This window comes from Streptomyces sp. NPDC090045, assembly GCF_044747975.1.
Classification (GTDB): domain Bacteria; phylum Actinomycetota; class Actinomycetes; order Streptomycetales; family Streptomycetaceae; genus Streptomyces.
On record NZ_JBIVFA010000019.1, the window covers coordinates 43057 to 95885 of the forward strand.

Annotated in this window: 61 protein-coding genes and 1 pseudogene (1 of these 62 running past the window's edge); 28 read left to right on the forward strand and 34 right to left on the reverse strand. The window is 71.6% G+C overall.

Annotated features, from left to right (window positions below; translation table 11 throughout):
• Window positions 1–1568: pseudogene (locus ACIPYQ_RS35795) on the forward strand (hypothetical protein); the annotation flags it as partial.
• 204 nt (window positions 1569–1772) lie between these two features.
• Window positions 1773–2504, forward strand: a complete 732-nt coding sequence (locus ACIPYQ_RS35800; RefSeq protein ID WP_401258350.1) for a hypothetical protein — start codon at window positions 1773–1775, stop codon at window positions 2502–2504.
• Here ACIPYQ_RS35800 and ACIPYQ_RS35805 read toward each other — a convergent pair.
• Entirely contained in the window at window positions 2468–2833 is a 366-nt protein-coding gene (locus ACIPYQ_RS35805) for a darcynin family protein (RefSeq protein ID WP_401258351.1), read from the reverse strand. The genes ACIPYQ_RS35800 and ACIPYQ_RS35805 overlap by 37 nt on opposite strands.
• 38 nt (window positions 2834–2871) lie before the next feature.
• Window positions 2872–3765, reverse strand: a complete 894-nt coding sequence (locus ACIPYQ_RS35810; RefSeq protein ID WP_401258352.1) for an NAD(P)H-binding protein — start codon at window positions 3763–3765, stop codon at window positions 2872–2874.
• A gap of 103 nt (window positions 3766–3868) precedes the next feature.
• Here ACIPYQ_RS35810 and ACIPYQ_RS35815 point away from each other — a divergent pair, with 103 nt between their 5' ends.
• Window positions 3869–4822: a LysR family transcriptional regulator gene (locus tag ACIPYQ_RS35815; RefSeq protein WP_401258354.1), complete on the forward strand. Its 954-nt coding sequence runs from the start codon at window positions 3869–3871 to the stop codon at window positions 4820–4822.
• 27 nt (window positions 4823–4849) lie between these two features.
• Here the strand turns inward: ACIPYQ_RS35815 and ACIPYQ_RS35820 are convergent, their stop codons facing one another.
• The gene (locus ACIPYQ_RS35820) at window positions 4850–6082 is read right to left on the reverse strand and encodes an FAD-dependent oxidoreductase (protein WP_401258356.1); all 1233 of its coding nucleotides are present in this window, start codon (window positions 6080–6082) and stop codon (window positions 4850–4852) included.
• 98 nt (window positions 6083–6180) lie between these two features.
• Window positions 6181–6522: a putative quinol monooxygenase gene (locus ACIPYQ_RS35825; RefSeq protein ID WP_401258357.1), complete on the reverse strand. Its 342-nt coding sequence runs from the start codon at window positions 6520–6522 to the stop codon at window positions 6181–6183.
• 100 nt (window positions 6523–6622) lie between these two features.
• On the opposite strand from ACIPYQ_RS35825, the gene ACIPYQ_RS35830 reads away from it, so the two are divergent.
• Complete coding sequence (locus tag ACIPYQ_RS35830) at window positions 6623–6940, forward strand: ArsR/SmtB family transcription factor (protein WP_401258358.1); 318 nt, start codon at window positions 6623–6625, stop codon at window positions 6938–6940.
• Window positions 6941–7027: 87 nt separating this feature from the next.
• Here ACIPYQ_RS35830 and ACIPYQ_RS35835 read toward each other — a convergent pair whose 3' ends face one another.
• A complete protein-coding gene (locus tag ACIPYQ_RS35835) occupies window positions 7028–7201 on the reverse strand; it encodes a CsbD family protein (protein WP_401258360.1) in 174 nt (57 codons plus the stop codon).
• A gap of 361 nt (window positions 7202–7562) precedes the next feature.
• Here ACIPYQ_RS35835 and ACIPYQ_RS35840 point away from each other — a divergent pair, with 361 nt between their 5' ends.
• The 4 genes from ACIPYQ_RS35840 (at window position 7563) to ACIPYQ_RS35855 (ending at window position 11226) form a co-directional block, all read left to right on the forward strand.
• Window positions 7563–8615 (forward strand): mechanosensitive ion channel family protein, encoded by a 1053-nt coding sequence (locus ACIPYQ_RS35840; RefSeq protein ID WP_401258362.1) that lies wholly within the window; start codon window positions 7563–7565, stop codon window positions 8613–8615.
• 120 nt (window positions 8616–8735) lie between these two features.
• Entirely contained in the window at window positions 8736–9455 is a 720-nt protein-coding gene (locus tag ACIPYQ_RS35845) for a VanZ family protein (protein ID WP_401258363.1), read from the forward strand.
• A 9-nt stretch (window positions 9456–9464) separates the two neighbouring features.
• The gene (locus ACIPYQ_RS35850; RefSeq protein WP_401258365.1) at window positions 9465–10139 is read left to right on the forward strand and encodes a response regulator transcription factor; all 675 of its coding nucleotides are present in this window, start codon (window positions 9465–9467) and stop codon (window positions 10137–10139) included.
• Complete coding sequence (locus ACIPYQ_RS35855; protein ID WP_401258367.1) at window positions 10132–11226, forward strand: sensor histidine kinase; 1095 nt, start codon at window positions 10132–10134, stop codon at window positions 11224–11226. The genes ACIPYQ_RS35850 and ACIPYQ_RS35855 overlap by 8 nt, the downstream gene beginning before the upstream one ends.
• On the opposite strand, the gene ACIPYQ_RS35860 is transcribed toward ACIPYQ_RS35855, so the two are convergent.
• The 6 genes from ACIPYQ_RS35860 to ACIPYQ_RS35885 form a co-directional block, all read right to left on the reverse strand.
• Window positions 11223–11804: a DUF2231 domain-containing protein gene (locus tag ACIPYQ_RS35860; protein ID WP_401258369.1), complete on the reverse strand. Its 582-nt coding sequence runs from the start codon at window positions 11802–11804 to the stop codon at window positions 11223–11225. The two genes, ACIPYQ_RS35855 and ACIPYQ_RS35860, sit on opposite strands and share 4 nt — an antisense overlap.
• A 124-nt stretch (window positions 11805–11928) precedes the next feature.
• A complete protein-coding gene (locus ACIPYQ_RS35865; RefSeq protein WP_361765868.1) occupies window positions 11929–12351 on the reverse strand; it encodes a CBS domain-containing protein in 423 nt (140 codons plus the stop codon).
• 99 nt (window positions 12352–12450) lie between these two features.
• Window positions 12451–13755 carry a cytochrome P450 gene (locus ACIPYQ_RS35870; protein ID WP_401258371.1) on the reverse strand — a complete coding sequence of 435 codons (1305 nt, stop codon included), beginning with the start codon at window positions 13753–13755 and terminating at the stop codon, window positions 12451–12453.
• A gap of 18 nt (window positions 13756–13773) precedes the next feature.
• Window positions 13774–14181, reverse strand: coding sequence for an actin depolymerization factor/cofilin-like domain-containing protein (locus tag ACIPYQ_RS35875; protein ID WP_361765874.1), 408 nt, complete (start codon window positions 14179–14181; stop codon window positions 13774–13776).
• 274 nt (window positions 14182–14455) lie between these two features.
• Window positions 14456–15301 carry an oxygenase MpaB family protein gene (locus ACIPYQ_RS35880; protein WP_401258373.1) on the reverse strand — a complete coding sequence of 282 codons (846 nt, stop codon included), beginning with the start codon at window positions 15299–15301 and terminating at the stop codon, window positions 14456–14458.
• 165 nt (window positions 15302–15466) lie between these two features.
• Window positions 15467–15907 carry a nuclear transport factor 2 family protein gene (locus ACIPYQ_RS35885; RefSeq protein ID WP_401258374.1) on the reverse strand — a complete coding sequence of 147 codons (441 nt, stop codon included), beginning with the start codon at window positions 15905–15907 and terminating at the stop codon, window positions 15467–15469.
• A 118-nt stretch (window positions 15908–16025) separates the two neighbouring features.
• On the opposite strand from ACIPYQ_RS35885, the gene ACIPYQ_RS35890 reads away from it, so the two are divergent.
• A complete protein-coding gene (locus ACIPYQ_RS35890) occupies window positions 16026–16598 on the forward strand; it encodes a TetR/AcrR family transcriptional regulator (protein WP_401258375.1) in 573 nt (190 codons plus the stop codon).
• A gap of 16 nt (window positions 16599–16614) precedes the next feature.
• Here ACIPYQ_RS35890 and ACIPYQ_RS35895 read toward each other — a convergent pair whose 3' ends face one another.
• The 3 genes from ACIPYQ_RS35895 to ACIPYQ_RS35905 all read right to left on the reverse strand — a co-directional run bounded on the left by ACIPYQ_RS35895 (window position 16615) and on the right by ACIPYQ_RS35905 (window position 20692).
• A complete protein-coding gene (locus ACIPYQ_RS35895) occupies window positions 16615–17670 on the reverse strand; it encodes an MBL fold metallo-hydrolase (RefSeq protein WP_401258376.1) in 1056 nt (351 codons plus the stop codon).
• 85 nt (window positions 17671–17755) lie between these two features.
• Entirely contained in the window at window positions 17756–19219 is a 1464-nt protein-coding gene (locus ACIPYQ_RS35900) for an MFS transporter (RefSeq protein ID WP_401258378.1), read from the reverse strand.
• 114 nt (window positions 19220–19333) lie between these two features.
• Window positions 19334–20692, reverse strand: coding sequence for an acyltransferase family protein (locus ACIPYQ_RS35905; RefSeq protein WP_401258379.1), 1359 nt, complete (start codon window positions 20690–20692; stop codon window positions 19334–19336).
• Window positions 20693–20875: 183 nt separating this feature from the next.
• Here ACIPYQ_RS35905 and ACIPYQ_RS35910 point away from each other — a divergent pair, with 183 nt between their 5' ends.
• A complete protein-coding gene (locus ACIPYQ_RS35910) occupies window positions 20876–21196 on the forward strand; it encodes a hypothetical protein (RefSeq protein ID WP_401258380.1) in 321 nt (106 codons plus the stop codon).
• Window positions 21197–21287: 91 nt separating this feature from the next.
• Here ACIPYQ_RS35910 and ACIPYQ_RS35915 read toward each other — a convergent pair whose 3' ends face one another.
• The gene (locus ACIPYQ_RS35915) at window positions 21288–22388 is read right to left on the reverse strand and encodes a DUF5937 family protein (RefSeq protein WP_401258381.1); all 1101 of its coding nucleotides are present in this window, start codon (window positions 22386–22388) and stop codon (window positions 21288–21290) included.
• 98 nt (window positions 22389–22486) lie between these two features.
• Here ACIPYQ_RS35915 and ACIPYQ_RS35920 point away from each other — a divergent pair, with 98 nt between their 5' ends.
• The gene (locus ACIPYQ_RS35920) at window positions 22487–23722 is read left to right on the forward strand and encodes an MFS transporter (RefSeq protein ID WP_401258382.1); all 1236 of its coding nucleotides are present in this window, start codon (window positions 22487–22489) and stop codon (window positions 23720–23722) included.
• A gap of 39 nt (window positions 23723–23761) precedes the next feature.
• Here ACIPYQ_RS35920 and ACIPYQ_RS35925 read toward each other — a convergent pair whose 3' ends face one another.
• Window positions 23762–24304 carry an MOSC domain-containing protein gene (locus ACIPYQ_RS35925; RefSeq protein WP_401258489.1) on the reverse strand — a complete coding sequence of 181 codons (543 nt, stop codon included), beginning with the start codon at window positions 24302–24304 and terminating at the stop codon, window positions 23762–23764.
• A 108-nt stretch (window positions 24305–24412) separates the two neighbouring features.
• Here ACIPYQ_RS35925 and ACIPYQ_RS35930 point away from each other — a divergent pair, with 108 nt between their 5' ends.
• Entirely contained in the window at window positions 24413–25057 is a 645-nt protein-coding gene (locus ACIPYQ_RS35930) for a hypothetical protein (protein WP_401258384.1), read from the forward strand.
• 91 nt (window positions 25058–25148) lie between these two features.
• Window positions 25149–25688 (forward strand): GNAT family N-acetyltransferase, encoded by a 540-nt coding sequence (locus ACIPYQ_RS35935; RefSeq protein ID WP_401258385.1) that lies wholly within the window; start codon window positions 25149–25151, stop codon window positions 25686–25688.
• Between the two features lie 13 nt (window positions 25689–25701).
• On the opposite strand, the gene ACIPYQ_RS35940 is transcribed toward ACIPYQ_RS35935, so the two are convergent.
• Window positions 25702–26175 (reverse strand): GNAT family N-acetyltransferase, encoded by a 474-nt coding sequence (locus tag ACIPYQ_RS35940; RefSeq protein WP_401258386.1) that lies wholly within the window; start codon window positions 26173–26175, stop codon window positions 25702–25704.
• A gap of 275 nt (window positions 26176–26450) precedes the next feature.
• Between ACIPYQ_RS35940 and ACIPYQ_RS35945 the strand changes: the two genes are divergently transcribed.
• From ACIPYQ_RS35945 to ACIPYQ_RS35955, 3 genes are all read left to right on the forward strand, one after another.
• On the forward strand, window positions 26451–26825 hold the full coding sequence (locus ACIPYQ_RS35945) for a hypothetical protein (protein WP_401258388.1): 375 nt from the start codon (window positions 26451–26453) through the stop codon (window positions 26823–26825).
• Window positions 26826–27019: 194 nt separating this feature from the next.
• A complete protein-coding gene (locus tag ACIPYQ_RS35950) occupies window positions 27020–27379 on the forward strand; it encodes a metalloregulator ArsR/SmtB family transcription factor (RefSeq protein WP_361765916.1) in 360 nt (119 codons plus the stop codon).
• 565 nt (window positions 27380–27944) lie between these two features.
• Window positions 27945–29069, forward strand: a complete 1125-nt coding sequence (locus ACIPYQ_RS35955) for an alpha/beta hydrolase family protein (protein ID WP_401258390.1) — start codon at window positions 27945–27947, stop codon at window positions 29067–29069.
• Window positions 29070–29132: 63 nt separating this feature from the next.
• Here ACIPYQ_RS35955 and ACIPYQ_RS35960 read toward each other — a convergent pair whose 3' ends face one another.
• The 3 genes from ACIPYQ_RS35960 to ACIPYQ_RS35970 form a co-directional block, all read right to left on the reverse strand.
• Window positions 29133–30089 (reverse strand): GNAT family N-acetyltransferase, encoded by a 957-nt coding sequence (locus tag ACIPYQ_RS35960; RefSeq protein WP_401258391.1) that lies wholly within the window; start codon window positions 30087–30089, stop codon window positions 29133–29135.
• A 113-nt stretch (window positions 30090–30202) separates the two neighbouring features.
• Window positions 30203–30397, reverse strand: a complete 195-nt coding sequence (locus ACIPYQ_RS35965) for a hypothetical protein (protein ID WP_401258392.1) — start codon at window positions 30395–30397, stop codon at window positions 30203–30205.
• On the reverse strand, window positions 30394–30717 hold the full coding sequence (locus ACIPYQ_RS35970) for a hypothetical protein (RefSeq protein ID WP_362235430.1): 324 nt from the start codon (window positions 30715–30717) through the stop codon (window positions 30394–30396). The genes ACIPYQ_RS35965 and ACIPYQ_RS35970 overlap by 4 nt, the downstream gene beginning before the upstream one ends.
• 394 nt (window positions 30718–31111) lie before the next feature.
• On the opposite strand from ACIPYQ_RS35970, the gene ACIPYQ_RS35975 reads away from it, so the two are divergent.
• Both ACIPYQ_RS35975 and ACIPYQ_RS35980 read left to right on the forward strand, forming a co-directional pair.
• Window positions 31112–31768: a response regulator gene (locus ACIPYQ_RS35975; protein ID WP_401258490.1), complete on the forward strand. Its 657-nt coding sequence runs from the start codon at window positions 31112–31114 to the stop codon at window positions 31766–31768.
• Window positions 31769–31800: 32 nt separating this feature from the next.
• Window positions 31801–32949, forward strand: a complete 1149-nt coding sequence (locus ACIPYQ_RS35980; protein WP_401258394.1) for a sensor histidine kinase — start codon at window positions 31801–31803, stop codon at window positions 32947–32949.
• A gap of 19 nt (window positions 32950–32968) precedes the next feature.
• Here ACIPYQ_RS35980 and ACIPYQ_RS35985 read toward each other — a convergent pair whose 3' ends face one another.
• Window positions 32969–33433, reverse strand: a complete 465-nt coding sequence (locus tag ACIPYQ_RS35985; protein ID WP_401258396.1) for a hypothetical protein — start codon at window positions 33431–33433, stop codon at window positions 32969–32971.
• Between the two features lie 138 nt (window positions 33434–33571).
• On the opposite strand from ACIPYQ_RS35985, the gene ACIPYQ_RS35990 reads away from it, so the two are divergent.
• The 4 genes from ACIPYQ_RS35990 (at window position 33572) to ACIPYQ_RS36005 (ending at window position 36393) form a co-directional block, all read left to right on the forward strand.
• Window positions 33572–34063 carry a hypothetical protein gene (locus tag ACIPYQ_RS35990; protein WP_401258397.1) on the forward strand — a complete coding sequence of 164 codons (492 nt, stop codon included), beginning with the start codon at window positions 33572–33574 and terminating at the stop codon, window positions 34061–34063.
• 330 nt (window positions 34064–34393) lie between these two features.
• A complete protein-coding gene (locus tag ACIPYQ_RS35995; RefSeq protein ID WP_401258398.1) occupies window positions 34394–35128 on the forward strand; it encodes a hypothetical protein in 735 nt (244 codons plus the stop codon).
• Between the two features lie 140 nt (window positions 35129–35268).
• Complete coding sequence (locus tag ACIPYQ_RS36000) at window positions 35269–35622, forward strand: hypothetical protein (RefSeq protein ID WP_401258399.1); 354 nt, start codon at window positions 35269–35271, stop codon at window positions 35620–35622.
• A gap of 132 nt (window positions 35623–35754) precedes the next feature.
• On the forward strand, window positions 35755–36393 hold the full coding sequence (locus ACIPYQ_RS36005; protein ID WP_401258401.1) for a GPP34 family phosphoprotein: 639 nt from the start codon (window positions 35755–35757) through the stop codon (window positions 36391–36393).
• Window positions 36394–36682: 289 nt separating this feature from the next.
• Here ACIPYQ_RS36005 and ACIPYQ_RS36010 read toward each other — a convergent pair whose 3' ends face one another.
• From ACIPYQ_RS36010 to ACIPYQ_RS36040, 7 genes are all read right to left on the reverse strand, one after another.
• Window positions 36683–37183, reverse strand: coding sequence for a GNAT family N-acetyltransferase (locus ACIPYQ_RS36010; protein ID WP_401258403.1), 501 nt, complete (start codon window positions 37181–37183; stop codon window positions 36683–36685).
• Between the two features lie 98 nt (window positions 37184–37281).
• Window positions 37282–38184 (reverse strand): ectoine hydroxylase, encoded by a 903-nt coding sequence (gene thpD, locus ACIPYQ_RS36015; RefSeq protein WP_401258404.1) that lies wholly within the window; start codon window positions 38182–38184, stop codon window positions 37282–37284.
• A gap of 61 nt (window positions 38185–38245) precedes the next feature.
• The gene (locus tag ACIPYQ_RS36020) at window positions 38246–38653 is read right to left on the reverse strand and encodes an ectoine synthase (RefSeq protein ID WP_401258405.1); all 408 of its coding nucleotides are present in this window, start codon (window positions 38651–38653) and stop codon (window positions 38246–38248) included.
• Between the two features lie 35 nt (window positions 38654–38688).
• Complete coding sequence (gene ectB / locus ACIPYQ_RS36025; protein WP_401258406.1) at window positions 38689–39957, reverse strand: diaminobutyrate--2-oxoglutarate transaminase; 1269 nt, start codon at window positions 39955–39957, stop codon at window positions 38689–38691.
• 56 nt (window positions 39958–40013) lie between these two features.
• Window positions 40014–40598: a diaminobutyrate acetyltransferase gene (ectA, locus tag ACIPYQ_RS36030; protein WP_401258407.1), complete on the reverse strand. Its 585-nt coding sequence runs from the start codon at window positions 40596–40598 to the stop codon at window positions 40014–40016.
• Window positions 40599–40882: 284 nt separating this feature from the next.
• Complete coding sequence (locus ACIPYQ_RS36035; RefSeq protein ID WP_401258408.1) at window positions 40883–41746, reverse strand: NAD(P)H-binding protein; 864 nt, start codon at window positions 41744–41746, stop codon at window positions 40883–40885.
• Window positions 41743–42171, reverse strand: a complete 429-nt coding sequence (locus ACIPYQ_RS36040; protein ID WP_401258409.1) for a nuclear transport factor 2 family protein — start codon at window positions 42169–42171, stop codon at window positions 41743–41745. Before ACIPYQ_RS36040 ends, ACIPYQ_RS36035 begins: the two co-directional genes overlap by 4 nt.
• 91 nt (window positions 42172–42262) lie before the next feature.
• Between ACIPYQ_RS36040 and ACIPYQ_RS36045 the strand changes: the two genes are divergently transcribed.
• Window positions 42263–42874: a TetR/AcrR family transcriptional regulator gene (locus ACIPYQ_RS36045; RefSeq protein ID WP_401258411.1), complete on the forward strand. Its 612-nt coding sequence runs from the start codon at window positions 42263–42265 to the stop codon at window positions 42872–42874.
• A gap of 22 nt (window positions 42875–42896) precedes the next feature.
• Here the strand turns inward: ACIPYQ_RS36045 and ACIPYQ_RS36050 are convergent, their stop codons facing one another.
• Entirely contained in the window at window positions 42897–43631 is a 735-nt protein-coding gene (locus ACIPYQ_RS36050) for a DJ-1/PfpI family protein (RefSeq protein WP_401258491.1), read from the reverse strand.
• Window positions 43632–44019: 388 nt separating this feature from the next.
• Between ACIPYQ_RS36050 and ACIPYQ_RS36055 the strand changes: the two genes are divergently transcribed.
• On the forward strand, window positions 44020–44367 hold the full coding sequence (locus tag ACIPYQ_RS36055) for a hypothetical protein (protein ID WP_401258412.1): 348 nt from the start codon (window positions 44020–44022) through the stop codon (window positions 44365–44367).
• Window positions 44358–45419 (forward strand): WD40 repeat domain-containing protein, encoded by a 1062-nt coding sequence (locus ACIPYQ_RS36060; protein ID WP_401258414.1) that lies wholly within the window; start codon window positions 44358–44360, stop codon window positions 45417–45419. Before ACIPYQ_RS36055 ends, ACIPYQ_RS36060 begins: the two co-directional genes overlap by 10 nt.
• A 43-nt stretch (window positions 45420–45462) precedes the next feature.
• On the opposite strand, the gene ACIPYQ_RS36065 is transcribed toward ACIPYQ_RS36060, so the two are convergent.
• Window positions 45463–46509 (reverse strand): amino acid ABC transporter permease, encoded by a 1047-nt coding sequence (locus ACIPYQ_RS36065; protein ID WP_401258415.1) that lies wholly within the window; start codon window positions 46507–46509, stop codon window positions 45463–45465.
• A 665-nt stretch (window positions 46510–47174) separates the two neighbouring features.
• Here ACIPYQ_RS36065 and ACIPYQ_RS36070 point away from each other — a divergent pair.
• The 3 genes from ACIPYQ_RS36070 to ACIPYQ_RS36080 all read left to right on the forward strand — a co-directional run bounded on the left by ACIPYQ_RS36070 (window position 47175) and on the right by ACIPYQ_RS36080 (window position 50130).
• Window positions 47175–48332 carry an LLM class flavin-dependent oxidoreductase gene (locus ACIPYQ_RS36070; protein WP_401258416.1) on the forward strand — a complete coding sequence of 386 codons (1158 nt, stop codon included), beginning with the start codon at window positions 47175–47177 and terminating at the stop codon, window positions 48330–48332.
• A gap of 65 nt (window positions 48333–48397) precedes the next feature.
• Complete coding sequence (locus ACIPYQ_RS36075) at window positions 48398–49354, forward strand: ABC transporter substrate-binding protein (RefSeq protein WP_401258417.1); 957 nt, start codon at window positions 48398–48400, stop codon at window positions 49352–49354.
• Window positions 49355–49377: 23 nt separating this feature from the next.
• The gene (locus ACIPYQ_RS36080; protein ID WP_401258492.1) at window positions 49378–50130 is read left to right on the forward strand and encodes an amino acid ABC transporter ATP-binding protein; all 753 of its coding nucleotides are present in this window, start codon (window positions 49378–49380) and stop codon (window positions 50128–50130) included.
• Window positions 50131–50275: 145 nt separating this feature from the next.
• Here ACIPYQ_RS36080 and ACIPYQ_RS36085 read toward each other — a convergent pair whose 3' ends face one another.
• From ACIPYQ_RS36085 to ACIPYQ_RS36100, 4 genes are all read right to left on the reverse strand, one after another.
• A complete protein-coding gene (locus tag ACIPYQ_RS36085) occupies window positions 50276–51385 on the reverse strand; it encodes an ABC transporter substrate-binding protein (protein ID WP_401258418.1) in 1110 nt (369 codons plus the stop codon).
• A gap of 262 nt (window positions 51386–51647) precedes the next feature.
• Entirely contained in the window at window positions 51648–51746 is a 99-nt protein-coding gene (locus tag ACIPYQ_RS36090) for a putative leader peptide (protein WP_361755074.1), read from the reverse strand.
• A gap of 143 nt (window positions 51747–51889) precedes the next feature.
• A complete protein-coding gene (locus ACIPYQ_RS36095) occupies window positions 51890–52348 on the reverse strand; it encodes an RrF2 family transcriptional regulator (protein ID WP_401258420.1) in 459 nt (152 codons plus the stop codon).
• 130 nt (window positions 52349–52478) lie between these two features.
• Window positions 52479–52829, reverse strand: the 3' end of a protein-coding gene (locus ACIPYQ_RS36100) for an acyl-CoA dehydrogenase (protein ID WP_401258421.1). Its footprint extends 855 nt past the window's final position; 351 of the gene's 1206 nt are visible here — the last part of the coding sequence; its start codon lies beyond the right edge, outside the window; the stop codon is at window positions 52479–52481.

The window sequence follows — 52829 nt, forward strand, 5'->3', positions numbered from 1 at the left end:
AGGACCCGGGCCAGGACCCGGGCCAGGACCCGGGCCAGGACCCGGGCCAGGACCCGGGCCAGGACCCGGGCCAGGACCCGGGCCAGGACCCGGGCCAGGACCCGGGCCAGAACCCGGGCACGGACCCCGGGAAGGCGCCGGGCCAGAAGCCGGGAGTGGTCCCGGGGCAGGACGTGGGGAAGGTCCCGGCCCCGGAGCCCGGCAATGCGCCGCCTCAGGAGTCCGGACAGGCCCCGGGGAAGGCGCCGGGCAAGCAACCGGGCCAGGAGCCCGGCAAGGCACCCGGCCAGGGTGCAGTCAAGGAGCCAGGTCAGGACCCGGACAAGGTGCCTGGGAAGGCACCGGGCAAGGACTCCGGCCAGAAGCCTGGCGAGGACCCGGGGAAGGACCCGGCCAAGGTGCCGGGCCAGGCCCCGGGCGAGGAGTCCGACCAGGATCCGGAGGAGGCGCCGGGAAAGGGCCCGGGCAAGGACTCGGAGAAGGTGCCAGGTAAGGAATCCGGCCAGGAGCCGGGCAATGCCCCAGGCCAGGGCGCGGGCAAGGAGTCGGGCCAGGACCCGGACAAGGTGCCAGGAGGGAAGCCGGACAAGGGCGCGGGCAAGGACCCGGACAAGACGCCGGGAGGGAAGCCGGACAAGGGCGCCGGCAAGGACTCAGGAAAGGAGTCGGGAAAGGAGCCGGGCGAGGGTTCGGGCGAGGACGCGGGAAAGGTGCCGGGTCAGGAGTCCGGCAAGGAGCCGAGCAAGGGCAAGGACGAACTGCCGGGTGACGAGTCCGGCCAGGCACCGGGGAAGGAGCGGGGGCAGGAGCCCGGCAAGGACAGCGGCAAGCCGCCGGTCAAGGCGCCAGGCAAGGAGTCGGACAAGAGCTCGGGCAAGGACTCCGGGGAGGAGCCGGACAAGCAGCCGGGGCAGGAGCCCGGTAAGGACTCGGGCAAGCCGCCCGGCCAAGACTCGGACAAGGTGCCGGGCCGGGACCCGGACAAGGCACCCGGGAAGGTGCCGGAAACGGGCTCCGGCCAGGGCCCGGACAAGGCTCCCGGGAAAGCGCCGGAAAAGGAGTCCGGCCAGGAACCGGGCAAGGCCCCGGAGAAGGACGCCGGCAAGGGCCCCGACAAGGCCCGCGGAAAGGCGCCCGGGAATGAGTCGGGCCGGCAGTCGGGTCAGGAGTCCGGGAAGGTGCCGGGTCAGGAGTCAGGGAACGGCCCCGGCAACGGCCCGGGCCAGGGTTCGGACAAGGCCCCCGGTCAGGAATCCGGGAAGGTGTCGAACCAGGGTTCGGGCCAGGCCCCGGATAACGGCGGTGGCAACCACCCCGGCAAGGTGCCCGGGAGCGAGCCGGGCAAGCAGGCGGGGCAGGCCCCTGGGACGGCGCCGGGGCAGGGGTCTGGGAACGGCCCAGGCAACGGCCCGGGGAAGGTGCCGGGCCCGGAAACGGGTCAGGGCCAGGGCCAGGAGTCAGGTCCGGGCGCGGGGCAATCGCCCGGTCAGAATCCCGACGGCGATTCGGGAAGGCAGCAGGGCGGGGATTCCGGTGGTGGGCAGGGGACGGAGGAGCAGTCCGGGTGATCCGCTGGTCCAGTCGCCCGGGCGAGGATCCTCCGGTCGAGCCACCGCGGGCGATGCCTGCGGTGGCTCGACCGTGGGTGCGGGGGACCGCCACATGGTCGGTGTCGGCTCCATGCCCTCGTGAAGTTCGTCCGCGTACCGGCCCCGTGATCCGTGCCGCGCTATGCGGTGGGCGGGCCCGGGCAGTCCCGGAGAATGGACGTCATGGCGCAGACGCGGGAGTGGACGTACGACGGTACGGAGTTGGCCTGGCTCCAGGAGCGGCTCGGCCGGCCCGGTGCGGGCCCCGGGCACGTCGTGTCCGAGCTCGTGCCGAGCGGATTCGAGGCGTACCTGCGCATCTTTCACCGCTTCGAGGCCGCGGACGGGTCGGGCCGCACCCGCACCTGGCAGACGTGGGCCGAGGCAGCCGGGATCGAGTTCCACCCTGAGTTGTCCCACTTCTCGCTCCCCGGCCGGCACGGAGCCGGGGGCGAGCTGGTGTGGACGACCGAAGAAGGGGCCCTCGACGGCCGGAGCCGGGGCGCGCTGGCACGTCGCCTCGCGGGCGTGACCGGTGACCAGGGCATCTGCTTCGCCTACGACATGGCGGCGCTCTGCTGGGGCGAGGAAGAACCACTCGTTCGCCATGCCTCCCTGGCCGGCCTGGAATCCGTACGGGAAGAAGTCGCGGACAGGGTGGGTTCGGCCGGCCCGGAATTCTGGTGGCCGCAGGACCGTGGCTGGGTGGTCACCACCGACTACGACCTGCGGTCCACCTACGTCGGCTGCTCGAACGAGACCGCCGAGCAGATCCTGGACGACGACGAGCTCGAAGCCCTGCCGGTCACCCCGCTGACACGCGTCGACTGGTACGCCGACCGCCGACCGCCGACCGCCCACCGCCTCAGGGGTGAAACTCAGGTGGTGATGGTGGCGACGGGTTCGAGGCCGTAGGTGCGGGCGTAGCCGTTCTCGGTGCCGACCAGGAGGTCGACGACCTCGAAGTAGCGGTCCCAGAACGGGGTTTCGCGCAGTGCGTCGATGAGGAGCTGGTAGGCGTGGTGGTCTTCGGCCTCCCACATCCAGACGTCGGTGACGCGCGCGGAGTAGAACTCGGTGTCGTAGAAGCGTGACCGGACACCGGTGGTCCTGGCCTCGATCGCGGGCAGGACCCGGGTGGTGAAGGCGTCGACACGTTCCTGGACGCTCAGGGCGAGCCACTCGGGCGTGGTCTTGACGAGCATGAACGCCGTGACCGACGGTTCCGGCTTTTCCGCGGACATCAGGGTGCCTCCAAAGCGGCAGGGGGTCTTGGTGGACTTCAGGACAGGACGGCGGGCTTGAGGGTCTGGGCGCACCATGGCGCGAAGCCGGTCGGGGAGGCGGTGTCGGGGGTGCGGGCGACGCCGGCGTCCAGGCCCTGGTCCTTGGCCCGCTTCATGTCGACGATGCCCCGGACGAACGCCTCGTTGAGGCCGTGGCCGACGAGGGTGGTGTACAGCTCGTCGAGCGACTGGCGTTGGTAGCGGACGGGGCGGCCGAGCTGTTCGGTCATGATGCGGGCCAGGTCGTTGGGGGACAGGTCCTGCGGGCCGAGGACCGGGACGCTGTCGGTGCCGGTCCACGAGCGGTCCAGCAGCAGGCCGGCGGCGACGGCCGCGATGTCGGCGCAGGCGACGAGGGGAGCCTTGCGGTCGGCGTCGACGACGTCGGTGAAGACGCCCTTGTCGCGGATCGATCCGGACTCCTCCAGGAGGTTCTCGAAGAAGGACGGGTTGGCCAGGGCCCGGTAGGCGACGCCGCTGCCGGCGATGAGGTCGTCCATGGCGAGGGAGGCGGTGACGAGGCCGGCCCGGTCGGCGAGCGGGGTGCCGCGGCCGAGCGCGGAGACGCCGACGACATGGCCGACGCCGTGGGCGGCGAGCGCCTTCACGGCGGGGCGGGCGAAGCCGCTGAAGGCGTCCTGCGGGGTCAGGGAGGCGTCCGGGGGGACGAGCCAGAAGACGGCGCCCGCGCCCTCGAAGGCCCGGTCGAGGACCTCGGCGTCTCCGTGCGAGCCGGTGATCACCTCGACGCGTCCGCGCGCCGCGTCCGGAAGCCGGGCGGGGTCGCGCACGATCACGCGCAGTTCCTCGCCCGCGGCGGGACCGGACTCCAGGAGCCGGGAGAGGAGAGGACGGCCGATGTTCCCGGTGGGAGCGGTAATGACGATCATGAAAACCTCGCAGGTCGTGCCGGTCGGTACGCCCCTCATCCTGCGGAGGATCCCAGTGATGCCACAATGGGAATGTCGGCACGGAATCATTGACGAAAATGGAATGATGCTGGTGAGCAGCCCGGATTCATCCCTCGATGCCAATCTCGCCATCGCGCTGGACGCCCTGCTGGCCGAGCACAGCGTCACGCGGGCCGCCGCCCGTCTGCACACCTCGCCCGCCGCCATGAGCCGTACGCTCGCCCGCCTGCGCCGCACCCTGCAGGATCCGCTGCTGGTCCGGGCCGGGCAGACCATGGTCCCCACCCCGCGCGCCCTGGCCCTGCGCGAGGAAGCCGCGGCCGTGGTCCAGCGCCTCGGCGCCCTGCTCAGCCCCGATACCGGCGTCGACCCCGCCACCCTGCGCGGCACCTTCACCCTTCAGGCCGCCGACCTGGTCGGCGCGGCGCTGGCTCCCGGACTGCTGCGCCTGGCCGGGCAGGAGGCGCCGGGGGTCTCGTTCCGGCTCCGGGCCGAGGAGTTGGAGGCCGGTCCCGCCCTGCGCGACGGCCGGATCGACCTGGAAGTCGGGTCCATCGACCATGTGGACCCCGAAACCAGGGTCGAGGAACTGGTCAGCCTCCGCATGGTGGCGGCCGTCCGTCCCGGCCATCCGCTGACCGAAGGGCCCGTGACCCCGGCCCGGCTCGCCGCCGCACAGCACGTCGCGGTCAGCCGCCGCGGCCGGTTCACCGGCCCCCTCGACACCGCCCTGGCCGAGCAGAACCTTCACCGGCGGGTCTGCATCGTCCTCCCCAGCCACCTGGCCGCCATGACCCTCGCCGCGCGCAGCGACATCGTCTGCCTGGTACCCGCCGCACTCCCCGGCGCCGCCCCCTCGCCGCTCACCGGCGAGGCCATCGCCCTCGGACTGCACCTCCTGGACATCCCCCTGGCCCTGCCGCCCGTGACCGTCGGCATGGCCTGGCACCCCCGCCACGCGGCCGACCGTGCCCACCACTGGCTCCGCGACGCCGTCCGCCGCACCCTCCGCACACCCGGGAGCCCCACCACGTGATCCGTCGGCCTCCGCCCGGGTGGTCGATCAGCGCAGCGATTCCTTCGGGGGGCGCTCGCGCAGGGCTCCGTACGCGATGAAGTAGGCCGGGATCCGGTTCAGCCACCGGGACTCGGTGACGAGCTCCGTCATCCGCTTGGCCCGCCGGGGATCGCCGAACGCGGTGCGGCCGGCCAGCAGCGGCCCGATGACCTGGGCGTGGGCCAGGCGCTGGAGGCCCTGGGTCGCCACGGTGGTGGGCCAGCGGCGGTGTTGGACGCGGCGCACGTCGCGCAGTCCCACGGCGCCCTCGCGCAGCGGCCGTACGAGGTAACGGGCCGCGGCCACCGCGTCCTGGACGGCGAGGTTGATGCCGATGCCGCCGACGGGTGACATCGCGTGGGCGGCGTCGCCGATGCACAGCAGCCCGGGGCGGTGCCAGCGGCGCAGGCGGTTGAGGCGTACGTCGAGCAGTTTCACCTCGTCCCAGGAGGTGACGGCGTGGCTCCGGTCGGCCAGCCACGGGACGGCGGCAGTGAAGCGGGACATGAAGCGCTCCAGGCCCTCGGCGCGGCGCTCGGCGTCGGTTCCCTTGGGGATGAGCGCGGCGCACTGCCAGTAGTCGCCGCGGTCGATGAGCGCGGTGAAGAACCGGTCGCCCAGGCCGCCCACGAGTCCGCTGGGGTCGTCCTCGTGGCGCGGCAGGCGGAACCACCACGCGTCCATGGGGCACGGGAAGTCCTCGAGTCCGAGTTCGGCCAGGTCCCTGGCCAGCGAGCCGCGGCCGTCGCAGGCCACGGTCAGGGTGGCCCTGAGTTCGCCGGTGCCGCCGTCCGCGGTGCGGTAGCGCACGCCATTCACGCGTCCGCGCTCGACGAGGAACGACGTCGCCTCGGTGTCCATGCGCAGGTGGAAGGAGGGTTCCCGGGCCGCTTCGTCGGCGAGGAGGTCGAGCAGGTCCCACTGGGGCACCATCGCGATGTAGTTGTACTTTCCGTGCAGCGCCCCGATGTTCCCGATCGTGACCAGGGACCGGTCCTGCCCCAGGGGCAGCTGCACCGTGGTCACGCGGCGCTGTGGCAGCCGGGCGAACCGCTCGGCGAGGCCGATGTCGTCCAGCAGGGCCAGGGTGGAGGGGTGCACGGTGTCACCGCGGAAGTCGCGCAGGAAGTCGCCGTGTTTCTCCAGCACGGTCACCTCCACACCGGCCCGGGCCAGCAGCAGCGCCAGCACCATGCCGGCCGGCCCGCCTCCCACCACGCAGCACGTCGTGCGCTCCACGGCAACCACTCCCTTCACGGGGATCGGGTGAGCCCCAGGGGAGGTATACCGCACGGGGGGTGGCGGGGCCGGGAGGGCGACGCCGACCTGACCTGCCTTCAGCGGGCCCTCGTCCCGCGCTCCTTGCGGGCGGCATAGGGGCTGTGCATCGTGAGGAAGCGGATGTCGAGGTCGGACTCCAGGTAGTCCATGCGCTGCTCCCAGAAGGCCTGCATGTGGGGGAGGGCGAGGTGGGCGTCGAGATCGGCCTGGGAGCGCCAGGCCTCGTAGAAGACGAAGGCGCCGGGGTCGTTGCGATCCTCGTGGAAGTGGTACTCCAGGCAGCCGGCTTCCTGCCGGGTCGGCTCGACGAACGAGAGCAGGAGCTGCTTCAGCTCCTCGGCGCGTTCGGGCTTGGGGCGCGCGGTGCCGACGAGTGCGAAGGGCTGGGACAGGGACATACAGGGTTCTCCCCCGGTAGGTATGATCAATCACGTACCTGCCGGACGTTATCGAACGCGTAGGTACGATGCAATTCATACCTGAAGGGAGGTGTCCCGCATGCCCGACGGCGAAGGACACCCGAACGTCGAAGAGATGGAGCTCGGCCCCGTGCTCTCCGCGCTGGCAGATCCGCTGCGGCGCCGAGTGGTGCGTGAGCTGGCGGCCGAACCCGACGGCGCGGCACGGACGTGCAGCTCCTTCGGGCTGCCGGTGTCCAAGGCGACCGTCACGCACCACTTCCGCGCGCTCCGCGAGGCCGGGCTGATCCGGCAGGTCGACCGGGGCAACAGCCGGATGGCCAGCCTGCGCCGGGCCGACATCGAGCAGCGGTTCCCCGGACTGCTGGGCATCGTGGCGGCCGAGCCGGGGGAGTGAGCCCGACGTCGGCCCGGCGTACGGACGTGCCTCGGTCCCGAATCCCCGACGGGTTCGGGACCGAGGCACGTCCGCGGTGCGGCCAGGTCACCGCTTGAAGATGTCCTTGATCTTCTCCTTGGCCTCACGGGCATGGCCCTTCGCCTGCTCGGTCCGGCCTTCGGCGGTCAGTCGCTCATTGCCCACCAGGCGGCCTGCCGCCTCCTTGAGCTTGCCCTTGACCTGCTCGGCCTTGGCCCGGCCCTTCTCGTCCCTCGACACAGCCGATCACTCCCTGTGGGTGCGGGAAATGCCTTGCTCTCCGCGTCTGACCCCGATCGCGCCCCGCAAACGTGGACGGCCCGCTCCGAGAAAGAGTGCGCTCCGACCGTTTGAGCCGACGGAGACCGGCCATAAGCGCCGTCACGGGAGTCCGTGACGGTGAGCGGCGCGGACTCCCGAGCGGACCCGAGCCGCGTGGTGGCATCCCCCCGCCATCACGCGGCCGGGCTCTTCCCGCCCGTACCGCACGCACTGCACGCGCCGCACGCACCGTCCGCGCCGGTCTTCGTCCTCCTGTGTCAGCTCCCTCCCACGGGGCAGGGGCGTGAACGTCCATGTCACCTACATCCGTTGAGGAGATATGAACAGCGCTCTTCGTGTGCTGACCGTCCTGGGATGCTCGATCCTGCTCACCTTCGCGGCCGGATGGGCCTTCGACCTGCTGCTGCGCCGAGCCGACGCGCGCCACCCCGAAACGCCCCTGTGGAACCTGCTGCGCCGGTGCCGCCACGCCCTGCAGATCGTGCTGCTCGCCGCCCTGCTCAAGGGCGCCCACCGGCAGATCGCCTGGCCGCCGCTGCAGGACCACGCGGCCGCCGTGGGCCGGGTCCTCTCACTGACCCTGATCGGCGCGGGGGCCTGGCTGATGGTGGCCGTGGCCTCCGCCGTCGTCGAGTCGGGGTACGCCCGCTACGCCACCGCCACCGCCACCCGCGACCCGGCGCGGCTGCGCCGGGTCCGCACCCAGGTGACCCTGATCATGCGGGTGGTCACGGTCGTCGTAGCCGTCGTCGCGGTCGCCGCGATGCTCGTCACCTTCCCGAGCTTCCGCGCGCTCGGCACGTCCGTGCTCGCCTCCGCCGGGATCATCGGAATCGTGGCCGGCGTCGCCGCCCAGTCCACCCTCGGAAACCTCTTCGCGGGCTTCCAGATCGCCTTCGGCGACATGGTGCGCATCGGCGACACCGTCGTGGTAGCGGGCGAGTGGGGGGTGGTCGAGGACATCACCCTCACCTTCCTCGCCGTACGCACCTGGGACGAACGCCGCATCACCATGCCCGTCTCGTACTTCACCACCCGCCCGTTCGAGAACTGGTCGCGCGGCGGCGTCCAGATGACCGGCAGCGTCTTCCTCCACTGCGACCACCGCGTGCCCGTGGACCTCATGCGCGACAAGGCCGAAGAGATCCTGCACGGCTGCAAGGAATGGGACGGCCGCGCGTGGGACCTCGCCGTCACCGAGACGACGCCCTCCACCGTCGTGCTCCGGGTCATCGTCACCGCCAAGGACCCCGACGACCTGTGGACGGTGCGCTGCGTCGTACGGGAGCAACTGGTCGCCTGGCTCGCGGAGAAGCACCCGCACGCCCTGCCGCGCGTCCTGCTGGACCCGGCACCCGGACCGGGCGGTTGACCTGCGCGGAGCGCGATACCCGGGGCCCGGACCCGGCTCGCCGAGGCCGGGCCCCGGGTATCGCGGGCGTATCGAGAACCGCATACGCCACCGCAACGGCCCTCCGGCTCTCATGGCGGCATGAACCACCACGCATCCCTGCCGGAACCGGCCCGCCGCACGCGCGGGATCGTGCTCCTCGGCACGGCGGTACTCGGCCTGGCGGGCGCCGCGTACGTCGTGCGGGGGCCGCTCATGATGTCCGCTCCGAGGTGCATGGCCGGGCGGTGGCACGGCTGCTTCGACACGTTCAACGGTGTGGTGCTCATGACGTTGGTCGCGCTGCCGCCGGCCCTGGTGGTGGTGTGGGCCCTGGCACGCAGGCGGCGTGCCGCCGGCGACCCCCTGGCGTGGCGGACGTCGCTGGCCGAGGTGGGCATGGTCCACGGGACGGCGCCGTTCCTGTGGATGACCATGATGCCGGGCGCCGGGGCCGGCATCGTCCCCGGTCGCGTGAGCCTGGTACCGCTGAGGGACCTGGTCACGATGGGGCCGCTCGGGATCGTCGGCAACCTGCTGGTCTTCGCGTCGCTCGGGTTCTTCGCCCCGATGCGGTTCGCGGCGACGGCGTCCCTGCCGCGGATCCTGGCGCTCGGAGCCGGCTGCTCGGTCCTGGTCGAAATCGCGCAGTACGTCCTGCGACTGGACCGGGTGTCCTCCGTGGACGACGTACTGGTCAATGCCGCCGGGGCCGTGCTGGCCGCGCTGGCATCGCGCCGCTGGTGGCGTACCGGCGGGCCGAGTCGCATGTCCGGTGCGTACACGTCCTCGGATACGTCGGCGATATCCCGCGCTGCTTAGGCTTCGGACATGCGCGTACTGATCGTGGAGGACGAACCCCTTCTGGCCGAGGCCGTCCGTGACGGTCTGCGGCTGGAGGCGATCGCCGCCGACATCGCCGGCGACGGCGACTCCGCCCTGGAACTGCTCGGGGTCAACTCCTACGACCTCGCGGTCCTCGACCGCGACATCCCCGGCCCCTCCGGCGACGAGGTCGCCCGGTGCATCGTCGCCTCCGGCAGCGGCATCCCGATCCTCATGCTCACCGCCGCCGACCGGATCGACGACAAGGCTTCCGGGTTCGGGCTCGGCGCCGACGACTACCTCACCAAACCGTTCGACCTGCGGGAGCTCGTACTGCGGCTGTGGGCGCTCGACCGCAGACGCGCGTACGCCCGGCCCCCGGTCCGCGAGATCGCGGGCCTGCGGGTCGACCCCTTCCGCCGGGAGGTCTTCCGCGACGGACGCCACGTCGCGCTCACCCGCAAGCAGTTCGCCGTGCTGGAAGTCCTCGTCGCCGCCGAGGGCGGGGTCGTCAGCGCCGAAGAGCTGCTGGAACGGGCCTGGGACGAGAACGCCGACCCCCTCACCAACGCCGTGCGCATCACCGTATCCGCCCTGCGCAAACGACTCGGCGAACCATGGGCCATCGCCACGGTGCCCGGCGTCGGCTACCGCATCGACACCGGCAGCCCTCATGCGTAGACGCCCGGGGCTCAGTGCCCGGCTCAAACTCGCCCTCAGCTACGCCGGATTCCTCGCCGTCGCCGGCGCGCTCCTGCTGACCGTGGTGTGGGTGTTCCTGCTGCGCTACGTACCCGACAACTCCCAGGGCCTGCTCGGGATCTCGCCCAACCGCTACCTGCTCGTGCACACCTTCGCCCCCGCCGCGGCCGTGGCCATGGCCTTCCTGCTCCTGTTCGGCCTCGTCGGCGGATGGCTCCTCGCCGGCCGGATGCTCGCACCCCTCACACAGATCACGGACGCCGCACGGAAGGCCGGAACCGGGTCGCTGTCCCATCGCATCCGCATGACGGGCCGCCAGGACGAGTTCCGCGAACTCTCCGACGCATTCGACTCGATGCTCGGACAGCTCGAGTCCCACATCGCCGAGCAGCAGCGGTTCGCCGCGAACGCCTCCCACGAACTGCGCACCCCGCTGGCGATCTCGCGGACGCTGCTCGACGTCGCCCGCCAGGACCCCACGCGGGACCGGGACGAGCTCATCGAACGTCTATACGTCGTCAATGCGCGGGCGATCGACCTCACCGAGGCCCTCCTGCTGCTCAGCCGCGGCGAGCGCGGCAACTTCATCCGCGAGGGCGTCGACCTCTCCCTCCTCGCCGAAGAAGCCGCCGAAACGCTGCTTCCCCTCGCCGAACGGCGCCGGATCACGCTCGACGTCACCGGCGGGGCGGCCCGGACCAGAGGCTCCGCGGAGCTCCTGCTGCGGATGGTGACGAACCTCGTCCAGAACGCCGTCGTCCACAACCTCCCCGCCGGCGGCACCGTGACGGTCCACACCGAGGCGGACGGCGGCACGAGCGTGCTGCGGGTCGAGAACAAGGGCCGTCCGCTCCCGTGGGAACGGGTGGCGACCCTCACCGAACCCTTCCAGCGCGGAACGGAACGCGTACGCACCGACGAGCACGCCGGCGTCGGCCTCGGCCTGGCCATCGTGCACAGCATCGTCCGCGCCCACGACGGGACCCTCGACCTCGTCCCCCGCCCCGCCGGCGGCCTCCTCGTCACGGTCCGGCTTCCCGGCACGCCCTCACGGGACGAGGTCTAGCCTCCGGGCTGGGCTCCGACGGGCCGCCGGTAGGCCATGTGTCCGCCCAGTGCACCCGTGACCGCGACGGCGGCCAGGCCGCCCACCGACCACAGCCTGCCCTTCGCCGTGCGGCCGCGGAGCCGCGCCGTCAGGGAGAGGGTGTAACAGGCCACCGCGGCCACGTTGGAGACCGCGTGGGCCAGTCCGACCCGGGCCTGTGCGGGCGGCAGGTCGGCCCAGTCCGTCCAGCCGGCCAGCGCGGCCGGCGCGATCCCGGCCAGCCCGACGCCCGTGAGCGTCGTCGCCGCACGCTGCGTACCCGGCACCACGTCCAGCACGGCGGCCGACAGCCAGCAGCCGATCGGTACCTGCACCAGGACGGGATGCAGCGGGTGTCCCAGTGGCCTGCCACGCAAGAGGTCCCGCATCCCGCCCAGGGGCAGCGAGCGGATTCCCCGCTGGAGCAGCCTGATCGCCGGATCGGCCACCGTCGTCCGTTCGAGCAGGCCGAGGGACCTCAGCCAACCCGCCGATGCCGCATCGAGTGCCGAGGTCTGCGCGACTGCCGTCGAGGTACCGGGGGCGTATGAGTTCATACACGACGCCTACCCGGCCGCACGCCGCCATCCCGCCGCGGCCTCGACTGCACCCGAACGGACGGCCCGCCAACGGCGGAGCCCGCACGGTGTGAGCATTCCCGGCGGTCGTCCCGGTGCTCGGTCAGCTGCCGGGCTCCGCGGCCGAGATCGCCGCGAGGGCCGACCCCGGGTCCGATTCGACGGCGAGGTCGCCCAGGGTGACGACGCCGACGAGGTCACCGTCCTCCGTCTGTACGGGCAGGCGCCGCAGCGCGTTCCGGCGCATGAGGCCGACGGCATGGTCGACCGTGTCGTCGGGCCCGACGGTGACCGGTGCACTGCTGCAGACGGCCTGCACGGTCGTCTCGGCGGGATCCCTGTTCTCGGCCATGGCGCGGACCACCAGATCCCGATCGGTCAGGATGCCGCACAGCCGGCCCCCGTCGACGACGAGCACGTCTCCGATGTCGGCGTCCCGCATCACCCGCGCCGCTTCCGCCAGTGACGTCAGCTTGTCGACGGTCACCGGATTCTTGGTCATCACCTCGTGGACGCCTCGCGTCATGACTCCTCCGACTCCTGGACGGTGCTCCTGCCGGGCGGCTACCCGCCCCGGCGCCGACTAGGCCTCCGGGCAGGTCGCGGGTGGACGGCCCGGCCCTGCTCACGCCTGGGCCTGGAACCGGCGGGCGCCGTGGCTCCTCGGCCGGTGTGCGACTTCGATGACGAACCCGCTGCGGGGCCGGGTCGGGATCCGGCTCAGCGGGATGGACAGGTCCTGCTGGGGTACGGCGAAGTCCAGATCGGCCAGGGCCGGCGCGAGCGCGGCCAGCAGGGAAACGGTGATGTCCTCGCCGGGGCAGCGGTGGCCGGTGCGTGCGTCGCCTCCACCCTGCGGGATCAGCGCGTCGCGGCCGGGTTCGTGGCCGAGGAAGCGACCGGGGTCGAAGTGGTACGGCCGGTCCCACAGCTCCGGATCGTGGTGGTGCCCGTACACGTCGAGGAGGAGGTGGGTCCCGGCGGGGATCTCGTGCCCGGTGAGGGTGAGGTCGTCAGCTGCGACGGCTCCGATGAAGGGCACGAACGGGTAGAAGCGGCGGACCTCGTGGGCGAACGCGCGGGCGTGGGCCCGGCCACCGGCGCGCAGCTGGTCGCGCACACCGGGGTAGCGGTGGAGGGCGTGGGAGGCGAAGACGGCGAACCAGGTGATGGCGACCGTGGGACGGATGATGTTCAACAGTTCCACGGCTGCCGTGTGCGGATCGAGCAGGGTGCCGTCCTGCTCGCGGTGGAGCGCGACCGCCTCCAGGGGGCTCCCGGCCAGCGAGGCGTGCCGGGACGGGGAGAAGACGCCGTCGGGGTGCGGTCCGAGTCTGCGGAGGTCGGCGACGGCGGCCGCGAGGGCCTGTTCCTGGCGGTGCCGGGCGTGTCGGGCACGTACGCGACGGGGTCCGGCCGTGGCGAAGCCGTCGATCATGGCCACGCAGTCCTCGGCGACCTCCCGGGCCGCGTCGTCGGGAACCGGCAGACCCACCCATGCGCAGACCGCCCGGGTGAGCAGGGTGGCCACCTCGTCGAAGAGGACCACCGTGCGGCCTTCCCAGGCCGTCACGGCTTCGCGCCAGCCGTCCTCGACGCTCTCGGCCAGCCTGCCGACGGAGTCCGGCGACATGAGCAGGGAGACGAACAGTTCCTTGCGCACCCGGTGCGCCGGCCCGTCCAGGCTGTGGACCGCTCCCTTGCCGAAGAGGGTGTCGAGCACGTGTGAGGGGAGGGCGCCGTGCCGCTGGACGTGGCGGTCGTCGTAGAACAGGGCGACGGCCTCGGGGCCGTGCAGCAGTGCCGCGCGACGGCCGAACAGGTGGGTGGAGACCACGGGCGCACCATGGTGGGCCCGGCGCAGGTCGGGGGCCCACGCGTAGCCGTGGGTGAGCAGGGACAGGGTGCTGTCGGTCAGCAGAACGGACATGATCTGCCCCTGTGTCTGTCAGACGGCTTGGGATGCGAGCTCGTTGTAGGCCAGGTCGGACACGGTCGTGGCCCGGACGGTGACCTGGATACCGTCCAGGGCGTCCTGCAGGACGCGGTGGGCGGAGGAGTAGGCGAGCCTGTGCGCGGACGGCGCCGCGTCGGGAATCCAGAGGATCATCACGAGGTCGCTCCTGCGGGCCCCGTCCGACGCGGCGAAGTGCAGGTCGTGGACGACGAACCTGGGTTCGCCCGGCGGGAGCGACTCCAGCAGTTCCTCGTGCGTGAGGTTCCCCTGGCTCTCGACGACCACGGTGTCCAAGGGCTCGTCCAGCCGGTAGACGACCGTGTTGATCTCACGCTTGCTCTTCAGCTCCTGCAAGGCGCTCAGGCAGCTGTCGTCCACGGTGGTGCTCCGGCTGCTCACGGGCGATCGTCTCCCTGCGGGTACGGCCGGATCCGTTCCTCGCGGCCGGTTCCCGGGCGCTGCCGCCCGGCGGAACGGCCGACGGCCTCCGACGGCGGTGTGGGCGCACGGTGGCGCGGCTGCTCCGGTCGGCTCATGCCGCACCTCCTCGATGCCAGGGCCGATGGCTCGCGGTACGGGGCCCGCTCGCGTCAAGTCTCCTCGCTCCCGTCCCGAGCCGCCTGATGGCGCCTGCCCGGCCCCCGGCCGGCGAAACCCGGACGAGGGCCGCGCGTCACGGGGCCGAGGCGTCATCGGGCACGGCATCGGCGGCCCAGGACGGCACGGGCGGCGCCGGCAGGGACCACCGGACCAGCCTGACCGCTGCGCGGGCCACGGGCCGGACCCACCACCGCTCCATCGGGAGCCGCCGGGGGAGCCCCAGCTCGGCCCGGGCCCAGTCCGGCAGCAGGACGACCGCGCCCGCGGCCAGGGCCGCGTACGGCAGGCGCAGCGCCCACGGCAGTGGCGGGTGGCGGAGGATGAAGCGGGCCGCCTCCCTGGCTTCGGGGGTGCCGCGCAGCTGCGGCCGGTAGTCCTCGATGCGGCCGGTGAGTTCCGCGGCGGTGCGTGGCGGGGCGGTGACACCCAGCGCCGCCCCGACCCGCGCCATGCCCGCCACGTACGCGTCCTGGTCCGGGCCGTCCAGCGGGCGGGAGCCGTAGCGCTGGTGGGAGCGGAGGAAACAGCTCAGCTCGGCGTCGTGCACCCATTCGAGGAGGGCGGGGTCCGTGGCCGCGTACGGCTCGCCTCCCGGAGCCCGCCCGCTGACCGTCCTGTGCACCGCGATGACCCGGTCGACCGCCCGTTGCGCGTCGTCCGCCGTGCCGAAGGTGGTGAAGGCGAGGAAGGTGCTGATCCTCTGCAGCCTGCCCCAGGGATCTTCCCGGTACGCGGAGTGCCGGGCCACGGCGGCCATGGCCAGCGGGTGCAGGGACTGCAGCAGCAGGGCGCTGATCCCGCCGACGAACAGGGCGGCGTCGGCGTGGACCTGCCGCACGGGGTGGTCCGGTCCGAACCAGCGCGGTCCGGGCGTGAGGTGGATGCGGTTCCGGGTGGCGGGACCGGCGGGCCCGGCCACCCGCAGGAAGAGGGCCTCGCCCAGCCGCGCACGTGCGCACGCACGGGCGCGCGCACGGGCACCTGCACACGCACCGGCGCCTGGGAGAACCCTCCTCCACTGGCCCATGAGAGCAGTATGCCCACGGCCCGACCCGCGGGCACCGGACCGGCGGCGGCCCTGCTGCTACTTGCCTTCCAGCGCCTCCACCAGCTGAAGGAGGTTGCCGCCGGCCACGATGAGGGCGAGGTGGTCGTGGTAGTCCCTGCTGCTGACGATCAGGCCGTCGCGGACCTGCAGCACCAGGATGTTGGCGGCCTCGAAGTTCCGTCCCGTCACCCGGTGGTGCACGTGGTAGTCGAACTCGGCGACGACCACCTCCGCGTCCTCGGTTTCCCGGACGACCACGTTCGCCGGGGTCAGTTCCACGGGCGAACTCGCGGCGACCTGGGCGAACCTCTCCCTGAGGGCGGCCCGCCCCTCGACCCGGCGGGGCCCGACCGGCTCGAAGACGGTCTCCACCACGGCGTCCTCGGCGTAGAGCTCGGCCAACTCCGTGTACCGTCCTGCGCCGATGCCGTCGATCAGCTTCTGGAAGACCTCGCGGGGCGACAGCGTTTCGGGCATGACGAACCTCCGGTGAGACCGTGGATAGAATCGGACTAGCGACTCCGTTTCACGATACGGACTGGAGACTCCGGTTGTCCAGGGTGGTTCTGCCGTCGCCTGCGAAAGGCGGAGAGGGATGGCTGGCGGTCAGGAGCGCCCCCTGAGGGCGGACGCGGCACGCAACCGGGCCAGGCTGCTCGATGTCGCCACCGAGGTGTTCACCACCCGCGGTGTCGGCGTGCCGACCGAGGAGATCGCGCGCACCGCCGGGGTCGGAGTCGGCACGCTCTTCCGGCATTTCCCGACCAAGGAGGCACTGCTGGAGGCGGTGATGGTGCGCAGGCTGGAGGAGATGGCGGCCCGGACCGCGCGGCTGGCCGCCGAGACCGGGCCCGCCGAGGCCTTCTTCGCCTGCTTCCGCCTGGTCGTGGAAGAGTCCGAGGGCAAGAACGAGTTCACCCGGGCCCTCGCTGCGGCCGGGGTGGACGTGCACGCGTCGCTGCAGGAGCCGACCACGGAGATCCAGGCCAGGCTGGCCGATCTGCTGGCCGGCGCACAACGGGCCGGCGCGGTACGCCCGGAGCTGGGCCTGCCGGAGTTCATCGCCCTCCTGGCCGGCACCGGCAGGGCGCTGGAACAGCTCGGAGCGGATCCGGCGCCCCGGGAGCGCATCTTCGACGTCGTCTTCGACGGGCTGCGGCCACGCTGAACCGGCCCGGTGGGGGCTATGCGGGGTTCTGGAGCGCGGGACGGGACCAGGGAGCGTCGGCGTCGCCGGACTGCGGCCGCAGCCCGAGCTCGCTGAGCTGGTTGACCGCCATCATGGCGGTGAACATCGCATTCGGATTGGCGCCGCCGACCCCCAGCTCGGCGAGGCTTTCCGTGTAGCCGGTGGTGAACGCGCTCGGCCGGATCCGGTCGCTCTCCCCGGCCAGCCCGAGCGCCGCCTGCTGCAGGGCCGTGGCCTGCTCCAGCAGCCCGTCCAGGTACGACACCACCTCGGCGCCACGGCGCACGGCGAAGGTGTGCCCGTCGGTGAGGAGCGAGGCCTCACCCTCCTCGAAGAGGCGGGCGACGGCGCCGAGCACGGTCTGGATCTTGAGCTGGTCGGCGTCGGCCATCGCACCACAGGCGCCGTTGCCCTCGTCGGACAGGTGGAGGACGCCACAGTCCCCGAGGTGCACGATCACGTGCCCGGCGCAGTGGCCCTGGCTGCGGATCACGCGGACCGCACCGTCGGCGAAGGTCCACCCGGTGAACCGCAGCGAGCCGAGCCGGATTCGCTCCAGCGGCCGCTCCTCGTAGGTCCGCGTCGTCGCGCCGAAGGGCCGCAGCGGCTCGAAGAGCGACACCACCTTGGAGCTGGTCAGCGCGGGCGGACCGGGCAGGGGCGCCACCCCGGCGACGCGCTCGAAGGACCGCACCCAGTAGGACACCGGGTCCAGCATCTGGTCGAGGTCGGGGGCCGGGACGTAGTGCTCGACCGGCATGCCCAGCTCGTCGGCCAGGTCGTTGTTGCCCACGTGGTCGGGATGACCGTGCGTGGTCAGCACCAGCGCCCGGGACCAGGGCCCGACCCGGTCGGCCGCCTCCCGCAGCGCCGCACGGAAGACCGCCGTGACGCCGGTGTCGACGAGCACCAGCGTGTCCCCGGCCCGGTGCACGAGGGCATTGGCGACGTCGGGCTGACCGTGCTCGACGTCCAGCCCCTGCCCGAGAACCAGCACGGTCTTGTCGTCGATCCCGATCAGATCACCGAGCGCGGTCTTGGACGCGGTCATGGACCCTCCCGCGGTGCCGTGGACCTACGAGTCTCCTGCGGACGAGCGTACGCCGCACGGGGCGCGGTGTCCCCGGCAGGCGCCGTCAGCAGCGACGGGTCTGGTACGGCACGGCGGCGAGTACCGGGTCGGACGGGGTCGGGCACCGGCTCATGGCGACGAGGAAGGTCGCGGCGATTCCACCCGCCACGACGAAGAGCGTGGTGCGGATCCCGTGGGCGCCGGCGATCCGGAGCGCTTCGCCGGAGAGGCCGTCGAGGCCGGCGGTCGACACCAGGACGAGGACGGCGAGGCCGACGGCCGCACCCGCGCCCGAGCCGGTCGAGGCGATGCCCGAGGCGATGCCCTGGTCCCGGTCGGGGATCCCGGTGGCGGCGGCGATGAACATGGCGGTGAAGACGACCCCGTCGCCCGCGCCGAGTGCCACGAGGCCGGGAACGAGCGCGATGTACGCGCCGTCCGGCGAGACCGCGAGGCCGAGCGCGACCGCACCCAGCGCACCGACGGCGAGTGCCACGGCCAGCGTGCGCCGGAGACCGAACCGCGTCACGAGCCGGCCCGCAACGGTCGAACCGGCCACCACCACTGCCGTCGGGAGGACGAAGCCCGCGCCGGTCTGCAAGGCGTCGTAGCCCAGGACCTCCTGGAAGTAGAGGGACAGGAAGTAGAGCACGGAGCCGAAGGTCGCCATGAACATGAAGGCGATGACGACGCCGGTGATCAGGTTGGGGTTGGAGAGGAGCCGGGGCGGCATGAGCGGGTCGGGGCTGCGCCGCTCGATGACGGCGAAGGCGCCGATCAGCAGGAGGCCGGCACCTGCGCTCACCAGGATGCCCGGCGAAAGCCAGCCCGTTTGGGGGCCCTGTACGAGGGCGAACACGATGAGCGTGACACCGAGGGAAATGCTGATCGCACCGGGCAGGTCGAACGTGCGGCCCTTCTCGCGCCCGCCGTCCCGGGGGATCACCACGAACGCCAGCAGCAGCGCGGGGCCGGCCAGGACGACGTTGACGAAGAACACGGCCTCCCAGCCGAACAGCTGCGTCAGAAGACCGCCGAGCAGCACCCCGATGACGAGTCCTGCCGCGCCCGACCCTCCCCAGATCCCCAGGGCGCGGTTGCGGGCACGTCCCTCGACGAAGGCCGTGTTGATGACGGCCAGGGTGGTGGGGAAGACCAGGGCTCCGCCGAGACCTTGGACCGCGCGAGCGACGAGGAGTGCGCCCGGTCCGGTCGCGAGTCCTCCCGCGAACGCCGCCCCTGCGTAGAGCGCGAGGCCGGTGACCAGGACGCGACGCCGTCCGAGCAGGTCAGCGGCGCGCCCGCCGAACAGCAGGAAGCCGGCCGAGGTCACCGCGTAGGCGCTGATGACCGACTGGAGCGTCTGCGCCGAATAGCCGAGGTCGGCGGCGATGTCGGGAAGCGCCACGACCACGATGTACTGGTCGAGCGAAACGATCAGCATCGCGAACGAGAGCAGCACCAGCGTCGCCGTCGCACGGTTCCAGCCGAGCCCGCCGGGCGCGGACGAAGTCCCTACGGGTCCCACGGCATCACCCCTGATGATCGGTCACGCCAGCGCTTGCGGACTGCTGGCGAAACCCTATCCAGCCGGACCTCACCCCTCCCGTCAACGACCCACGGCAGCCGGTCGGGAGGCGGATCAGCTCCGGGACGTACCCGACAGGACCGTGGAAGGCTCGGCCGGGGCCGGGGCCGCGGGCGGGACGGGCGCCGTGGGGACGCTCCGCGGCCAGCGCCGCTCCGCCGCCTTCTGCACGCGCCGGCCGAGACGCTGCATCGGCATCTCGACCAGGCGGTACATCAGGTGGCTGACGGCCAGTACGACGCCCAGGAAGACCGCCGTCCACACGATCCGGCCGAGCGTGGAGGACGGCTGCGGCGGAATGCCCACCAGCGGTTCGACGGTGCGCAGCAGCGGGATGTGCAGCAGGTACACCGAGAAGCTGATCGCGCCCAGCCAGGTGAGCGCCTTCGGGAAGCGGCGCCCCCGGAGGAGGAAGCCGATGCCGAAGAGCACCCACGCGGCGAGGTAGGCGACCGACCACGCCTCCCAGCCCGCGGACCAGGTCCGATCCAGGGCCTCGCCGTGGTTGTACAGCCAGCCGACCAGGACACCCGCGATGACGACGAAGCCGCAGGAGAGCAGGGCCGGGACCCGGGCGAGCTGCCCGTGCTGCGCCCGGTACACGACGGTTCCGGCGAACATGGTCGCGAAGATCATCCAGGTCTCGAAGGCGGGGGCCCGGCCGTTCAGCGTGACCAGGACCAGGCCGACCCCGGCGAGCAGCAGGGCGCCCGGCCCGGTGAGGATGCGCTTGCCGCTGAGCACGAAGGCGAGGCCCACGAGGACGATCGGCGTCACGATCAGCAGGAGTTGCCGGGTCGAGCCGATCTGTGCGCTCACGAGCTGGGTGCCGACGGCCGTACCGATCGCGAGGGCGACGGCGGCCAGAGCCACCGCGATCGGCCCGCTGTGCCGGTGCAGACCACGGGTGAACAGGGCGGTGACGAAGAAGTAGAAGACCATCTCGTAGCAGAGCGTCCAGGTGACGTTCATACCGTTGATGACGCCGAGCAGGTCCTGGAGCATCAGGCCGTTCGCGACCAGCGAGGCCAGGTCGTCGCCGGTGCGCAGCAGCGCGACCGAGCCGTCCCCGGCCGGCAGCATCATGATCGAGAGGACGAAGGCGGCGATCAGGGCCGGGTAGATCCGGAAGATCCGGCCGATCCAGAAGCCGCGTACGTCGCCCCGGCGCTCCAGCGAGGCCGGGATGATGTAGCCGCTGACGATGAAGAAGAGCATGACGCCGAACAGGCCCATGTCGAAGTTGCGCCAGATCGCGCCCCCGAAGGGCAGCATCCTCAGCACGTCGAAGTGGTGCAGGGCCACGATCAGCGCGGCGATGCCGCGGAGCGCGTCCAGCCAGCCGAGCCGGGCACCGGGTGCGGCGGCCGGGGCGGCGGCCGTCCGCTGAGTGGGTGGGGGTATGAACTTCACGCAGGGACGATAGCCGACGCTCGGACGTCAGCCGGAACAGCCAGTTCCGGTCGGCGCACGAGGTACCCGGTGTCCGGTCGCACCTGGTGAGGGCCGGGGTGACGATGGAAAGGCGGCCTCCTCCCGATTCGTCCCGATAAGAAAGAAAGACCAAGGAACTGTAAGGAAATGTAAGGAAGAGCCATGAACCGGCGCACACGCCTTCTCGTCCTCGTTCCCCTCGCGGCCGCCTCGCTCGTCGCCGCTCCCTCCGCCCTCGCCGTGGCCCCCGTGTCCGCGCCGGCTGTCGTACCGGCCGCGACCTGCTCGGTTTCCGGCGTGCTCGAGAACGGGAAGGTGCACCTCTCCGGAGGTGGCTTCACTCCGGGCCCGGCCTATTACCAGGGGTCGTCCGGCTTCGGCGGGACCACCAGCGTCGCCGAGAACGGCGGCTTCCAGGTCATGAACGTGGCGCCCGGCCAGTACAGCGTCCGGCAGGGCGGCGAACTGACCCAGTGCAGCTGACGCACGGCTCCGCGCGGCTCCGCACGGCTCCGGCTCATGACGCTTCAGCCGGCACGGCGGCAGCCGCCCATCGGCCGGCGGGCCGAACCACTCAGCGCAGCACGGCCGCCAGCAAGTCGGTGCCCAGCGCCGTCAGATCAGGAAGATTAAGGGTGTAGCGGACATAGCGGCCGTGCCGCCGGGCCGTGAGCAGGCCCGCGCGGCGCAGGGCGGCGAGGTGGCGGGAGACCTCCGGCGGCGAAAGCTCCCAGGTGTGGGCCAGCTCACCGGTGGTGTGGGGGCCACGGGCCAGGGTCCGCAGCAGCCGCAGCCGTACCGGATGCGCGAGTGCCTCCAGCCGGAGCGTGACCGTCTCCAGCGACACCGTCTCCAGCGACACCGTCTCCGACGGACCCGTGCCGGCCACGGGGTACTGCACCACCGGCTGCCACCCGGGCGCGTGGACCGCCACCAGGTGCGGGCGGCCGAAGACACTGGGGATGAAGGTGACCCCGGCGCCGTGGGCCGCGGTCGTCTTGTCCTGCAGTTTGTCCACGACGATGCAGTCGCCGTCCGGCGCCAGGGCGACCGCGCCGGACACCGATGCGAGCGCCGCCCCGATGCCCTGGCGCTTCAGCAGGTCGTTCTTCAGGCGCAGGTCCGTGGCCAGCTGCACGGCGACGCCCGCCCAGGCGGCGTCGAAGAAGGCCTCCGCGCACTGTTCGAGGGTGTGGCGCACCCGGGCCCGTACGGCGGACGGATCCGCGAGCAGCCGCTCCGCGAACGCCTCCTGCCGCGCGCCACGGGCCTGGGCCAGGTCCAGCGCCCGCTCGCGCGCCGTCGCGTCGGTGAGCGGAGACGGCGCGGCGAAGCGGACGCGGTTGCTGCCGCACGTGGTGACGAGCGCGGCGGTCACGTACGTCTCGTCGTCGATCCGGTCCACCTCGTCCAACTCCTCCGCGAGGGTCGGCCGAGGCCGGGCGGGGATCAGGAAGTCGGCCTGGGAGGAACGCCAGAGGAACTCGGCCTCCCGCAGCCGCTCGGCCAGCTCCGGCCGCAGCCCCGCCCAGACCTCCCCGGCCCAGTCGGCGAACTGCGGATGATGACCGGGTTCGGCCAGTACGTGCAGCATCGCGGTCAGCTCGGCCAGCGGGGAGGCGGCGAACCGCAGTCGCTCGGACGACAGGCCGCTGATGTCGATCCTCAAGGTCACCCCTCATCATCACCGACCGCTCCGCCTGCGACGGCGCCGGTTGACGATCTCCGTCAACCGGCGGGGCCGGCCCGGCGGCCGAACCCACCTTTGACGCCATGGCAACCACCACCAAGATCCGGCCCCGCGCCCTCGTCCGCGCCTCCGGAGGCCCGCGCTACGCCGTCGCCCTGACCGTGGACGCGCTCGGCACCGGCCTGCTGCGACCCTTCCTGCTCCTCTACGGGGTCACCGTGCTGAGGCTGTCCGCGCCGGCCACCGGCATCGCCATGACGGTCGGCATCGTCGCGGGTCTGGGGTGCATGCCCGCGGTGGGCCGATGGCTGGACCGCGGCGCACGCAGCACGGTCGTCGCGGCGTCCCTGCTGGTGCGGGTGGCGGGCGTGGCGCTGCTGCTGGCGACCCCGGCGGGGCACGTCTGGCTGTTCGGGACGGCGGCGCTCTTCCTCGGCATCGGCAACCAGGCCTGGCCGGCGGCCCACGCGGCTCTCGTGGCCACGGTCGCCCACGGCCGGGAACGCGACACCGCTCTCGCGGGCGGCCGCGCCCTGCGCAACGCCGGCATGGGCGCGGGCGCGCTCCTCGCCACCGCATGCCTGGCGGGCGGCACCGGCGCACTGCAGGCGCTGGCGGCCGTCACCGGGCTCGCCTACCTCACCGCGACCGCCCTGGCGTGGTCGGTCCACCTGCGCGCCCATCCGGCCGTGGCCCCCGCCGGGTCCGGAGGGGCAGGGCCCGCGCCGGCCCCCCGGATGCGCGCGCTGCTGGCCGCCAACGTGGTCTACGCCTTCTGCCTCAACGTTCCCGAAATCGCCCTGCCCCTGGTCCTGGTGACCCAGCTGGACGCATCCCCGGTGTGGTCGGCGGCCATCTTCGTGGCCAACACGGTGCTGGTGGTCACCCTGCAGGTGCCGCTCACCGTCCTGATGTCCCGCTTCTCCCGGCGCACCGTGCTGGCCCTCGCCGGCGTGGTCCTCGCGGTGTCCTACCTCGGTTTCCTCGCGGCCGCCTCACTGGGACACGGCTGGGGTGCCCCGGCCGTCGCCACGGTCTCCGTGGTCTGCACCATCGGCGAGATCATCTACGCCGGCAGCGCCACCGCGCTCGTCACCGTCCTCGCCCCGGCCCACGTCCTCGGACGCACCCTGGCCCGCTTCGAGCTCTCCACGGGCCTCGGCCTCGCGGTCTCCCCGGCCGTCATTACAGCCCTCGCCCCGCACGGCCCGGCCGCCCTCTGGGGCAGCCTCGCCACCGCAACGCTCCTCTCGGCCGGCGCCGTTGCCACCGAGAAGGACCAACCCGGTGGTGGCGTGCGAAGCCGTACGGCCCCGTGAGCGTCGATCGTGCGCGACGGCCCGCCCGATCGAGAGCCGTCAGACCCGCTCCAGGGGCCGGTGCGGCCCGCTGGGAAGCTCCGCCTTGATCGTGTCGCCCGGGCGCACCGCGCTGCCCTGCTTCACGATGGTCATGATTCCGGCCTTGCGCACGATGTTCCCGGCCCCGTCGCGGCCGACGACCTGCTTCAGCAGTCCGTCCCGGAAGCCGTCTATCTGCAGGCACGGATTGCGCAGGCCGGTCACCTCCAGCACTGCGCCGTCGCCGATGTGCAGCAGCGTGCCGACCGGCAGGCCGAGCAGATCGATCCCGCGGGTGGTGATGTTCTCGCCGAGGTCGCCCGGCGCCACCTCGAATCCTTCCGCGCCGACCTCGGCGAAGAGTTCCTCATGGATGAGGTGGACCTGGCGCAGGTTCGGCTGGGTGGGGTCCTGCGCGACGCGCGACCGGTGCTTGACCGTCACGCCCGCATGCACATCGCCCTCCACGCCGAGGCCGGGGAGCAGCGTGATGCTGTCCCGGTTCGGCTTGGAGAACGAGTACGCGCTGTTGCTGCTGACTGCCGTCACCACTCCGTACATCTTCGGAGCCCCCTCCCCAGTGGCCATGGTCGGCTACGAGATTACTCAGGCGGGTCTGAGTACACCAGCTCATGATCCACGAGCCTGCCGCTTCCTACCATCACCTGCATGGACACGGACCCGACGCCCACCGACGCCCTCACCGACACTCCCACCGACACTCCCACCGACACCCCCGCCGCGGACAGGCCACGGTGGTTCAACGGCTGTGCGATCGCCGCCGTCGTCCTCATCGCTCTGGTCGGTCTGGGGGCTTGGGCACTGGCCGAGATCGAGAAAAGCCTCGACGGCTACGGCCAGTTGGAGCAGAGCGGCCCTTCCGGATACGTGGCAGACCCCCTCGGCCCCGGCGCGACCGCCCGGTACGAGGACGGTCTGAAGGTGAACGTCAGTCGACCGCGCCCCGAGTCCGACGGCAGCTACACCCTCACCGTGACCTACGAGAACGGCACCGACGAAGAGCTCCGCCCCGGCGGGGAGTCGTCCGACTCCAGCGTGTCGGGATTCGGCAACGCACCACTGGTCGTCCGCGCGGGCAAATCGCTCGACGACTACGCCTCCGGGTACAGCCTGACCTGGCCGAACCAGGAGGAGTCCGCAGCCGCCCTCATGCCACCCCTGGGCACGGACAAGAAGCGCACCGTCCCGGTCCGCATCAAGCCGGCCAGCAAGGGGACCCCGGTCACCGTCGAAGTGGCCCCGCCGACCGCCGGCTTCCGGGAAACGGCGTACTTCGAGCTCACTCTGGACTGACTGACTGACTGACTGACTGACCGACTGGCCGGATGGGGACGGCGAAGCATCCCATGCATTCCATCCTTCGGCGTCGGATAGGTTCCCACCCATGACCGGAATCGAACACGTCGCCTGGCCACCTGCCCCGATCAGGACCGAACGGCTCGTGCTCCGTGAGTCCGAGGCCCGGGACCGCGCCGCGTTCATCGAGCTGTTCGCATCAACGGAGGTGGGCACCTACGTCAGTGGCCCCCGGCCGCGTGCGGAGCTGGAACGTGCGGTACCCGAGGTGCCCGGGCGGCGCCCCGGCTTCTTCGTGGTCGATCTCGACGGAGCGATGATCGGCATGGTCGCTCTCGATCGGCGCGATGCGGAGCGTCCGGGTCATGTCCGTCCGGATGCCGGGGAGTCCGCGCTCGGTTACATGTTCCTGCCGCAGGCGTGGGGATGCGGGTACGCCGCCGAGGCGTGTGCGGCGGCGCTCGGCTGGTTCGCCGAAGTGCTGCCCGGCGAGCCGGTGGTGCTGTGCACCCAGGCCGCCAACGACCGCGCGATGCGCCTCGCGGCGAAGCTAGGGTTCACCGAGGTGGAGCGGTTCGAGGAGTACGGAGCCGAGCAGTGGTTCGGCGTGTGGTCCGCGATCACGTAGTCGGGGGGTCCCCTCACGTGCCGAGTGGAAGTTCCAACAGTTCCTCCGGGGGCTGGAATCCGCAGCGCCGGTAGAGCGGTGTGCTGAGCTCTGACGGCCAGACGATCAAGCCCTCCAGGCCGGCGCTGCGTGCGTGCCGTTTCAGCGCCGCAAGGAGTGCCGTGCCGACTCCGGCGTTGCGTTGTGACGGCAGGACGAAGAAGTTCGTGACGTAGCCGACCGGGTTGTTGTCCCCGTAGGGCTCCGGCATCCGCCCCACCAGACCGAGGAAGACGTGACCGCAGATGTCGCCTCCGGTCTCCGCGACCCAGGCCAGCCAGTGGCCACCGCCGAGCCGGTCGTGGATCCAGCGCTCGGCCTCTTCCAGGTGCCGCGCAGGGGCTGTTGGTTGCCCTTCGTAGTCCTCCTGCTTGAAGGCCCAACGCAGTTCGGCCAAGGTCCGGGCATCGGCGGGCCGGGCCGGACGCACGGTGAAATGTGTGCTCATGAGGCCGAGCCTCGCTCGTTCCGTACGGCGAGGCAATCCGGTTTCCGCGCTGGTCACCCGGCCCGATTTCGGTGGTGAGAGGGGCTGACCAAGGCACGCCGCAGGCCGCAAGCCGGCGTCGCTGGGGCGCATTCTAGAGCGTGGGGGATCGTTTTCCGCCGAATATTTGATGTTCCCTGCCCTCTCGGTGGCCAGTGGGTAGCGTCTGGCGTCATCCCCTCGGCCGGAGGTGTGAAGCCGGCCGGGGTCGTCGAGAGCCGAGGGAGCGAGTACTGATGGTGAGTGTGGAGACGTCTCTGAAGGAGGCGATGACCTCGATCGAGGGGAGCGTAGGGGCCGCGCTGGTCGACTACACGAGCGGCATGGCCCTCGGAATGCTGGGCGGAGGCAAGGACCTCGACCTCACGGTGGCCGCAGCCGGCAACACCGACGTGATCCGGGCCAAGATCCGGACCATGGAGATGCTGGGCATCAGCGAGGAGATCGAGGACGTGTTGATCACCCTCGGCAACCAGTACCACCTCATCCGGCTGCTCAAGGGGCGCGGGGGCAACGGCCTGTTCCTCTACATGGTCCTGGACAAGGGCAGGGCGAACCTGGCCATGGCCAGGCACCAGCTCAAGCGCATCGAGGCGGACCTGGAGCTGTAACCGCCCTCCTGCTTCCCGGCTCCGCATGCCCATGAGTTGAAAGACTCTTCAAGTCGGCACATCCGAATGTGATCAGCCGAGGGTGGACCGGAGCCAGGAGGCGGGAGGATGGCTGGGGGGAGCCAGGCACCGAGGGACCGGCCGGCCTGGCTGCCAGCGCACGAAGAGTCGAACCCGGGTGGGAGTGTTGTCGCATGCAGGTGCCGCTGTACCAGGCCAAGGCGGAGTTCTTCCGCATGCTCGGACACCCCGTCCGCATCCGCGTACTGGAACTGCTCCAGAACGGCCCCGTACCTGTGCGCGAGTTGCTGAACGAGATCGAGATCGAACCGTCCAACCTGTCCCAACAGCTCGCGGTCCTGCGCCGGTCGGGCATCGTGGTTTCCATCCGTGACGGCTCCACCGTCAGCTACGCCCTCGCCGGCGGCGACGTGGCAGAACTCCTGCGGGCCGCACGACGCATCCTCACCGAACTGCTGGCAGGACAGAGCGAGCTGCTCGCCGAACTGCGGGACGCCGACACCTCCGTGCACACGGGCCAGACCATGCTGTGACGGCCCCGCCCCCACCCCCCGGCCCGACCGTCAAGGCGCTGCGGGCACTGCACCGGGCCGGGGTGCAGGGCACCCCAGGGGCCCCGCGGGCGCGGGCGGTGACCATCTCGCGCTCACGGTGCGGCTCGACGGCGAACGGTGGCTGGTCGACACCGGGCTCGTCGGACCCCGTGGAGCTGTCCTCCTTCGCCGCGGAGCACACCCGGCTGTCCACTTCCCCAGAGTCCGGCTTCGTCCGGGTCCTCACCGCCCAGCTCCGCGACGCCGGGGGTACGGACGAGCGGACGATCGACTCGGCCGACGACTGGTACGACGTACTGGCCGTGGTGTTCCGACTGGACCTGACCGGCGTGAACGCCACCGCGCGGGCGGCCGCACGGGGCAGGGCCCGGAGACGCTGCCCGGGCCCTGAGGCGTCGTCCCGGGGGATGTCACCCCGGGGATGTACGCCTCCGACTGGCGTACATCCCCGGGCCGATGGCAGCTGCTCGAGCCCGGCATAGCGTTCGAGGCATCGGCCCGGACAGGGCCGGATGCCATGCGAGACATCGATGGAGACGACCTGATGCGACGACGCTTGTTCCTGGTCGGTGCCGCCGCCACGGCCCTGGTGGGCACCCTTGCCACCACGACCGCCCACGCCGACACCCGCCCCGTACAACCGCCCGCGACCGCGCTCGTGTTGCCCGCGCCCTCCGGGCAGCATCCGGTCGGCCGGGCCATCGTCCATCTGAAGGACGAGAACCGGGCCGACCCGTGGGTCCCCGCGGAGAAGCGGGAGATGATGGTCTCCCTCTGGTACCCGGCCGTCAGGCCCTCGGACACGCCCGCGCCCTACATGACGGCCGAGGAGTCCCGGCAGTACGGAGCGGGCACCGGACTGAACGTGCCGGCCGACCTGTTCGCCAAGGTCAGGACCCACTCGACGGTGGACGCCAAGCCGTCGAGGGTTCGCGGCGGGCTGCCGCTCGTCGTCCTGTCACCGGGCTTCGGCATGCCGCGCGCCACCCTCACCGGCCTCGCCGAGGAGTTGGCGTCCCGCGGCTACGCCGTCGCCGGCATCGGACACAACTACGAGGCGGACGGCATCTCGTTCCCCGACGGGCGCACCACCTCCTGCCTGGCGTGCGTGAACAGGAACTACCCCAGGGTCGGCGCCGTCCGCGCCGAGGACATCTCCTTCGTGCTCGACGAGCTCACCGGCGCGCGGCCGGCCTGGAAGCACGGCGCACCCCTCGACCCCGACCGCGTCGCCGTCGTCGGGCACTCGGCCGGCGGTTTCAGCGCGGTCCCGGCCATGCTGCGCGACCCGCGCGTCAAGGCGGCGGTCAACATGGACGGCAACTTCCACTTCCCGAACGACATCCCCCTGGACCGGCCCTTCCTGATGCTGGGCAAGGCCGGCCACGTACCGGGCAGCGAGAGGAGCTGGGACGAGACCTGGACCGAACTGACCGGATGGAAGCGCTGGCTGAGCGTCGACGACACGGATCACCTGACCTTCACCGACCTGGCGGCCCTCGGCAAGCAGGCCGGCATGCCGCTCCAGCGACTGGACGGTGACCGTGCCGACACCATCACCAGGACCTACGTGACGGCGTTCGTCGACGCCCATCTGCGCGGGTGCGGCACCCGGCTGCTGGACGGCCCGACGGCAGGCTTCCCCGAAGTGCGCTTCCACCGCCCCTAGAACTCCGCGCCGCGGCCGACGGCGGACCGCATCCCGGGCCCGGCCGGCTTGCCGGCCGGTCGGCTACAGCTTGAGCTGGAAGTACGCCGTACCGCGCTCGCGCCGGTAGCCGAGGGCCTCGTTCACCGTGCGCATGGGGGCGTTCTCGTCCGCCACCGTGGTGGCGATGCGGCGCAGTGCCGGGTACCGGCCGGCGGCCTGCGCCGCCATGTGCATCTTCACGGCGCGGCCGAGCCCGTTGCCGCGGTGGCGGGGGGTGACCACCGTGTCGTACTGGAACGCGCGCGTGCCGGAGGGATCCGGGAGGACCAGCTCCGTGTAGGCACCCACCTCGCCCTCGGGGGTCACCGCCGCGACCGTGATCAGCTCTCCGCCCCGGTCCAGGATCAGCTGCTGCACGGAGTGCAGCCGCGGCGCGGTCCAGGGTTCGAGCTGGATGTCCATGTCACCGCTGGGTGCATCCTCCATCGCCCCGTGGGCCGCTGCCGCGGCCGGGGCCCAGGCGTCGGGCACCAGACCGTGCCAGGTGTGGATCTCGTAGCCGGGTGTGGCCGGGACCGGCGCGGGCCGGTCGGGGAGTTCCTGTTCGTACCAGGCCATCGGCAGTACGTTCACGAACCCGAGCGACTCGGCGAACGCCTCCCCGGGACCGCCGAGGTCCACCATCGCTTCGACGGAGGTCCGGCCGTCGGCGAGCAGTTCCTCGCGGACCCGCTCCCACAAGGCCGTGCCCACGCCCCGGCGCCGCGCATGCGGGGGTACCGCCAGCACGTCCACGAAGGCGGTGTGGCGGTTGGCCTCCTCCGAGAACAGGACCAGAGCGGCCACGCCCGCACCCTCTTCCGCCGCCCAGAGCACGGCCCGGCCGCGCGCCGACGGCACGCGCAGCCGGCCGGCGATTTCCGTCCGGGAGGGGGCCGGCAGCTGCGGCAGGTCATTGGCGGAGACGGAGGCCAGGACCGTCAGCCAGGAGTCGACCTCGGTCTCGGACAGGGGCAGCGTGAGCATGTTGATCTTCATGCCAACGACCCTAGGCCGTGTCGGACCCGGCGCTCAGGGGTTTTCGGCCCTTCCAGAGCCCCGGACCGGGTCGTGCCTGTGAGGGACACAGGCCCGACCCGGGCCGGGGCTGTTCAGTGGCGGGTGTCCGCCCGGGTCCCTGCGCCGTCGATCCGTGACCACACCCAGGCGCCCGCTGCCGTCACGGCTGCGGTCAGGAGGAGTTCGGCCCAATAGGGCGGGCCGGCCAGCGTGCGTACGAGGACCAGGACGAGCACGGACAGGGCCGTGGTGGCGGCCTTGGCCACCCACTGGAGCGCGGTGCTCATACGAGCCCGCTCAGGCAGCCGGCGACCCCGCCGGCCACCACGCTGGTGGCGATCTTCTTCGCGGCGTCCTTGTTGACGCGTCCCACGACCAGGGCGGCGGCTCCGCCGATGCCGGCCTTGAGCAGACAGTCCTTGGCCCGCTGGGTCATCGGCCGGCCGGCCAGCAGCCGCTCGCAGGCCGCGACGTCCTTCTTCTTGCCCAGGTAGCAGTTCTTGACGTTGTTCTCCTGGATCACGTCGACCGCGTGGGCGGCGGGGGCCGATGCCAGGAAGGCCGCCGTGGCCATGATCAGGGCGAGACTTCTGTGCTTGTTGCGCAAGGTGTTTCCCGTGGTGCTTGTTGCCGTCCTGTGCGAGGGCATTCCGGGGTTTCCGGATGCGGGTGCGCGTGGACGGACGGGTCGGATGGTGCTCCGTCGACGGGCTGCCGGCGTGGCCCGCGACGTGACGATCCTCTGCCGGGCCCTGGGGCCAACGGCACCCGTCGACCGGCTGGTTCGGCCCGGCCACGGGGCGGGTCACGCACCCGCCGCCCGGCTGGGACGGGTGGAGGCGTCCGGGCACTCGGTTCACCGCCGGCGGCCCGCCGGTGGGCAGGCCGTACCGCCGCTTGGCCGCGCTTCCGGGGGCGCTAGGGTGGCGGCGCTCCTTTCCTCGGTTCTGACCTGCGGAAAGGCTGGGCCGGTGCGGAACGACAGGTGGGAGACCGGTGCGGTGATCCGGGTGATGGTGGTCGACGACGAGGCTCTCGTCCGGTCCGGGTTCACGATGATCCTCAATGCGGCGGCGGACATCGAGGTGGTGGCGGCCACCGGCGGTGGGCAGGCCCTGGCGGCCGTGGCCCGGCACGCACCCGACCTGGTGCTGCTCGACATACGGATGCCCGATGTCGACGGGCTGACCGTCCTGGCGCGGCTGATGGAGCTGGACCATCCGCCGGTGGTCGCCATGCTCACCACCTTCGACTCCGACGAGTACGTCGCCACCGCACTGCGCTCGGGTGCTGCCGGCTTCCTGGTCAAGGACACCGACCCCGACGAACTCGCGCGGCTGGTGAGGTCACTCGCGGCGGGCGCCGTGGTGCTCGCTCCGCAGGTCACCGCCACCGTCATCAGCGGCTACCTCCACCACCACGGCGGGCAGAGCGCCGCCACCCGCGCGGTCTACCGGCTGAGCGCACGCGAGCGGGACGTCCTCGTGCTGCTGTCGCACGGGCTGTCCAACGCCGACATCGGGTGTCGTCTGCATCTGAGCATCGGCACCGTCAAGGACTACGTCAGCGCCGTGCTGGCCAAGCTGGACGTCAGCAACCGCGTCCAGGCCGCCCTGTGGGCGCAGCGCGCCGGCCTGCTGGACGGGGTACCCACGTGACGGGCGGTACGGCGCCGGACGGAGCCGGGCGTGTGAGCCGTACCGGGCGCACCCTGGAGCCTCGCGCGATGGACGCCGGGCTGGCGGCTGCCGCGCTGGCCGATGCGTGGGCCTTCTCCGCAGCCGGCGAGTGGGCGGCGGCAGCTCCCGGAGCCGTCGCCGCGCTGGCTCTGCTGGCACGACGCCGGTGGCCGGTCGCGGTGTTCGTGTTCACCCTGCTCGCCCTGCAGTTCGGCCACAACGTCCTCGCCGCGCTGGCCGCCCTGTTCTCCCTGGCCGAACAGGGCCGCACCCGCCGGGTGTTGGTCGCGTGCGTACCGGCGTACGGGATCTGCGCCAACCTGCCGGACCTCGACGACTACCGGGGCGGCCATCTGTCCGAGTTCGCCGTCGCCATCGGCTACTCGCTCACCGCCGCAGGAGTGGCGGTGCTCCTCGGACGGCTCGTCGTGACCCGCCGCGAACTCGCCCGGCACATGACGGAACTGCGCGCGGCGCAGGAGCACCAGCGCGAGCTCCACGCCCAGACGGTCCTCGCCCGCGAGCGCGCCCATCTGGCCCGGGAGATGCACGACGTGGTCTCGCACCAGGTCAGCCTCATCGCGGTACGCGCCGGCGCCCTGCAGGTTTCCGCGGACAGTACGGACACCAAGGAGGCCGCCCGCACCATCCGCACCCTGAGCGCGGCCACCCTGGACGAGCTGCGCCAGATGGTTGCGGTGCTGCGGGCGCCGGGCAGCCGCGGTGCGGGACTCGCCCCGCAGCCCGCCCTGACCCTGCTCGACGACCTGATCGCGGACAGCGGCCTGGACGTCACCCTGACGGGCGAAGTTCCCCGTGACGCGAGCCCCGCGGTGGAGCGCGCCGCCTTCCGGACCGTTCAGGAAGCCCTGACCAACGTACGCAAGCACGCACCCGGTTCGACCGTCGTGGTTGACTTCCGCCGGCCCGGGCCCGCCCTCGACGTGACGGTCACCAACACCACGGCCCGGCATCCCGCCCTGGGGCTGCCCAGCGCCCGCCACGGACTGCTCGGCCTGCGGGAACGGGCCGAACACCTGGGCGGCGCCCTCTCCCACGGCCCCACCCCGGACGGCGGCTACCGCCTGCACCTGCAGCTCCCGCGGCGCGGAGCGGACGCGCCGGCGACGGCCGACGGGGGCCAGAGCGGCTCGGGGTGACCGCCGGTCACGGTTCCCTTCACGACGTCCCCTGGCGGACGCGTCCGGACAGCCAGGGCGTGAGGGAGGCGCCCAGGACGCGCTCCTTGTAGGTCTCGTCGCCGGCGAGGGGGACGTAGAGTCGGTAGCCCGGTGGGAAGAACCGTCCCTTCACGAAGGCCAGTCCGCTGTAGACGGACATCAGGAACGGCGGGACGGAGTTCCGGGGGACGTCATGGAACTCCACCCCGTCCACGGTGATCGTCGCGTCGTCGTCGGGGAAGATCCGCACGCTGACCGCCGGGCTGCCGCCCAGTTCCACGAACGCTTCGTGGGGCAGCGACCCGTCGGGATCGACGACGGTGAACAGCGGCGCGGACGTCCTTTGCGACGTCTGGTCCGCGCCGATGTCGTCGGTGACTGTCATGGACAGCCGGTACTCGGTCGCGATCGCCCGTATCGCGGCGACGGCCGACGCGGTGGTCGGCAGGGAGGGATGCGTCATGATCCAGATGATGCCGCACCGGATCCGTACGGCCGGCCGCTCGGCGCGCCGGTCGCGGGGCTTCCGGTAACGGCCCGGTGGCGAGTGGGCGATCATGCTGGTGTGGTGGAGTTCGGTTCGGGCACGGAGGGTACGGCAATGGAGGTTGTGCGGGGGGCGGAGTCGGTGACGGTCGCGAGCCTCGTCGAGGCGGCGACGCAGGGGCAGAGCGGCGCGTTGTGGCGGCTGCAGGGCATCGACCGGCAGCTGGACGCGAACCTGGTGCGCCACCTGCCCGGGACGGGCGGGTCGGCGTACACCGAGGAAGAGGTCGACGTGATGCTGGTCGTCGTCGCGGGCACCGGCACCCTCACCCTCGACGGTACCCAGTCCGAGCTGTCCCCCGGATTCCTCGGCCTGCTGCCGCGCGGCGCCTCGCGGGCGCTGCTGGCCGGCCCCGAAGGACTGCTCGTCCTGACCGTGCACCGCAGACGCCGCGGAATGCGCATCGGACGGACCGAGCCTGCTGCGGCGCCCCCGCCGTGCGCGCTGCACCTGGTGTGCGAGCGGTGCCACCGGCACGCGATCGAGGCGGACGCCCGCTACTGCAGCAACTGCGGCACGGCCTTGCCCGGCCGCCCCGCGGCTTGACCTGCGGCCACAGGGGCGGGGCACGGTCCGCCTTCGGAGTCCAGGCCGTTTCACCGTCCGGCTCGGGCCGGAGGCGGCCGCCGGCGATGCGGACCTGGTAGAAGATGCCGTCGTTCTGGTGCTCGACGCCCGCATGCGCGGCGGCCGCGGGCTCCTGGTCGTCGAAGGGCCGGGCGGGCGATCGGGTACACCGCAAAGCAAATCCGATGGCACGGACGGCCTTTCGGCGGTGAGACTGCTCCGGTGAAGACCCCGCCGCCGCTCCCCGGCCCGCTCCCTCTGCCGGCAGGGGACCCGCGTGGCCGCGACGTCGTGCTCGACTATGCGGGCATGCACGACCTGGTTGCCGACCTGGTGCTGCCCGGCGGCGCCTCGATGTACGTCATGAGCGCGATGGAAACCTCCCGCGAGCTCATCCGGCACTCCTACTACCGGTACGAGTTCGCCACCGTCGCCGTCACGCATTCCCTCTTCGCCCTGGAGCACGTCCTCGCCGAGCGCCTGGCCGTGACCGCACCACTCCAGGACCTGATCGAGCGCGCCACCGACGCAGGGCTCATCCCGGCCGAACTCGCCGCTGAACTCGACCGCAGCCGAACGCTCCGCGACAAGCTCGGCCAAGGCGCCGTGACAAGTGCCGCCCTCGGCCAGACGACGGCCATCAGCCGAGTGCGTGCCGTGTTCGACGCCGTTTCCCTACTCCTCCGCCCACCGCCGTCGTCGGCGGCAGAAGCGGCAGCCGCCGACACGAGCCGAACGCGGGATGAAGACGAACTCGCCCGTTTGTGGGAGGAACACCTGCGCGCCCTGTTCCCCGCCAGCTTCCGCGGCGTGGACATCGAGCGCGTGGACCTGATCCTCCTGGACGCCGACGTCGCCGGCCTCGTGCAGAGCGAGCTGGGCGGTGCGCTCGACGACAGTGGCATCGCGATCCTCTGGGGGTGCATCGCCGACCTCGACAAGATCGTGCCGCTGATCAACGAGGAGTACTGTGCCTCCTACTTCGCGAGGCTCCGCACGCTGGCCGGACTCCTGGCCTCGCGGTACGTCCCCACCGCGATCTGACCCCCACCGCTGTCCTGTCCTTGCTGGTCACCGCGCTGACCCGGTGCGGAAATCGCGTAGCTGTGGAGTTCCCGGCGCCGGTATCGTCCGGTCTCAGACCAGCCGCGGCAGCGGCCTTCCACGTTCTGAGAGTGATGCACATGACCAGCCGGCGAGTTACTACGACCCTGTGGCGCCCCACCGGCCCCCAGGAGCTGGACCTGGTCCGCGAGCTGAACTGGCGTGCCTGGCCGCCCCGGCTGCCCGAGCAGCCGATCTTCTACCCGGTTCTCAACGAGGACTACGCGATCAAGATCGCGAGCGACTGGAACGTGAAGCACAGCGGCGTCGGCTACGTGACCCGGTTCGAGGTCGAGTCGGAGTTCTTGACCCGGTACCCCGTCCAGCAGGCCGGGGGACGGACGATCCTCGAGCTGTGGGTTCCGGCGGAGGAGCTGGACGATTTCAACGCTCACATCGTCGGCGAGATCCAGGTCGTCCACGAGTTCCGCTGAGGCGGGTCGGCCGGGCGTACTTCTCGAGCTCCTCCACCTCGACTCGCGTGTTCGGCCGCACGCCCCCCATCGAAGGGCAAGTCGATCAATAATGGGCCGGCGACCTGCCTGCACGGTTGAGAGGAGCCCTTGATGACCACACCGCGGGACTTGTTGATCATTGCCCTGGACGCGGGGTCGAGCAGCCCCGTCGAACAGGGCGAACTGTCCCTGGCGCTCGCCGGGGCCGAGATGATCGACTTCCTCGCAGCCCAGGCCGTCGGTCTGGACGGGGATCACATCGTGCCGGGCGACCGGACCGTGCTGGCTGATCGCCTGCTGGAGGAGGCCGCAGGGTCGCTCGTGCGGGAGGCACCCTACGAGTCGGTCGCCGACTGGCTGTGGCGCAGAGGCCGCGGTCTGTCCGCGGCCTACCAGGCCGCGCTCGAGGCGGAGGGGCAGCTCGTCCGGCAGGGCCGCCGCGGGATCTCCTTCCGGGCCGGTGAGCTGGTGCTGGCCGATTCACCCGACCGCCGCCGGGCTGCGGACCGCTTGGCATCGGACGAACCCGTCCTCGCCTCCCTCGTATGGGCCGTACGGGTCCGGGGCGAGCGGCCCGGAGACGCGGCGGACGCGGCGGACGTATCGGATGTGCCGGACGTGGCCGACGACGCCGTCGCGACCGTGCTGGCCGCCGTCAACGACGCCCTGGTGGAACTGGCGGCCGTACGGCAACGGCGAGCCATCGAGGACGCGGCCTTCGACAACATCTGGCGGGGCGGGGGCGGATGACGACGACCCCTTACGACGCCGACCGTGCCCGATTCACCCGGCAGGCTCTGGCACGCCTCGTCCTCTGCGATCACGCCGTGATCTACGAACGTGAGCAGGGCGGTTCCTGGGCGGAGATCGCCCAGTACCTGGGCCCACGGCGGCGTACGACCCCGCCTGGCCTGCGAGAAGCTCGACCGCTGGGCCTGTCTCCAACGCATGGGGGTCGACGCCGTGAGCTCCGGCTTGGTCATGGCTGCGCCGGAGGAGGAGCTCCCGTCAGCGACCCCCTAGCGGAGTTCGCCGGGACTCACACGGCACGCTCCATGCACACCAGTTGATCCCGATCGTCCCACGACTCGGTGACGGTGAAGCCGAACCGTTCGTACAGGGCGATGGCCGCAGTCCGCCAATTCCACACCGACAGGCGCACGGTGCCCGCGCCGCTCTCGGCAGTATGCGCAAGCGCGGCACCGAGCAGGTCCGACGCTATGCCCCGGCCCCGGAATTCCGGGTCCGTCCAGAGCCTCTTGATCTCCGACCGCCCGTCGGCAGGGGCTGTCACCACCAGACAGCCCACCGTGGCGCTTCCGCTCAGAGCCACCAGCACGACATCGTCCGCGAACGCGCTCCGCGGGTCCGAGATCTCCGCCCGGTAGCGGTCCGGCAGCCCGTCCACATCGGCGACACCCGCACCCTTCTCGGTCTCCGTCTGCAGGTGGTAGGCCGCCAGCAACGCGGCCAGTCCGTCCTCGGCGGAACGAGTCCGGCCTGGCCAGCGGACGACGGAAATCTCGCATGGATCAGTCATGACGTCAGCATCACACGCACAAGCCGGGCTCCTGCCACCACCCGACCCGGCCTGGCAAGTGCCGGGCCGGGTCGGGGGAGGTCGGGCGGGCGGGAGCGTCAGCCCACCGGGGTGAAGTCCTGCGAGGCGATGTACGCGGGGCGGCGCACCGGGGCGGCGAAGGGCTTCGACGGGCGGTTCTCGACGCTGTTGAAGACGAGGAACACGTTGCTGCGCGGGTAGGGCGTGATGTTGTCGCCCGAGCCGTGCATCGCGTTGCAGTCGAACCAGGTGGCCGAACCCGCGTTGCCCGTGAAGAGCCTGATGCCGCAGGCCGAGGCGAACTTCGTGAGCGCCTCGTCCGACGGGGTGCCGGCGTCCTGCATCTGGAGGGACTTCTTGTAGTTGTCCTTCGGCGTCGCGCCGGCGCAGCCCAGGAAGCTCCGGTGGGAGCCGGGCATGATCATCAGGCCGCCGTTGGTGGCGTGGTTCGGTGTCAGCGCGATGGACACCGACACGGTGCGCATGTGCGGCAGGCCGTCCTCGGCGTGCCAGGTCTCGAAGTCGGAGTGCCAGTAGAAGCCGCTGGCGCCGAACCCGGGCTTGACGTTGATGCGGGACTGGTGCACGTACACCTCGGAGCCCAGGATCTGCCGCGCGCGTCCCACGACGCGCGGATCGGCGGCGAGGGCCGCGAACACCTCGCTGATCCGGTGGACCTCGAAGACGGAGCGTACTTCGCGGGACTTCGGCTCCACGATCGACCGGTCGTCGGCCAGCGTCGAGGGGTCGCGCAGCAGCCGGTCCATCTCGTCCCGGTAGACGGCCACCTCGTCGGGCGTGATGAGTTCGTCGACGGACAGGAAACCGTCGCGCTCGAAGCTCTCCAGCTCGTGGGCCCACATCGGGCCCGCGGTGCCGGGATCGGACCAGACGACGGGGTCCGCGCGGCCGATGAGCACCTCCTCGGAACCCCGGGTCGGATACAGGTCGTTCACGGTGCGGGTGGATGCGTAGGTCATGGTGGTGCCTGCCTCTCCTCTCTCTGCGTTTCGTACGTCCGTACGCCTGTAGGTCCGTACGTCAGCTGTGCTGGTCGGGCTCGGTGAGCAGCGGGTACACACCGTTCGCGTCGTGGTCCTCCCGGCCGGTCACGGGCGGGTTGAAGACACACAGGCAGCGGAACTCGTGCTTCACGCGCAGGGTGTGCCGCTCGTGGCCGTCGAGGAGGTACATGGTTCCCGGCGTGATCGTGTACGTCCGGCCGGTCTCCTCGTCCGTGAGCTCGGCCTCGCCCTCCGTGCAGACCACGGCCTCCACGTGGTTCGCGTACCACATGGACGTGTCGGTGCCGGCGTACAGGACGGTCTCGTGCAGGGAGAAGCCGACGCGTTCCCCGGCCAGGACGATGCGCTTGCTCTCCCAGGTGCCGGACGCGGCCCGGACGTGGCGGTCGGTTCCCTCGATGTCCCGGAACGAGCGGACGATCATGGTGGTGCCCTTCGTGGTGTGTGCGGGGGTGCTGGTCAGGCGGCTTCGCGGAGGGAGCGGGCGAGGAGGGCGAGGCCCTCCTCGAGCTCGTCGCCGGTGACCGTGAGCGGCGGGAGCAGCTTCACGACCTCGCCCTCGGGCCCCGAGGTCTCGACGAGGAGGCCGTGCTCGAAGGCCCTCCGGCACACCTCCGCGGCGTGCTCCTTCCGGGGGAACTCGATGCCCCAGGCCAGGCCACGGCCCCGGTACGTCGCGCCCAGCCGGCTGTGCTCGGCGCACAGTTCGCGCAGCGCGCTCTCGACACGCGCGCCCAGGACGAGGGTCCGTTCGCGCAGGGTGTTGTCGCCCCAGTACGTCTCCAGGGCGGCGGTCGCGGTGACGAAGGCCGGGTTGTTCCCGCGGAAGGTGCCGTTGTGCTCGCCCGGCTCCCACAGGTCCAGTTCGGGCTTGAACAGGCACAGGGACATGGGGAGTCCGTAGCCGCTGATGGACTTGGACAGCGTGACGATGTCGGGCGTGATGCCCGCCTCCTCGAAGGAGAAGAAGTCGCCGGTCCGGCCGCAGCCCATCTGGATGTCGTCGACGATCAGCAGCATGTCGCGGCGGCGGCACAGGTCCGCGAGGGCGCGGAGCCATTCCGCGCGGGCCACGTTGATCCCGCCCTCGCCCTGGATCGTCTCGACGATGACCGCCGCCGGATGGTTCAGGCCGGAGCCCTGGTCCTCCAGGAGGCGCTCGAACCAGAGGAAGTCGGGGGTCCTGCCGCCGAGGTAGTTGTCGAAGGGCATCGGCGTGCCGTGGACCAGGGGGATGCCGGCGCCGGCCCGTTTGAAGGCGTTGCCCGTGACGGCGAGAGAGCCGAGCGACATGCCGTGGAAGGCGTTGGTGAAGGACACGACCGACTCGCGGCCCTTGACCTTGCGGGCCAGCTTGAGGGCCGCTTCGACGGCGTTGGTTCCGGTGGGGCCCGGGAACATCACCTTGTAGGGCAGTGCGCGGGGTTCGAGGACGTGGGACCGGAAGGTCTCGAGGAAGGCCCTCTTGGCGGTGGTCGACATGTCGAGGGCGTGCGTGATGCCGTCCCGCTCCAGGTAGTCGAGCAGGGCCCGCTTGAGGACGGGGTTGTTGTGGCCGTAGTTCAGGGACCCGGCGCCCGCGAAGAAGTCCAGGTAGCCGCGGCCGTGTTCGTCGTACAACCGGCTTCCCGTGGCGCGCTCGAAGACCACGGGCCAGGCGCGGCAGTAGCTGCGCACCTCGGATTCGACGGTCTCGAAGACGGACAGGACCGGCTCGGTCATGGTCAAGACAGCTCTCCAATGAGTGCGGGGTGTGGGGGGTGTTCGGTACGGGGTGGCCCGGATCAGAAGTGCAGTGGGCGGATGCGGTGCAGGACCTCTGGGGCGTGTCCGCCGTCCGGGAACTCTTCTGCGGCGAACAGCACTTCGCGCGTGAGCGTGGCGCCGTGCCGCTCCGCGTAGGAGGCGAACAGCCGCTCCGACGCGCGGTTTCCGGGAGAGATGGTGGTCTCCAGGGAGCTCAATCCGTGTTCCGCCGCGACACGGGCGGAGAGGCCGTCGAGCAGGGCCCCGGCGATTCCCAGGCCGCGGACGGACTCGTCGACGGCGATCTGCCAGACGAGCAGCGTTCCGGGGCTGTCGGGCCGCAGGTATCCGCTGACGAATCCGACGGCACGCCCGGCCCGGTCGCGGGCCACCGCGGAGGTGCCGGCGAAGTCGCGGCACCAGAGGAGGTAGCTGTAGGCCGAGTTGAGGTCGAGCGTCCGGGAGTCGCGGGCGAGGCGCCACAGCAGGGCGCCGTCACCTGGGCGGGGGCGGTCGACGTGTGTGGTCGAGGCGGTCGAGGTGGTCGGAGTCGGGGTCTGAGTCGGAGTCGGAGGGGGCGGCGGGGTCTTCCTGTATCGGGCCAGTTCTGCATGAGCAGTCATGCGGGCCGAAGTTACCCAGGACCGGATCAGATTGCATGGGCCTGAGGGGTTACGAAGGCGGGATGCCCCGTGATATTTGCAGATGCCATCCCGGGGTCGCGAAACGCGAGTGGCACGCCCGCATTGTGGTGGAAAATGCTGATATTTTCACCGCACCCCCGCGTTTATAACGAGCGGATAACGTCTTTGCTCTGTCTCATATGTGCCACTTAAATGTGACGCCTTCGTCGGCCTGTCAGGGGTTTTGCTCGCAGCTGCGCGGTCATACGCGAGGGTTGCGGATGTCAGGTGTGTGCCAGTTCCCTTTCCGCGACCACCCGGAAGGGGTTCGGCGGGCGGCCGGTGAGGCGTTGGACGGTGTCGGTGGTCCGGTCCTCGGCCCCCTCGGCGATGGCGCGGTCCATGGAGGCCAGCATGGCGGCGAACTCCGGCGGTATCGCGGCGGCCAGCCGGTCGCGCATGTCCTCGTAGGTCAGGGGGTGGTGGACCACGGGGCGGCCGGTGACCCGGGTGACGATCCTGGCGACGTCGTCGTGGCTGAGCGCCTCGGGCCCGGTCAGGATCAGGTCGGCGTTGGGTGCCAGGTCGTCCGTCAGGGCGCGTACGGCGACGGCGGCGATGTCGTCGGCGTCGACGAAACCGACCCGGCCGGTCCCGGACGCCGTCCGGATGACCCCGTCGTCGCGGATGCTGTCGGCGTGGGTGTGCGTGCCGGTGAAGTTCTGCATGAACCAGGACGGCCGCAGGACCGCCCACTGCTCGAACAGGCCGGGCAGGGCCCGGTGCACCACTCCCACGGCCGGTCCGCCTTCGGGGATGGCGGAGGAGCTGAGGAGAACGGCGCGGCGAACGCCGGCGGCGCGGGCCTCCCGGAGGAAGGGCAGCATGACCGCGGCGGGATCCGGCTCGCCGACGGGCGGAACGAGGTAGGCGCGGTCGGCTCCGTCGAGGGCGCCGCCGAAGGTGCTGGGGTCGTACCAGTCGAAGCGGACCGGCTCCGCACCCGGGAGCGGGGTGGCGCGACGGCCGGCGGCCTTGACGCGGTGGCCGGCGGCGATCAGCTGCGCGGCGGTCCGGCTGCCGGTGGTGCCGGTGGCGCCGATGACCAGGGTGGTTCCGCTGGTTCCGCTGTTTCCGTTGGGGGTCATTGGGCACTGCTCCCCGTGAAGTCCGTCGCCGGCGTCTGGGCGGCGAGGGGGTTCCAGTAGTCGCGGTACGAGGTGAAGCGTCCGTCCTGGACGGTCACGACGGCGATGTACCTCATGTCGAACGGGCCGTCCGTGGCGACCAGGCGGCCCACACCGCGCATCTCGACCGCGATGGTCCCCGGGTCGGTGCTCTCGAGGATCCGTACGTCGGGAAAGTCGTGCAGGTCGATGTGGTCGGGGTAGTCGCGCATGTAGGCGGCGATGGCTTCCCTGCCCTCCAGTCGTTCGGGCCAGCCCGGGGGAGCGAAGGGGAACTCCATCACGCCGTCGTCGGCCCACAGGCCGACCCAGCCGGGAATGTCCTTGGCCAGCAGCAGGCGGAGGCTGTGGCGGTACAGGTCCGCCGGTGCGGTGGTCGTGGGCATGGGTGCTCCGTCCCGTACGATACGGACCAGCGGTCCGCTTCTTCCGTGAACGATACGGACCGTCGGTCCGCATCGCAACCGGAGGCTCTCGATGACCGAACAGCGCAGCCCGCGCAAGGACGCGGCCCGTAACCGGGCGGCCGTCTTCGCCGCCGCCGACGCCCTCTTCGCCCACTGCGACAGCCCCGAGGACGTGACCATGGCCGACATCGCCGCAGCGGCCGGCGTCGGCAAGGGGACGCTCTTCCGCGCCTTCGGCGACCGCACCGGGCTGATCGGCGCGCTGTACGAGGCGCGGCTCGAACCGATCAGGCAGGCCGTCGAAGACGGTCCGGCGCCGCTGGGGCCCGCCACCCCGCCGCTCCAGCGCGTGCCCGCGCTGCTGGACGCCGTCCTGTGCTTCAAGCTCGACAACCGCCACCTCGCCCAGGCCCTGGAGGGAACCGGCGCGGACAGCCCCTACCGCACCGCGCACTACGAGCGGTGGCACACCCTGCTCCGGGATCTGCTGGAACAGATCCCGGGCCCGGCCGACACCGGCTTCACCGCCCACGTGCTGCTCGCCGCCACCCGGGCCGACCTCGTCGCCTACCTGGCCGGCGACAAGGGCGTGCCCCGCGAGGAACTGCGCGAGCAGCTGGCCGAGTTCACCGCCGGGATCCTCGACACCCGCACACGACGAGGAGCGGCCGACGAACGATGACGCCGAGCCCCCGGCGCCGTGCCTACCGGGACCACACCGTGCCGCGGGCCTCGTACTCCAGCATGGCCTCCAGGCTGCTCGCCGCGTCGGGGCCCAGTTCGCGGCGGACGAGCCACAGGGCGAGCTCCAGACCCGAGGTGATGCCTCCCGCCGTCACCAGATCGCCGTCGTCCACGACGCGCGCGTTCTTCAGCACGCCGCCCTGCCGCTCCAGGTCCGGGCGCGCCTTGTGGTGGGTGGTGCAGGGGCGCCCGCGGGTGAGTCCCGCGGCGGACAGCAGCATGACTCCCGTGCACAGCGCGGCGAGGGTGAGCCCCGGGCGGGGCGCGGCCCCCAGTGCGCGCGGGAGGGTGCCGCGCCGGATCTCGGCCCATACGCCGGGGGCGTCGGGGCGGGCGTAGCCGCCGCCCGGGACCACGACGATGTCGGCCTGCTCCGGGGCCCAGCCGTGCTCGACGCCGATCCGGGTTCCGTACGCGGCCCGGACGAAACCGGGGCGCGAGGCCGTGACGTACCGGACCTCGACCGGCCGGTCCGTGAAGAAGCGGGCGGCCGAGAAGACCTCGTACGGGGCGACGAAGTCGAGTTCCTCCACCCCGTCGAACACGACGATGTGCACCCTCAGGGGTGTACCCGCACCGGCAGCGCCGCTCTCGGCCGCGGAGGCGGTCGGGCCGGCGCCGAGTCCGGCGACTCCCGCCACCGCCCCGGTCGCGCCGAGGGCGGTCGAGGCTCGCAGCAGGTCCCGTCGGTTCAGGCTCATTTCATCTCTCCTCGGTGGGGTGCGGACGGATTCGGGCGGGCCGAGGCCCCTTCGAAGGGGTCGACGGCGCCGGCGCGCGAGTTCCCCGAGGAGCGTGTGGCGTGCCGCACCACACGACATCGCCCGCCGGTCCGGCTCCTCCCCGGCCGAGCGGTTCTCCCCAATGCCCGGCGGGCGTACCGATCCACCCCTTACCCTCACTGGTCCGGCACCGGCAGCGGCGGCGAAGGGTGGGACCGGGGCGTTGCGGGTCTTGTGCGTACACGGAATGGCGCAGCAACTGCGCGGTGAGGAAGACCTGCTCGCCGAGTGACTGCCCGCCCTGAGGGACGGCCTCGCTCGTGCCGGGGCCGCGGGGCTGGCCGCAGACGGAGAGGTCGGCATGGCCTTCTACGGCGACCTCTTCCGTCCGGCGGGCGAGCTGCTGGCGGTGGGCGAACCCGTCTACCGCGCCGCAGACGTGGCGGAGGGGTTCGAAAGCGAGCTGCTCCTGGCCTGGTGGAAGGCTGCCGCCGCGGCCGACCCGGCCGTCGTCGCACCGGGAGCCGACACCCTGGTGCGCACCCCTCGCATGGCCCAGACCGCGCTCCTCGCCCTGAGCGCTTCGCCGTTCATGACCGGGCTCGCCCTGCGCGCGATGGTCGGCGACCTGAAGCAGGTGCGCGGCTATCTGCTGGATCCGGCCACGCGCCTGAAGGCCCGTCGGTCGACGGCATTTCCGTGGCGGTGACCTCCGGATACGGCGAGACCCCGGTGTGGGACCTCCGCGGGGGCCCCGACCTGTCGGAGCCCGTCGTCGGCCCGACGCATCCGATCGCCGCCACCGCGACCGGAAGGCTGGACGGAGACCCGGTGGCCATCACCGTCGGCGGCGACGACTGGGACGACGGCTGGCACACGGGTGAGGTGCGGCTGTGGAACCTGCGCGACGGGAGCACGATCGCGGACATCGACGGGCACGGGTGGCCGGTGCAGCACGTCGCCCTCACCCGGCCGCCCCCGGGTTCCGGGCCGTCCCTTCTGGCCCTCACCGTGGCGCGCCACCACGTCTACCCGCAGATGCGCGTATGGGATGCCTCCACCCGGACAGGACACGAGCTTCACGGACCGGTCGCGGCGAACCTCCGGGGCCTCGCCGACGTCGGCCGGACGGTCGCGGTCTTCGTCCGGGAACGGCCCGGCCCTCGCCATCGCGTCGTCCTGTGGGACGTGGCGGGGGACCGGGAGTTCGCCGGCTTCGACCTCGGCGCCGGGACGGTGGCGGTCGCACCGGTCCATGACGCACCCGTCCTCCTTACGGCGCGGCGCGCCCCGCAGGCGGGGGAGGCGGACCGGTACGTGCTGACGGTGTGGGACCTGTGCACGCGGAAACCTCGTGCGGAACACCCCCTGGCCCGCCACCGGCGCGTCCTGCGCCTGGAGGCGGCCGTCGTGGACGGGGTGCCTTCGGCGGTGGTGGTCCACGGAGGCGGGCACGTAGCGGTCGTGGACCTCCACGACGGACGGTGCACCGCCTCGTTCGAAGCCGGGGACCCCTTGGAGTTCCTGTCCTGTACGAGCTCTCGGGGAGAGTCCCTCGCCGCGGCCGTCACGACGGGAGACCGGCAGACCATCGAGATCCGGGACCTGCGGTCGGGAGCCCTGCGCGAGGCGTTCCCGACTTCCCATCCGGTCACCAGTCTCACGTTCGATCCCGGCGGAGCCCTGGTGATCGCGGCCGACCGGGAGATCCTCGTACTGGACGTCATCGGACGTGACCCTCACCGGTGGGTGAGGGGTTAGCGTCACCGGCCCCCACCCGGCGCCCTGATCCGCAGCGGTCGCGCTATCGCCCGCCGGGGGCGGTCAGGGTGTGCAGTCGGGCGCGCAGGGCGGTGAGCCGGACGCGCAGCCGCTGCGGAGGCGTGGGCGGCAGGCCGCGGGACGTGCCGCGCGCGTAGTACCGCTCGACGTAGTACTGGCCCCCGCTCAGCACGGTCGTGACGGCGACGTACCAGAGGGTGGCGACCATCAGCAGCGGGATGACCTGGTAGTTCTGGTTGTAGACCAACTGCACCGAGTACAGCAGGTCGTGTACGGCCAGCACGCTGACGATGCTGGTGCCCTTGAGCGTGCCGATCAGCATGTTCCCGGCGGTCGGCACGATCGACCGCATCGCCTGGGGAACGACGATCCGGCGCAGGGTGCGGCGCCTGCTCAGGCCCAGCGCCTGCGCGGCCTCGGTCTGGCCGGGATCCACGGAGAGGATGCCGCCGCGCACCACCTCGGCGGCGTACGCGGACTCGTGCAGGGTCAGGCCGATGGCGGCGGTGAGGGTCGGTCCGAGCAGGTTCACCGTCTTGACGGTGAAGAGCTGGGGGCCGTACGGGATGCCAAGGCCCAGCGTCGGGTACAGGGCGCCGATGTTGAACCAGAAAAGCAGCTGCACCAGCAGCGGTGTGGACCGGAAGATCCACACGTAGCCCCAACTCAGCGTCCTGAGAACCGGATTGGCGGAGAGCCGCATCACCGCCAGCACGGTGCCGAACAGGAAGCCGAGCACCATCACCGCACCGGTCAGCCACAGCGTCAGCAGGAGCCCGTCGAGCACGGCGGCCGTGGTGAAGTACCGCCCCACCACGTCCCATTGGAAGGCCTCGTTGCGGACGACCGAGGCGAGCACCATCGCGAAGACCAGCAGTGCGGCGGCAGCGGACAGCCGCAGGCCGATGCGCCGGCGCGGCACGATCGGCGGCAGCCCGGCACCGGAAGTGCCGTGCGCCCCCGCGTGTTTCGCCGGCGGGTCGGCCGCCCCGGCGCGAGCGGCGACGGGGTCGGAGACGGCGGAGACGGCGACGTCGGAGGCATCGGAGATGTCGGGCGGGGTGGCCATGGGAGGCTCTCCAGGGGAGGGGCGCGGGCGTGGACGACCACCCGGCGGCACGGCGCGCGGAAGCACGGCGCGGGCTCCGTACGGATACGGCGCCGCCGGAAACGGGTACTCGTGTCGTCACGCTCGCCGCGTCCCTCAACGCGGGCGGAGGGGCTCCCGTAGGGCCGGAGCCGCTCCGACCTCGATCGTATGTGCCCATGGCCCGGCCGTGTCAACCACGCGAGGCCGGGCCGGCCGAGGCCGTCCGCCATCCGGGCCGTTGCTTGACGAAGAGCAGCATGTACTGCTCAAGTAGTCGCATGAATGCCCATCAGCGCTTGGTCTCGCGCGACTACATCGACTTCGGTCGGGTGTGGTCCGCGGCGTGTTGCGCCTGACGCGGCAGCGGGCTGTCTGATCGGCCCTTCCCTCCCTCGGTGACCCCGTCGCGGGCCGAGATCCTCCTTCGCGCCACCACCGGGCGCGGGCAGCCACCCGTACCAGGGCGCGCTGCTTGCGAGCCCGGGCGCGCGCTGCCGCCGCTGCGATCCTCCCTACGCCCCGCGTCGTCACGCCAGCACCGCCCCGCACGTGCGGATTTGACGTCCCATCAATCTTCGCTGCAGCACGGGCTGTTCCGCCCTGCCCGCGTGCACGATCCACCGCCCGTTCCGAAAGGCCACCCCATGCCCGTGGAATTCCTCGGCATCGCCGCGACCAACGACGGCTCCGAAACCACCGCGCGATCCGGCGCAGCCTTCGACAAGGAGTACACGCTCCGGCTCGCCCGGGCGCACGAGGACCACGGCTGGGACCGTGTGCTCTTCGCCTACGGCTCCGGATCCCCGGACCCCGCGCCGGCGGCCGCGTACATCGCGAGCAGACTGGACCACCTCCAGATCCTGCTCGCCCACCGGCCCAACGTCTCGTACCCCACCTACGCCGCCAAGACCTTCGCCACCCTGGACCAGATCAGCGGCGGCCGCCTGACCGTCCACTTCATCACCGGCGGCAACGACCACGAACAGGGCCGCGAGGGCGACATCCTCACCAAGGACGAGCGCTACGCCCGCACCCGCGAGTACATCCGGATCGTCAAGAAGATCTGGACCACCCGCGAGTCCTTCGACCACGAGGGCGCGCACTACCGCTTCCACGACTTCGTCAGCGATGTCTTCCCCGTCCAGCAGCCGCGCCCCGACGTCTCGTTCGGCGGTTCCTCACCCGCCGCGTACGCCGCCGGCGGCGCGGAGGCCGACATCTACTGCCTGTGGGGCGAACCGCTCGCGAAGACCGCCGAGCAGATCGAGGCCGTCAAGGCGGCCGCGAAGGCAGCGGGCCGCACCGACGTGCCCCGCATCCAGGTCGCGTTCCGCCCGATCATCGCCCCGACCGAGGAACTGGCCTGGGAGAAGGCCCACCGCACGGTGGGCGCCATCAAGCAGCGGCGGCAGGCGGGCCTCGTACGCCATCACCGCAACGGCGTGCCGGAGGCCGCGGCGCCCCAGAACACCGGATCACAGCGGCTGATCGCCATAGCCGAGGCGGGGGAGCGCTACGACAGGGCGCTGTGGACCCCGACGGCCGCCGTCACCGGCGGCGCCGGCAACTCCAACGCGCTGGTCGGCACCCCCGAGACGGTCGCCCAGGCACTGCTGGACTACTACGACCTCGGCGTCGACGTCCTTTCGGCCCGCGGCTACGACCTGCTGGGCGACGCCGTCGACTTCGGCCGGCACGTGATCCCGCTCGTCCGGGAGGAGGTCGCGAAGCGCGACGCGGAGCGCGAAGCCGCCCGTACGGCACACGACCCCCACCAGACCCTCGCGGCGGCGCGCGGGTGACCGACCTCATCGACCCGCACACCCCACCTCGGCGCCATGCCCCGCAACGGAAAGGCCTTCCCGCTGTGAACCTCCCCGGGAACGGGATCCGCACCCGCCTGAGCACAGCCGCCGCCCTCGCCCTCCTGCCCCTCCTGGCGCTGACCGCCTGCGGCTCGGGCGCCGGAACCCCGGCCGCGGCGGGTGCCCAGGTGTCCCCGCAGGCCGGCGACCCCGTCGCCGCCGTACGGACCGTGGACTCGATCGCCGCACTGCTGCCCGCCGACGTCCGCAAGGCGGGCACCCTGCGGGTCGGCAGCTCCGTCGGATCGCCTCCCGCGGCGTACTACCCGAACGGGCAGGACAAGCCGCCCGCCGGCCAGGACATCGACATCGCCGACGCGGTGGCCAAGGTCCTCGGCGTGAAGCTGCAGCGCCAGGACGCCTCCTTCGAGACGATCCTGCCCGCTCTCGGCAGCGGCAAGTACGACTTCGGCACGGGCAACTTCGGCGTCACCACCGAACGCCTGAAGACCATCGACTTCGTCACCTACATCAACGACGGGCAGGGGTTCGCCGTCAAGACGGGCAGTACCACCCTGACCACGCAGGTCTCCGACCTCACCCAGCTGTGCGGACTGACCATCGGCACCGGCGCGGGTACGACGTTCGAGAAGACCCTCACCGCCCAGCGCGGCGTCTGCGCCGCAGCCGGAAAGAAGCCGTACGAGGTCAAGGTCTTCTCCGAGACCGGGGCCGTCACCACCGCCCTGCAGCAGGGCCGGATCGACGTCGTCATGTCGACGATCAACGGCCTGCGCCACCAGGCCGCACAGCCCGCCGCGCAGACCGCCTTCCTCGGCGAGTACCACCGCCTCGACGTCGGCTTCGCCTTCAAGAAGGGCTCCCCGCTCGCTCCCGCCCTCCAGGCCGCCGTCAACGAGCTGATCAGGAACGGCACTTACGCGCGGATCCTGGCGAAGTGGGGCACCACCGCCTCGGCGATCGACACCTCGCAGATCAACCCGGCCGAGCACACGTGAGAGGAGAGCCCGTGAGCGACGTCATGGTCGACGTGCGCGGCGTCCACAAGAGCTTCGGACCGCTGGAAGTGCTGCGCGGCGTCGACCTGAAGGTCCACGCCGGCGAAGTCACCGTGATCCTCGGCCCCTCCGGCTCGGGAAAGTCCACGCTGCTGCGCACCATCAACCACTTGGAGAAGGTCAACCGCGGCTGGATCAGCGTCGACGGCGACCTCATCGGCTACCGCAACTCCCGCGGCAAACTGTACGAGCTGAAGGAGCGGGAAGTTCTGCGGCAGCGCACCCGTATCGGGTTCGTCTTCCAGAACTTCAACCTCTTCCCGCACCTCACCGTGCTGGACAATCTCGTCGAGGCCCCGGTCTCCGTGCTGCGCCGCCCGCGGCAGGAGGCGGAGGGGACGGCCCGCCGGCTGCTGGAGCGCGTCGGCCTCTCCGACAAGGCCGGCGCCTATCCGCTGCAGTTGTCCGGCGGGCAGCAGCAGCGCGTGGCCATCGCCCGCGCGCTCGCCCTCGAACCCAAGGTGCTGCTCTTCGACGAGCCGACCTCGGCACTCGACCCGGAGCTGGTCGGCGAGGTCCTCGACGTCATCAAGGACCTCGCCCGCGCCGGAACCACCATGATCGTCGTGACGCACGAGATCGGCTTCGCCCGCGAGGTCGCCGACACCGTCGTGTTCATGGACGGCGGAGCCGTCGTCGAGCAGGGGCCGCCCGCGGCCGTCCTGGACGACCCGCGGCACGCCCGCACCCGCGCCTTCCTCTCCAAGGTCCTCTGACCGTGCGCGTTCCCCGACGCGGGAAGGGGGCGTGCTCCCGGAGCATCGGCGCCGGACGGCCGCCGCGGGTCCCGATGGACCCGCGGACGGTTCGCCGGCGCCGCCCATCAGCTTGGGCCTCCGGGGAACCGGAAGGCCTGCGCGCCTACTTGGCGCCGAGACCGGCGTCGGAGACCTCGGGCTTGCCGGCGGCCTTGAGGACCTTGTTCAGGAGCGTCAGGTCGTAGATGCCGGCCAGGTCGGGCTGCTCGATGAGCTTGGCCTTGACCGCCCAGTCCGACTGGGTCTTCAGCGTCGAGGCCAGCGGGTCGTCCGTGACCGTGAAGCTCGGCCACGCGGGGTCGATGACCTTCGCGTCGAGGGGCTTGCCGCCCTCCGCCTCCAGCTTGGCGTTGGCGGAGGCCTTCGCCTTGTCCTGGTTGGCGTGGATCCAGTCGTTGGTCTTCACCGTGCCGCGCAGGACGGCTTCGACCACGTCCGGGTGCTCCTTGAGGAACTTCTGCGACACGATGATGTTCGTGATCACGAACTTCTTGTCGGGCCACAGGGCGGTCTCGTCGAGGAGGACGGAGCCGCCGTCGGAGACGAGCTTGGAGGCCGTGGGCTCCGGCACCCAGGCGCCGTCGATGGAGCCCTGCTTGAAGGCATCGGGGGTGACCTTGTTGTCCGTGCGGACGACGGAGACGTCACCCTTGCCGGACTCCGGGTCGACCTTCCAGCCCTTCTCGGAGATCCAGTTGAGGAACGCGACGTCCTGCGTGTTCCCCTTCTGCGGGGTGGCGATCTTCTTGCCCTTGAGGTCGTCCAGGGTCTTGATCTTGTCCGGGTTCACGACCAGCTTCACGCCGCCCGAGGCGGAGCCGGAGATGATCCGCAGGTTCGAACCCTTGGACTTCACATAGCCGTTGATCGACGGGGAGGGGCCGATGAAGCCGATGTCGAGAGAGCCGCCGTTGAGGGCTTCGATCTCGGACGGACCGGCGTTGAAGGACTGCGGCTTGATCTTGGTGCCGTTCAGTTCCTTCTCGATCAGGCCCTCCTGCAGGCCGACCAGCGCGGTCGCGTGCGTCAGGTTCGGGAAGTAGCCGATCCGCACCTCGGAGGCCGACAACTTCTTGCCGTCGGTGGCCGCGACGTTGGCCTTGTCGTCCTCCTTCTTCGCCGCGGAACCGTAGCCGCAGGCGGTGAGCAGGAGGGGAAGGGTCGCGGTGACGGCGATGGCGCGCAGGGCGGTGAGCGGTCTTGCGGCAGACACGGAGGTGTCCTTTCACGGGATGGTGTTCGGCGAGGTACGGGGACGGAGACGGGGCGACGCGAGACCATCGGCGCACACGGAAGTCACTCCCGGCCGTCGCTCGCGGTGTCGCGGTCGCAGACCGGGGAAGGAACAGCGGGCACCCGCGCTCGAAGGCACGCGGTCGGTGGGTTCGGCCGAGGGGCCCGCCCGGCCGACGGAGAGCGGAGCGGGGCAGCGCCCGGTGGTGACCTGCGTGGGGAGCCAGGCCCGGCGCATGGTGTCAGCCGGGCAGACAGATGGCGCTGGACGTACGGACCAGGTCGATGTGCCGGCGGGAGGTCAAGGGCAGCATCCGGCCTGCGTGGTGCAGCGTGCGCACGGCCACCTCCCTGGATTCCTAGTTTTCCCACCTGGTTGGTAGGCATATTGGCAGAGGCGGAGACCCGCCCCAAGAGGCTGACCGCATGCTGGACGCAGAAATCTCGATATCCGAGAACGCGCAGGTGGGGCGGGGGTGCGGAGTTAGGGATTGGTCCAGGCGCCGGGGGTGTCGGCCAGTGCCGATACCTCGGTGGGCAGTTCGGACGAAGCGACGTCGGCGAGCGTCACACCGTCGAGGATCTCGCGCACATTGGCCCGCAGCGCGATCCACAGGGGGAGCAGCGCCTGGGCGGGTCCGGTGTAGGACAGGTCCGGTGGGCGGACCCCGCGCACCGAGACGAGCGGCCCGTCCACGACGCGGATCACGTCCGCGATGCTGATGGACCCGGCGGGCTTGGCCAGCCGGTAGCCGCCGTTGCCGCCCCGCTGGCTGAGCACGAGCCCGCCCCGGCGCATGTCGTTCAGGATGCCTTCGAGGAACTTGTGCGGGATGTCCTGGGCGTCGGCGATGGCCTCCGCCTTCACCGGCCCGTCGTCCTGCGACGCGGCAAGCTGCAGCGCGGCACGTACCGCATAGTCCGCCCTGGCTGAGATCCGCATACGGCCATTATCTGGCATGGCGGCGGCCGGTGTCCGCCACGGGTGGCGGCCGGCTGCCGAACGGGTACGCGTACCCGCCCGGCAGCCGGGGGCTCAAGCCGCGGACCCCCGACCTGAGCCGTGCCCCGCGTCAGCGGAAGGCCGCCACCGCGCGGTGGGAGCCGTTGAGGTAGTGCTCCCCGATGGAGCGCAGGCGGTGCGCGACCGGCCGGTGGGCCGTCAGGACCCGGGCGTTGCGCCAGAACCGGTCCAGGCCGGGCGCGTCGGCGAGTTCCAGCACCCGCGCGGTGATGCGCAGGGCTGCCTTCGACGTCACGGTCTCGGCCGTGGCGACCAGTGCGGCGACGCCCGCGGCTCCCTCCGCATCCAGGTGCGGACCCGTGTCCAGGGCCTGCGCCATCATGTCCGTCGCCCGGTCGACCACGGCGGTGGCCGTCTGGGCGGCGGAGGCCAGTTCCCCGTACGTCAGGAAGAGGTCCGG

What these genes read in the sequence shown, in the direction of transcription:
- ACIPYQ_RS35800 (WP_401258350.1), top strand. Translation starts at nt 1,773, where the DNA reads ATGGCGCAGACGCGGGAGTGGACGTACGACGGTACGGAGTTGGCCTGG.
- ACIPYQ_RS35805 (WP_401258351.1), bottom strand. Translation starts at nt 2,833, where the DNA reads ATGTCCGCGGAAAAGCCGGAACCGTCGGTCACGGCGTTCATGCTCGTC.
- ACIPYQ_RS35810 (WP_401258352.1), bottom strand. Translation starts at nt 3,765, where the DNA reads ATGATCGTCATTACCGCTCCCACCGGGAACATCGGCCGTCCTCTCCTC.
- ACIPYQ_RS35815 (WP_401258354.1), top strand. Translation starts at nt 3,869, where the DNA reads ATGATGCTGGTGAGCAGCCCGGATTCATCCCTCGATGCCAATCTCGCC.
- ACIPYQ_RS35825 (WP_401258357.1), bottom strand. Translation starts at nt 6,522, where the DNA reads ATGTCCCTGTCCCAGCCCTTCGCACTCGTCGGCACCGCGCGCCCCAAG.
- ACIPYQ_RS35830 (WP_401258358.1), top strand. Translation starts at nt 6,623, where the DNA reads ATGCCCGACGGCGAAGGACACCCGAACGTCGAAGAGATGGAGCTCGGC.
- ACIPYQ_RS35840 (WP_401258362.1), top strand. Translation starts at nt 7,563, where the DNA reads ATGAACAGCGCTCTTCGTGTGCTGACCGTCCTGGGATGCTCGATCCTG.
- ACIPYQ_RS35845 (WP_401258363.1), top strand. Translation starts at nt 8,736, where the DNA reads ATGAACCACCACGCATCCCTGCCGGAACCGGCCCGCCGCACGCGCGGG.
- ACIPYQ_RS35850 (WP_401258365.1), top strand. Translation starts at nt 9,465, where the DNA reads ATGCGCGTACTGATCGTGGAGGACGAACCCCTTCTGGCCGAGGCCGTC.
- ACIPYQ_RS35855 (WP_401258367.1), top strand. Translation starts at nt 10,132, where the DNA reads ATGCGTAGACGCCCGGGGCTCAGTGCCCGGCTCAAACTCGCCCTCAGC.
- ACIPYQ_RS35860 (WP_401258369.1), bottom strand. Translation starts at nt 11,804, where the DNA reads ATGAACTCATACGCCCCCGGTACCTCGACGGCAGTCGCGCAGACCTCG.
- ACIPYQ_RS35865 (WP_361765868.1), bottom strand. Translation starts at nt 12,351, where the DNA reads ATGACGCGAGGCGTCCACGAGGTGATGACCAAGAATCCGGTGACCGTC.
- ACIPYQ_RS35870 (WP_401258371.1), bottom strand. Translation starts at nt 13,755, where the DNA reads ATGTCCGTTCTGCTGACCGACAGCACCCTGTCCCTGCTCACCCACGGC.
- ACIPYQ_RS35885 (WP_401258374.1), bottom strand. Translation starts at nt 15,907, where the DNA reads ATGCCCGAAACGCTGTCGCCCCGCGAGGTCTTCCAGAAGCTGATCGAC.
- ACIPYQ_RS35890 (WP_401258375.1), top strand. Translation starts at nt 16,026, where the DNA reads ATGGCTGGCGGTCAGGAGCGCCCCCTGAGGGCGGACGCGGCACGCAAC.
- ACIPYQ_RS35895 (WP_401258376.1), bottom strand. Translation starts at nt 17,670, where the DNA reads ATGACCGCGTCCAAGACCGCGCTCGGTGATCTGATCGGGATCGACGAC.
- ACIPYQ_RS35910 (WP_401258380.1), top strand. Translation starts at nt 20,876, where the DNA reads ATGAACCGGCGCACACGCCTTCTCGTCCTCGTTCCCCTCGCGGCCGCC.
- ACIPYQ_RS35920 (WP_401258382.1), top strand. Translation starts at nt 22,487, where the DNA reads ATGGCAACCACCACCAAGATCCGGCCCCGCGCCCTCGTCCGCGCCTCC.
- ACIPYQ_RS35925 (WP_401258489.1), bottom strand. Translation starts at nt 24,304, where the DNA reads ATGTACGGAGTGGTGACGGCAGTCAGCAGCAACAGCGCGTACTCGTTC.
- ACIPYQ_RS35930 (WP_401258384.1), top strand. Translation starts at nt 24,413, where the DNA reads ATGGACACGGACCCGACGCCCACCGACGCCCTCACCGACACTCCCACC.
- ACIPYQ_RS35935 (WP_401258385.1), top strand. Translation starts at nt 25,149, where the DNA reads ATGACCGGAATCGAACACGTCGCCTGGCCACCTGCCCCGATCAGGACC.
- ACIPYQ_RS35940 (WP_401258386.1), bottom strand. Translation starts at nt 26,175, where the DNA reads ATGAGCACACATTTCACCGTGCGTCCGGCCCGGCCCGCCGATGCCCGG.
- ACIPYQ_RS35945 (WP_401258388.1), top strand. Translation starts at nt 26,451, where the DNA reads ATGGTGAGTGTGGAGACGTCTCTGAAGGAGGCGATGACCTCGATCGAG.
- ACIPYQ_RS35950 (WP_361765916.1), top strand. Translation starts at nt 27,020, where the DNA reads ATGCAGGTGCCGCTGTACCAGGCCAAGGCGGAGTTCTTCCGCATGCTC.
- ACIPYQ_RS35955 (WP_401258390.1), top strand. Translation starts at nt 27,945, where the DNA reads ATGCGACGACGCTTGTTCCTGGTCGGTGCCGCCGCCACGGCCCTGGTG.
- ACIPYQ_RS35960 (WP_401258391.1), bottom strand. Translation starts at nt 30,089, where the DNA reads ATGAAGATCAACATGCTCACGCTGCCCCTGTCCGAGACCGAGGTCGAC.
- ACIPYQ_RS35965 (WP_401258392.1), bottom strand. Translation starts at nt 30,397, where the DNA reads ATGAGCACCGCGCTCCAGTGGGTGGCCAAGGCCGCCACCACGGCCCTG.
- ACIPYQ_RS35985 (WP_401258396.1), bottom strand. Translation starts at nt 33,433, where the DNA reads ATGACGCATCCCTCCCTGCCGACCACCGCGTCGGCCGTCGCCGCGATA.
- ACIPYQ_RS35990 (WP_401258397.1), top strand. Translation starts at nt 33,572, where the DNA reads ATGGAGGTTGTGCGGGGGGCGGAGTCGGTGACGGTCGCGAGCCTCGTC.
- ACIPYQ_RS35995 (WP_401258398.1), top strand. Translation starts at nt 34,394, where the DNA reads ATGCACGACCTGGTTGCCGACCTGGTGCTGCCCGGCGGCGCCTCGATG.
- ACIPYQ_RS36000 (WP_401258399.1), top strand. Translation starts at nt 35,269, where the DNA reads ATGACCAGCCGGCGAGTTACTACGACCCTGTGGCGCCCCACCGGCCCC.
- ACIPYQ_RS36005 (WP_401258401.1), top strand. Translation starts at nt 35,755, where the DNA reads ATGACCACACCGCGGGACTTGTTGATCATTGCCCTGGACGCGGGGTCG.
- ACIPYQ_RS36010 (WP_401258403.1), bottom strand. Translation starts at nt 37,183, where the DNA reads ATGACTGATCCATGCGAGATTTCCGTCGTCCGCTGGCCAGGCCGGACT.
- thpD (WP_401258404.1), bottom strand. Translation starts at nt 38,184, where the DNA reads ATGACCTACGCATCCACCCGCACCGTGAACGACCTGTATCCGACCCGG.
- ACIPYQ_RS36020 (WP_401258405.1), bottom strand. Translation starts at nt 38,653, where the DNA reads ATGATCGTCCGCTCGTTCCGGGACATCGAGGGAACCGACCGCCACGTC.
- ectA (WP_401258407.1), bottom strand. Translation starts at nt 40,598, where the DNA reads ATGACTGCTCATGCAGAACTGGCCCGATACAGGAAGACCCCGCCGCCC.
- ACIPYQ_RS36035 (WP_401258408.1), bottom strand. Translation starts at nt 41,746, where the DNA reads ATGACCCCCAACGGAAACAGCGGAACCAGCGGAACCACCCTGGTCATC.
- ACIPYQ_RS36040 (WP_401258409.1), bottom strand. Translation starts at nt 42,171, where the DNA reads ATGCCCACGACCACCGCACCGGCGGACCTGTACCGCCACAGCCTCCGC.
- ACIPYQ_RS36045 (WP_401258411.1), top strand. Translation starts at nt 42,263, where the DNA reads ATGACCGAACAGCGCAGCCCGCGCAAGGACGCGGCCCGTAACCGGGCG.
- ACIPYQ_RS36055 (WP_401258412.1), top strand. Translation starts at nt 44,020, where the DNA reads ATGGCCTTCTACGGCGACCTCTTCCGTCCGGCGGGCGAGCTGCTGGCG.
- ACIPYQ_RS36065 (WP_401258415.1), bottom strand. Translation starts at nt 46,509, where the DNA reads ATGGCCACCCCGCCCGACATCTCCGATGCCTCCGACGTCGCCGTCTCC.
- ACIPYQ_RS36070 (WP_401258416.1), top strand. Translation starts at nt 47,175, where the DNA reads ATGCCCGTGGAATTCCTCGGCATCGCCGCGACCAACGACGGCTCCGAA.
- ACIPYQ_RS36080 (WP_401258492.1), top strand. Translation starts at nt 49,378, where the DNA reads ATGGTCGACGTGCGCGGCGTCCACAAGAGCTTCGGACCGCTGGAAGTG.
- ACIPYQ_RS36095 (WP_401258420.1), bottom strand. Translation starts at nt 52,348, where the DNA reads ATGCGGATCTCAGCCAGGGCGGACTATGCGGTACGTGCCGCGCTGCAG.